52 protein-coding genes and 1 tRNA gene are annotated in these 55939 nt (G+C 68.7%); 25 read left to right on the top strand and 28 right to left on the bottom strand.

Annotated elements, in window-relative coordinates:
- The first annotated feature begins 194 nt into the window (after positions 1-194).
- A complete protein-coding gene (locus AB4Z48_RS29600; protein WP_441620588.1) occupies positions 195-1289 on the top strand; it encodes an NADH:flavin oxidoreductase in 1095 nt (364 codons plus the stop codon).
- A gap of 214 nt (positions 1290-1503) precedes the next feature.
- On the top strand, positions 1504-3438 hold the full coding sequence (locus tag AB4Z48_RS29595; RefSeq protein WP_441620586.1) for an FTR1 family iron permease: 1935 nt from the start codon (positions 1504-1506) through the stop codon (positions 3436-3438).
- Between the two features lie 109 nt (positions 3439-3547).
- On the opposite strand, the gene AB4Z48_RS29590 is transcribed toward AB4Z48_RS29595, so the two are convergent.
- Positions 3548-4459: a LysR family transcriptional regulator gene (locus AB4Z48_RS29590; RefSeq protein WP_441620583.1), complete on the bottom strand. Its 912-nt coding sequence runs from the start codon at positions 4457-4459 to the stop codon at positions 3548-3550.
- 146 nt (positions 4460-4605) lie between these two features.
- On the opposite strand from AB4Z48_RS29590, the gene AB4Z48_RS29585 reads away from it, so the two are divergent.
- The 6 genes from AB4Z48_RS29585 to AB4Z48_RS29560 all read left to right on the top strand — a co-directional run bounded on the left by AB4Z48_RS29585 (position 4606) and on the right by AB4Z48_RS29560 (position 9249).
- Positions 4606-5568, top strand: coding sequence for a tripartite tricarboxylate transporter substrate binding protein (locus AB4Z48_RS29585; RefSeq protein ID WP_441620581.1), 963 nt, complete (start codon positions 4606-4608; stop codon positions 5566-5568).
- 5 nt (positions 5569-5573) lie between these two features.
- Positions 5574-6497 carry an isocitrate lyase/PEP mutase family protein gene (locus tag AB4Z48_RS29580; protein ID WP_441620579.1) on the top strand — a complete coding sequence of 308 codons (924 nt, stop codon included), beginning with the start codon at positions 5574-5576 and terminating at the stop codon, positions 6495-6497.
- A 195-nt stretch (positions 6498-6692) separates the two neighbouring features.
- Entirely contained in the window at positions 6693-7253 is a 561-nt protein-coding gene (locus AB4Z48_RS29575) for a carboxymuconolactone decarboxylase family protein (RefSeq protein WP_441620577.1), read from the top strand.
- A 39-nt stretch (positions 7254-7292) separates the two neighbouring features.
- Positions 7293-7493 (top strand): hypothetical protein, encoded by a 201-nt coding sequence (locus AB4Z48_RS29570; protein ID WP_441620575.1) that lies wholly within the window; start codon positions 7293-7295, stop codon positions 7491-7493.
- Between the two features lie 540 nt (positions 7494-8033).
- A complete protein-coding gene (locus AB4Z48_RS29565) occupies positions 8034-8864 on the top strand; it encodes an MlaA family lipoprotein (protein ID WP_441620573.1) in 831 nt (276 codons plus the stop codon).
- Between the two features lie 256 nt (positions 8865-9120).
- Positions 9121-9249 carry a hypothetical protein gene (locus AB4Z48_RS29560; RefSeq protein ID WP_441620571.1) on the top strand — a complete coding sequence of 43 codons (129 nt, stop codon included), beginning with the start codon at positions 9121-9123 and terminating at the stop codon, positions 9247-9249.
- Positions 9250-9260: 11 nt separating this feature from the next.
- Here the strand turns inward: AB4Z48_RS29560 and AB4Z48_RS29555 are convergent, their stop codons facing one another.
- The 3 genes from AB4Z48_RS29555 to ku form a co-directional block, all read right to left on the bottom strand.
- Positions 9261-9659, bottom strand: a complete 399-nt coding sequence (locus tag AB4Z48_RS29555) for a hypothetical protein (protein WP_441620569.1) — start codon at positions 9657-9659, stop codon at positions 9261-9263.
- A 171-nt stretch (positions 9660-9830) separates the two neighbouring features.
- Complete coding sequence (locus AB4Z48_RS29550) at positions 9831-10649, bottom strand: tetratricopeptide repeat protein (protein ID WP_441620567.1); 819 nt, start codon at positions 10647-10649, stop codon at positions 9831-9833.
- A 30-nt stretch (positions 10650-10679) separates the two neighbouring features.
- Positions 10680-11570, bottom strand: coding sequence for a non-homologous end joining protein Ku (gene ku / locus AB4Z48_RS29545; RefSeq protein ID WP_441620565.1), 891 nt, complete (start codon positions 11568-11570; stop codon positions 10680-10682).
- Positions 11571-11773: 203 nt separating this feature from the next.
- On the opposite strand from ku, the gene AB4Z48_RS29540 reads away from it, so the two are divergent.
- The 3 genes from AB4Z48_RS29540 (at position 11774) to AB4Z48_RS29530 (ending at position 14433) form a co-directional block, all read left to right on the top strand.
- Positions 11774-12904: a methyl-accepting chemotaxis protein gene (locus tag AB4Z48_RS29540; protein ID WP_441620563.1), complete on the top strand. Its 1131-nt coding sequence runs from the start codon at positions 11774-11776 to the stop codon at positions 12902-12904.
- Positions 12905-13268: 364 nt separating this feature from the next.
- Positions 13269-13634, top strand: a complete 366-nt coding sequence (locus tag AB4Z48_RS29535; protein ID WP_441620562.1) for an RcnB family protein — start codon at positions 13269-13271, stop codon at positions 13632-13634.
- A 478-nt stretch (positions 13635-14112) separates the two neighbouring features.
- Positions 14113-14433: a high-potential iron-sulfur protein gene (locus tag AB4Z48_RS29530; RefSeq protein ID WP_441620560.1), complete on the top strand. Its 321-nt coding sequence runs from the start codon at positions 14113-14115 to the stop codon at positions 14431-14433.
- Positions 14434-14507: 74 nt separating this feature from the next.
- Here AB4Z48_RS29530 and AB4Z48_RS29525 read toward each other — a convergent pair whose 3' ends face one another.
- Both AB4Z48_RS29525 and AB4Z48_RS29520 read right to left on the bottom strand, forming a co-directional pair.
- Positions 14508-15953, bottom strand: coding sequence for a M81 family metallopeptidase (locus AB4Z48_RS29525; RefSeq protein ID WP_441620558.1), 1446 nt, complete (start codon positions 15951-15953; stop codon positions 14508-14510).
- Positions 15954-15955: 2 nt separating this feature from the next.
- Positions 15956-16936 carry a tripartite tricarboxylate transporter substrate binding protein gene (locus AB4Z48_RS29520; RefSeq protein ID WP_441620556.1) on the bottom strand — a complete coding sequence of 327 codons (981 nt, stop codon included), beginning with the start codon at positions 16934-16936 and terminating at the stop codon, positions 15956-15958.
- A gap of 197 nt (positions 16937-17133) precedes the next feature.
- Between AB4Z48_RS29520 and AB4Z48_RS29515 the strand changes: the two genes are divergently transcribed.
- The gene (locus AB4Z48_RS29515) at positions 17134-18072 is read left to right on the top strand and encodes a LysR family transcriptional regulator (protein WP_441620554.1); all 939 of its coding nucleotides are present in this window, start codon (positions 17134-17136) and stop codon (positions 18070-18072) included.
- Here AB4Z48_RS29515 and AB4Z48_RS29510 read toward each other — a convergent pair.
- From AB4Z48_RS29510 to AB4Z48_RS29500, 3 genes are all read right to left on the bottom strand, one after another.
- The gene (locus AB4Z48_RS29510; RefSeq protein WP_441620552.1) at positions 18069-19427 is read right to left on the bottom strand and encodes a BON domain-containing protein; all 1359 of its coding nucleotides are present in this window, start codon (positions 19425-19427) and stop codon (positions 18069-18071) included. The genes AB4Z48_RS29515 and AB4Z48_RS29510 overlap by 4 nt on opposite strands.
- A gap of 265 nt (positions 19428-19692) precedes the next feature.
- Entirely contained in the window at positions 19693-20106 is a 414-nt protein-coding gene (locus AB4Z48_RS29505; protein WP_441620550.1) for a MarR family transcriptional regulator, read from the bottom strand.
- A 338-nt stretch (positions 20107-20444) separates the two neighbouring features.
- Complete coding sequence (locus tag AB4Z48_RS29500; protein WP_441620548.1) at positions 20445-21206, bottom strand: metallophosphoesterase; 762 nt, start codon at positions 21204-21206, stop codon at positions 20445-20447.
- A 295-nt stretch (positions 21207-21501) separates the two neighbouring features.
- Between AB4Z48_RS29500 and AB4Z48_RS29495 the strand changes: the two genes are divergently transcribed.
- Positions 21502-22851, top strand: a complete 1350-nt coding sequence (locus AB4Z48_RS29495; RefSeq protein ID WP_441620546.1) for an MFS transporter — start codon at positions 21502-21504, stop codon at positions 22849-22851.
- 30 nt (positions 22852-22881) lie between these two features.
- On the opposite strand, the gene AB4Z48_RS29490 is transcribed toward AB4Z48_RS29495, so the two are convergent.
- On the bottom strand, positions 22882-23859 hold the full coding sequence (locus AB4Z48_RS29490) for an aldo/keto reductase (RefSeq protein ID WP_441620544.1): 978 nt from the start codon (positions 23857-23859) through the stop codon (positions 22882-22884).
- Between the two features lie 338 nt (positions 23860-24197).
- Here AB4Z48_RS29490 and AB4Z48_RS29485 point away from each other — a divergent pair, with 338 nt between their 5' ends.
- Both AB4Z48_RS29485 and AB4Z48_RS29480 read left to right on the top strand, forming a co-directional pair.
- On the top strand, positions 24198-25418 hold the full coding sequence (locus AB4Z48_RS29485; RefSeq protein WP_441620650.1) for an MFS transporter: 1221 nt from the start codon (positions 24198-24200) through the stop codon (positions 25416-25418).
- An 87-nt stretch (positions 25419-25505) separates the two neighbouring features.
- Positions 25506-26036 carry a MarR family winged helix-turn-helix transcriptional regulator gene (locus tag AB4Z48_RS29480; RefSeq protein WP_441620542.1) on the top strand — a complete coding sequence of 177 codons (531 nt, stop codon included), beginning with the start codon at positions 25506-25508 and terminating at the stop codon, positions 26034-26036.
- 48 nt (positions 26037-26084) lie between these two features.
- Here AB4Z48_RS29480 and AB4Z48_RS29475 read toward each other — a convergent pair whose 3' ends face one another.
- From AB4Z48_RS29475 to AB4Z48_RS29430, 10 genes are all read right to left on the bottom strand, one after another.
- Positions 26085-26609, bottom strand: a complete 525-nt coding sequence (locus AB4Z48_RS29475) for an aromatic-ring-hydroxylating dioxygenase subunit beta (protein WP_441620540.1) — start codon at positions 26607-26609, stop codon at positions 26085-26087.
- Between the two features lie 5 nt (positions 26610-26614).
- Positions 26615-27904, bottom strand: coding sequence for an aromatic ring-hydroxylating dioxygenase subunit alpha (locus AB4Z48_RS29470; RefSeq protein ID WP_441620538.1), 1290 nt, complete (start codon positions 27902-27904; stop codon positions 26615-26617).
- 13 nt (positions 27905-27917) lie between these two features.
- Entirely contained in the window at positions 27918-29204 is a 1287-nt protein-coding gene (locus AB4Z48_RS29465) for an NAD(P)/FAD-dependent oxidoreductase (protein ID WP_441620536.1), read from the bottom strand.
- An 11-nt stretch (positions 29205-29215) separates the two neighbouring features.
- Positions 29216-29533, bottom strand: a complete 318-nt coding sequence (locus AB4Z48_RS29460) for a non-heme iron oxygenase ferredoxin subunit (RefSeq protein WP_441620534.1) — start codon at positions 29531-29533, stop codon at positions 29216-29218.
- Positions 29534-29618: 85 nt separating this feature from the next.
- Positions 29619-30677, bottom strand: coding sequence for a branched-chain amino acid ABC transporter permease (locus tag AB4Z48_RS29455; protein WP_441620532.1), 1059 nt, complete (start codon positions 30675-30677; stop codon positions 29619-29621).
- On the bottom strand, positions 30677-31561 hold the full coding sequence (locus AB4Z48_RS29450; RefSeq protein ID WP_441620530.1) for a branched-chain amino acid ABC transporter permease: 885 nt from the start codon (positions 31559-31561) through the stop codon (positions 30677-30679). The genes AB4Z48_RS29455 and AB4Z48_RS29450 overlap by 1 nt, the downstream gene beginning before the upstream one ends.
- A gap of 77 nt (positions 31562-31638) precedes the next feature.
- Positions 31639-32370, bottom strand: a complete 732-nt coding sequence (locus AB4Z48_RS29445; RefSeq protein ID WP_441620528.1) for an ABC transporter ATP-binding protein — start codon at positions 32368-32370, stop codon at positions 31639-31641.
- Entirely contained in the window at positions 32367-33134 is a 768-nt protein-coding gene (locus AB4Z48_RS29440) for an ABC transporter ATP-binding protein (protein WP_441620526.1), read from the bottom strand. Before AB4Z48_RS29440 ends, AB4Z48_RS29445 begins: the two co-directional genes overlap by 4 nt.
- Positions 33131-34408, bottom strand: coding sequence for an ABC transporter substrate-binding protein (locus AB4Z48_RS29435; RefSeq protein ID WP_441620524.1), 1278 nt, complete (start codon positions 34406-34408; stop codon positions 33131-33133). The genes AB4Z48_RS29440 and AB4Z48_RS29435 overlap by 4 nt, the downstream gene beginning before the upstream one ends.
- Positions 34409-34594: 186 nt before the next feature.
- Positions 34595-36199, bottom strand: coding sequence for an MFS transporter (locus AB4Z48_RS29430; RefSeq protein ID WP_441620522.1), 1605 nt, complete (start codon positions 36197-36199; stop codon positions 34595-34597).
- Positions 36200-36477: 278 nt separating this feature from the next.
- Between AB4Z48_RS29430 and AB4Z48_RS29425 the strand changes: the two genes are divergently transcribed.
- From AB4Z48_RS29425 to AB4Z48_RS29390, 8 genes are all read left to right on the top strand, one after another.
- Positions 36478-37440, top strand: coding sequence for an amidohydrolase family protein (locus AB4Z48_RS29425; protein ID WP_441620520.1), 963 nt, complete (start codon positions 36478-36480; stop codon positions 37438-37440).
- Between the two features lie 38 nt (positions 37441-37478).
- Positions 37479-38231: a maleate cis-trans isomerase family protein gene (locus tag AB4Z48_RS29420; RefSeq protein WP_441620518.1), complete on the top strand. Its 753-nt coding sequence runs from the start codon at positions 37479-37481 to the stop codon at positions 38229-38231.
- 23 nt (positions 38232-38254) lie between these two features.
- On the top strand, positions 38255-39100 hold the full coding sequence (locus AB4Z48_RS29415) for an alpha/beta fold hydrolase (protein ID WP_441620517.1): 846 nt from the start codon (positions 38255-38257) through the stop codon (positions 39098-39100).
- Between the two features lie 26 nt (positions 39101-39126).
- Positions 39127-40173, top strand: coding sequence for a 2,5-dihydroxypyridine 5,6-dioxygenase (locus tag AB4Z48_RS29410; protein ID WP_441620515.1), 1047 nt, complete (start codon positions 39127-39129; stop codon positions 40171-40173).
- Between the two features lie 14 nt (positions 40174-40187).
- Positions 40188-40829, top strand: a complete 642-nt coding sequence (locus AB4Z48_RS29405; RefSeq protein WP_441620648.1) for an isochorismatase family protein — start codon at positions 40188-40190, stop codon at positions 40827-40829.
- A gap of 247 nt (positions 40830-41076) precedes the next feature.
- Positions 41077-43539 (top strand): xanthine dehydrogenase family protein molybdopterin-binding subunit, encoded by a 2463-nt coding sequence (locus AB4Z48_RS29400; RefSeq protein WP_441620513.1) that lies wholly within the window; start codon positions 41077-41079, stop codon positions 43537-43539.
- A 2-nt stretch (positions 43540-43541) separates the two neighbouring features.
- A complete protein-coding gene (locus AB4Z48_RS29395; protein ID WP_441620511.1) occupies positions 43542-44369 on the top strand; it encodes an FAD binding domain-containing protein in 828 nt (275 codons plus the stop codon).
- An 8-nt stretch (positions 44370-44377) separates the two neighbouring features.
- Entirely contained in the window at positions 44378-45547 is a 1170-nt protein-coding gene (locus tag AB4Z48_RS29390; RefSeq protein WP_441620509.1) for a xanthine dehydrogenase family Fe-S subunit, read from the top strand.
- A gap of 89 nt (positions 45548-45636) precedes the next feature.
- Here the strand turns inward: AB4Z48_RS29390 and AB4Z48_RS29385 are convergent.
- A tRNA-Met gene (locus AB4Z48_RS29385) sits at positions 45637-45712 on the bottom strand.
- A 325-nt stretch (positions 45713-46037) separates the two neighbouring features.
- Positions 46038-46280: a hypothetical protein gene (locus AB4Z48_RS29380; RefSeq protein ID WP_441620507.1), complete on the bottom strand. Its 243-nt coding sequence runs from the start codon at positions 46278-46280 to the stop codon at positions 46038-46040.
- Between the two features lie 192 nt (positions 46281-46472).
- Between AB4Z48_RS29380 and AB4Z48_RS29375 the strand changes: the two genes are divergently transcribed.
- Positions 46473-47276: a 5'-3' exonuclease gene (locus AB4Z48_RS29375; RefSeq protein ID WP_441620505.1), complete on the top strand. Its 804-nt coding sequence runs from the start codon at positions 46473-46475 to the stop codon at positions 47274-47276.
- A 69-nt stretch (positions 47277-47345) separates the two neighbouring features.
- On the opposite strand, the gene AB4Z48_RS29370 is transcribed toward AB4Z48_RS29375, so the two are convergent.
- The 5 genes from AB4Z48_RS29370 to AB4Z48_RS29350 all read right to left on the bottom strand — a co-directional run bounded on the left by AB4Z48_RS29370 (position 47346) and on the right by AB4Z48_RS29350 (position 53902).
- Positions 47346-48794 carry an FAD-binding oxidoreductase gene (locus AB4Z48_RS29370; protein WP_441620504.1) on the bottom strand — a complete coding sequence of 483 codons (1449 nt, stop codon included), beginning with the start codon at positions 48792-48794 and terminating at the stop codon, positions 47346-47348.
- A gap of 123 nt (positions 48795-48917) precedes the next feature.
- On the bottom strand, positions 48918-49721 hold the full coding sequence (hpaI, locus tag AB4Z48_RS29365) for a 4-hydroxy-2-oxoheptanedioate aldolase (protein ID WP_441620502.1): 804 nt from the start codon (positions 49719-49721) through the stop codon (positions 48918-48920).
- A gap of 61 nt (positions 49722-49782) precedes the next feature.
- On the bottom strand, positions 49783-51261 hold the full coding sequence (locus AB4Z48_RS29360) for an NAD-dependent succinate-semialdehyde dehydrogenase (protein WP_441620500.1): 1479 nt from the start codon (positions 51259-51261) through the stop codon (positions 49783-49785).
- Between the two features lie 54 nt (positions 51262-51315).
- On the bottom strand, positions 51316-52875 hold the full coding sequence (locus AB4Z48_RS29355) for a UxaA family hydrolase (RefSeq protein ID WP_441620498.1): 1560 nt from the start codon (positions 52873-52875) through the stop codon (positions 51316-51318).
- Between the two features lie 7 nt (positions 52876-52882).
- Positions 52883-53902, bottom strand: a complete 1020-nt coding sequence (locus AB4Z48_RS29350; RefSeq protein ID WP_441620497.1) for a tripartite tricarboxylate transporter substrate binding protein — start codon at positions 53900-53902, stop codon at positions 52883-52885.
- Between the two features lie 157 nt (positions 53903-54059).
- Here AB4Z48_RS29350 and AB4Z48_RS29345 point away from each other — a divergent pair, with 157 nt between their 5' ends.
- Positions 54060-54998 carry a LysR substrate-binding domain-containing protein gene (locus AB4Z48_RS29345; protein ID WP_441620495.1) on the top strand — a complete coding sequence of 313 codons (939 nt, stop codon included), beginning with the start codon at positions 54060-54062 and terminating at the stop codon, positions 54996-54998.
- Between the two features lie 156 nt (positions 54999-55154).
- Here the strand turns inward: AB4Z48_RS29345 and AB4Z48_RS29340 are convergent.
- On the bottom strand, positions 55155-55939 hold a 785-nt coding region (locus AB4Z48_RS29340; RefSeq protein WP_441620493.1), incomplete at its 5' end, for a class I SAM-dependent methyltransferase.

The raw sequence follows: 55939 nt of genomic DNA, 5'->3' as shown, positions 1-55939 counted from the left end.
CGCCAATGATGGCAGCCCGGCCGGGCCACCATCCGGTGCGGACCGGCGCTGGCGCGGCATCTGGCATATTTGTCCGGTTGCGCCCGGCACTATCGAGCCGGTGCACACGGTGAATGCACCGGCCGCATAAGCATGGCGCTTGGAGAAAAGCCGGCTTAATCTTGCGCTCCTGACCTGACCAGCAAGGAGCCCAGATGTCGGCCAGCCCGTTGTTTGAACCGTTCCAGTGCAAATCCCTTCGCTTGAAGAACCGGATCGTCATGGCCCCCATGACCCGCTCCTTCTCGCCGCGCGGTGTGCCTACCGCGGACGTTGCCGCCTACTACGCGCGCAGGGCGGCGGCGGAGGTGGGCCTGATCGTGACCGAGGGCACCGCGGTGGAACGCCAGGCGGCGAAGAACGACCCGGACGTGCCGGATTTCCATGGCGAGGCACTGCCGGCCTGGCGCAGCGTGGTGCAGGCGGTGCACGGGCAGGGCGGCGTGATCGCGCCCCAGTTGTGGCATGTCGGCGCCGTGAGGGGCCGCCATGAACACTACAAGCCGCAGCCGGTAGATTCGCCGTCCGGCATGTCGAGGCCCGGCAAGGTCTTCGGTGCGCCCATGACCGAGGAGGCCATTGCGGATACGGTAGCGGCATTCGGGCGCGCGGCCAGGGATGCGGTGGCACTGGGTTTCGATGCCATCGAACTGCACGGCGCGCATGGCTATCTGATCGACCAGTTCCTCTGGGCGGGCACCAACACGCGAGCAGACCAATGGGGCGGCCAGAGCCTGGCCGAGCGGGCGCGCTTCGCGGCGGCGATCGTGCGCGAGACGCGCAGGGCCATCGGCCCCGACGTACCCCTGATCATTCGCCTCAGCCAGTGGAAGCAGCAGGACTACACCGTGCGGCTGGCCGCGACGCCGGAAGAGATGCGGCAATGGCTCGAGCCGCTGGCGGACGCCGGCGTGGACATCTTCCACTGCTCGCAGCGGCGCTTCTGGGACGCGGAATTCGACGGCTCGGACCTGAACTTCGCCGGCTGGGCGAAGAAGCTGACCGGCAAGGCCGTCATCACGGTTGGCTCCGTTGGCCTGAGCGGCGATTTCATCGGCGCATTCGGCGGGGAGAGTTCCCGCCCGGCCTCGATCGAGGCGCTGCTCGAACGCCTCGACCGCGGCGAGTTCGATCTGGTGGCGGTCGGACGCGCGCTGCTGGCGGACCCGGAATGGGTGGTCAAGATCAAGGAGAACCGGACCGCGGAGCTCGGTGATTTCGAGCGCGCCAGCATGGCAACGCTGTACTGAGCAGGGCCGGCCCTTTCTGGGGGAATCGGGGGAGGGCCGGCCGGGACGCATCGGGCAGTTGCGCGCCGCGAGTGCAATGGCAGGCACTGACCTGGCGATACGGCACTGCCCCGCGTCACATTGAGACGATGGGGCAAACGATTGCGGGTTCCTGTCGGTGCCGGCGCGGCCGGTCTAAGTACAATGCTTATCATTTCCATTTGAAAAGCATCGTATGCGGACGACCGTGAAATTCTGCTGGATCGGCGCGCTGTGCTGGGCGTTGCTGGCCGGAGCCGCCACGGCCCAGCCCGTGGCACCCGTCGCCGACGCGAAGCAGCTCTGGCAATTGCTCGACTATGTCGCGGTCGACTACCACGGCGCGGTCGCCAATGGCGCGGTGGTCAGTGACAGCGAGTACCGCGAGATGCTGGATTTTGCCGAGGACGCGGCCCGGCAGGCCAGGGCGCTGCCCGATGGCGCGGCCAAGGCCAAGATCGCGGGGATCATCGAACAGTTGCGCGCCGCCATCGTGCGCAAGGCCGATGCCGCCGAGGTGGCGGGCCTTGCGCACCAGGCCAACGCATTGCTGGTCGGTGCGTATGCGATACCGGTCTCGCCGGCGAAGCCGCCGGAACTGGCCCGGGGAGCGGCGCTCTTCGCCGCGCAGTGCGCGGCCTGCCACGGCGCGGCCGGTGCCGGCGACGGTCCGTTGGGCGCCAGGCTGGAGCCGCCACCGATTGCCTTCACGGATGCGGGGCGCGCGCGCTCGCGCAGCCTCATGGCGCTGTACCAGGCCATCACCCAGGGTGTGAAAGGCACGGCGATGCCGGCCTTTGCGACCTTGCCGGACGAAGACCGCTGGGCGCTCGCCTTCTTCGCCGGCGGCTTGTCGCACAGCGACGCCATGCGCGAACGCGGCAAGGCGCTGTGGAAATCCGATGCCGCGGCCCGGGAGGTCTTTCCCGATCTCGGCGCCATGACAGGCGCGACCGAGGCCGAGGCGGCGCGCAAGCTGCCCGAGGGCAGCGCGCGTGACGTGATGGCCTATCTGCGCGCGCACCCGGAAGTCATCAATGCGGGCAAGCCGTCCGGTCTTGCCCTGTCCCGCCAGCGCCTGCAGGAAAGCGTTGCCGCGCTGCGCGCGGGCGAACGCGACAATGCGTCGCGCTTTGCGTTGTCGGCCTACCTGGATGGCTTCGAGCCGATCGAGCCGACCGTGGGCGCGCGGAACAAGGCGCTGCTCGCCGAGGTCGAGGAGGCCATGCTTAGCTACCGCTCCGCCATCTCGAAGGGGACGCAGCAGGAGGCAGAGCAGGGCGCACAGCGGCTGGAACAATTGTTCGGCCGGGTCGAGCGCGAGCTGGAGGATACGCCCGCCAGCCCGACGGCGACCTTCCTGGGTGCGCTGACGATCCTGCTGCGCGAAGGCCTGGAGGCGCTGCTGATCGTGGTCGGCATGGTTGCGGTGCTCAAGCGGGCCGATCGCCGCGACGCACTGCGCTACGTGCACGGCGGATGGATGGCGGCGCTGGTGGCGGGCGCGCTGACCTGGGCGGCGGCAACCTACCTGGTCACCATCAGCGGCGCCAGCCGGGAACTGACCGAGGGGGTCGGATCGGTCTTCGCCGCGCTCGTGCTCCTGAGCGTCGGCCTGTGGATGCACCAGAAGAGCAGCGCCGGCCGCTGGCAGGCTTACCTAAAGGAGAAGCTCTCGTCGGCGATGGACCGGCGCTCCGCGTGGGCGCTGTTCATGCTGTCGTTCGTCGCGGTCTACCGGGAAGTGTTCGAAACCGTCCTGTTCTATTCCGCCCTGGCGGCGAACGGCAGCCATGCGGCCTTGCTGGCAGGCTTTCTCGCCGCCGCCCTGGTCCTGGTCGTGGTGGGCTGGATCCTGCTTCGCACCAGCGCCCGCATCCCGATCGGCAAGTTCTTCTCCGTGACGTCGATACTCGTCGGCGTGCTGTCCGTGGTACTGATCGGCAAAGGCGCGGTGGCGCTGCAGGAAGCCGGCTGGATCGGCGCCACGCCGATCGACGGACCGCGGCTCGATATCCTCGGCTTGTTTCCCACGGTGCAGACCCTCGGCGCGCAGCTTGCCGTGCTGGCGATCGTGCTGCTCGGGTTTGGCTTCAATGTGATGACGGCGCGCAAGTCCGGGGCGAAATGAGCATGCACCGACGCGAGGCGCCGGACCGTCCGGCTGCTGAGGCGGCGCTGGTCCGGCACGACGCGCCGGCAGAGGGTGGCCGGCGTCGCCTTGCCCGGCGGGTGCCTCGTCAGTGCGTGCCGGGCCACAAGGCGGACGTTGCCGAGAAATCCGCCTCTTCGCCGGCAATTGCCCTCAGGTTCGATACCAGCGACCGGGCATCGCCGCCGCGCCAGTGAAAGCAATACTTGAGGTTCTGCGGGGCCGGGGTGCTGGCGAGTTCAGCCAGCTTGCCGGCGCGGACGAGCGGCGCGACGTAGGCGCGCGGAAACAGGCTGATGCCCACGCCGGCGATCACCAGCGCGATCAGCGCCGCCAGGCTGTTGCACACGACGGCCCGCGAAATGACGATCTGCTGGCTGTCGGCCCAGTTTTCCAGCGCGCGTGACAGGCCGGCCTCGGCGCTGAGCATGATCACCGGATTGTCTTCGAAGTGCGCCGGTGTCAGGACGGTCCCCGGCGCAAGCCGCTGTGGCGCGGCCATCCAGCGGTATTCGAGCTCGCCCAGGACGTCGAAGGAGAGCGCCATCGAGGCAATCGGGCCGGGCACGATCGCAAAGTCCAGTTCGCCCCGCTCGAGCCGCTTTTCCAGGTTTCGCGTGAGGTCGACCTGTGGTTCGAGCACAAGGTTCGGATGCAGGTCGCGCACGCGCGCCACGAAGCGCGGAAACCAGGTCGAGGCGACCAGTTCGCTGATGCCGAACCGGGTGCTGCCGCGTAGCGAAGCCGCCACGTCGAGGTCGGCCCGGATCCGGCTCTCGATGTCCAGCATGCGCATGGCGTGCTCCACCAGTTGCGCGCCGGCATCCGTCAGCACGGCGCGTTGCCCGGTGCGGTCGAACAAAGCCTTGCCGAGGTCGCTTTCCAGCTCCGCGATCCGCTTGGACAGCGTCGATTGCGTGACGTGCAGGCGCTTGGCCGCCACGGAAAAGCTGCTGAGCCTGGCGGCCCAGAAGAACGCTTCCAGCTGTTTGAGTGTCATCGGCATCCTCGCTTGTCGACAGGAACGGAGCGGAACGCATCATATTCCTTTTGTTCATATGCCATATTGAATAATTGTCGCTTTCTTCATCATCCGGTGCTGCGTATCGTTGGCGCATTGTTCGACGATGCCTGGTGAGGAATGACATGAAACGTGGTCTGCGCATATTGCTTTGTGGTCTGCTGGCGTGCGGCTGCGCCGGGGCGTTCGCGGAGTGGCCCAACGACCGGCCGATCCAGGTGTTTGTCGGCTTTGCGGCCGGCGGCGGCACCGACACCATGGCGCGCACCATGGCGCCCTTCATCCAGAAGCACCTGGGCGGCCATGCCACGCTGGTCGTGCAGAACAAGCCGGGCGCCGCGGGAGAGATCTCCAACATCGGCCTGATGCATGCGGCGGCGGACGGCTACACCGTCGGCGTGGTGAACCTGCCCGCCATGGCATTCGGGCCCCTGTACCGCAAGACGCAGTTCGACCCCAATGCGCTCCAGCTCGTCGCCCGCGTGCTGAGCGATCCCACCATTCTCGTCGCCAGGAAGGACATTCCCTACAACTCCCTGGGCGATGTGGTGGCAGCGCTGAAGAAGCGCCCCGGCTCGCTGTCGTTCGGCCATAACGGCGTGGGTACCAACGGCCACCTTGCGCTGTTGCAATTGCAGAATGCCGGCGGCGTGAAGCTGAACGACATTTCCTTCAACGGCACCTCGCAGTCGAAGACCGCGCTGTTCGGCGGCCATATCGATTTTGCCGCCGTCACCACGGGCGAGATGCAGGACGCGGGCAAGGAGGCGGTACCACTGAAGATCCTCGCGCAGATGAGCGACCGGCGTGCCGCCTCGATGCCGAACGTTGCCACCGCGAGGGAACAGGGCATCGACGACGTGATGCCGGCGGAGCGCGGTATCGCCTTGCCGGCGGGCGTTCCGCCGCAACTGGTGGCGAAGCTGAGGCTGGCGATCCAGGCGACGCTCAAGGACCCCGAATACCTGAGGAAGGCGGGCAACGACGCGCCCGTGCTCGCCTATCTGAACGGCGACGAGTGGGCCAGGGAGATCGCGGGCCGCCGGGCGGTCATGCGCAAGCTGGCCGACAGCATGCCGAAGGAGTGATGGCGATGCGTGCAGCAACACCGGCTTCGACGAAGGCGTCCTTGCGCAAGCTGCTCCGGGAGGAGTCCTTTGTCGTCGCGCCCGCGGTGCATGACGTCTTCAGCCTGCGGCTGGTCGAGCAGGCCGGCTATGCGAGCGCATGCATCAGCGGCGCGATGCTCTCGTACGCCATGCTGGGCGTGCCGGATATCGGGCTGCTGAGCCTTACGGAAACGGTCGAGCATTGCCGTCGCCTCGCGCGCGCGTCCTCGATCCCGATCACCGCGGATGGCGACGCCGGCTTCGGCAACGCAAGAGGGGTGCACCACGCCGTGGCGCTGTTCGAGGAAGCCGGCGCGGCCGGGCTCAACCTCGAAGACCAGGTGGTGCCGAAGCGTTGGGGCGCCACGGCGCCGAAGGAAGTCGTCTGCGTGCCCGAGATGGTGTCGAAGATCCGGGCGGCATGCGCAGCCCGCCGCGACCCGGACTTCCTCATCATTGCCAGGACCGATGCTTTCGCCTGCGAGCCGGCGGAACAGGTGATCGCGCGCGCCAGGGCGTATGAGCAGGCGGGTGCGGACCTGTTGCTGCCGATCGCGCCGCGCTCCGGGGAAAACGTGGAAAGGCTGGTCAAGGCACTGGAGATTCCGGTCACGCTCAGCATCGGGACAGGCCTGGCGCCGAGTCCCGCGTCGGCCAGCCTGTCGCTGCAGCGGATCCGCAGCCTGGGCGTGCGCAGGGTGAGCCTGACGACGCTGCTGCCCGGTGCCGCGACCCAGGGCATGGCCGACGGCCTCGACGCCCTGCGCCGCGCACTGCAAGGCGAGATCCCGGGGCCCGGGGATGCGCCGGCGGTGCGGGGCGTGCGCAGCTTCGATGCGCTGTTCGATGCGCCTTCGCAGGCAGCGTTCGAGGCATCGTTGCTTGACGGGCTGCTCCAGGTGCCTTAGCCGCCTTGGCCGCCCGGACTTTCAGTGGCGGCCGGTAGCTGCCACTGGTTGCCGCCGGTTGCCGCCGGAGGGGGGCGGCACGGCCACATGTACGAAGCAAAGACGCAACAGCAAGAAATCGCGACGTTGGCGCATGGCCGCGCGCACCGGCGCACCGCACACTCGGCTCGTGTCCAACGCCATCTCCCATACGCCATGACCCGCCTGCCGATCCAGACCGCAGAAACTGCACCCGAAGCCAGCCGTCCCTTTGTCGACCGCGCCATCGCGAGCAACGGCTTCCTGCCGAACCTGATCGCTGTCCTTTCCAATGCGCCCGCCGCGGTGGAAGCCTACCTGACACTATCGGAGATCAACAGCCGCGGCTCGCTGACGCTGGCCGAGCGCGAGGTGGTGCAGATCACCGCCGCCACCACGCATGGTTGCAGCTTCTGCGTGGCCGGCCATACGGCGATTGCCATCAAGAAGGTGAAATTCGATGCCGACACGGTCGGCGCATTGCGTGCCCAGGCCGCCTTGCCGGACGCCCGCCTCGAGGCACTCGCCGAATTCACCCGCGCGGTGATCCGCGACCGGGGCGCGGTACCGCAAGCCGATTTCGATGCCTTCGTGGCGGCCGGCTTCGGCGCCGGCCAGGCGCTCGAGGTGGTGCTCGGTGTCAGCCTCGCCACACTGTGCAACTTCGGCAACAACCTGGCGCAAACGCCGCTCAATCCCGAGCTGGAAGCCTACCGCTGGACGCGCGCCGCCGCGTGACGCCAGGCGCCACGGGCCGCGCGTCGCGGCCCCTGCGCAATGCGTAGCGGCATGCAGTCCGGGGGTGGGGGAGGCGCCCGGTCCGGTCCCGGACACGTTGCGCTGAAGCTCACGCCGGTGTTCTACGTGGCGCTGGGCAGGATGGCCGGCGGCAAGCCGCCGGTGGACAAGCACCACAGCCATGCGCGGCCGCTGCACGTCGCGCACGCGTCGTCGGCGCCGGCGGCTCCGGCCAGGTAGTCCTTGCCCGGTGCCACCGCCGGAGGATCTCGCCGGGGCAAAAAAAAGCGCAGCGAAAGCTGCGCTTGAAGCAGAACCAGACTGTTGTCACGGAGAGGAGCACAACAAGCTTGCTGCTTCCAGTAAGGACAGAAAAGGACGCTTGCGTTCCACGTCGGGACCCGGGGAGGAGGATGCCGGGCCTTGTGCAGCACGATATCAAGCGGGGCCGCGCGGAAAAAGCCGCCGGACGGGAACACACTGTTCTGCGATTGCCAACAACGGGGCGCCTGGCTGACTTGGCGGACGCTGCGCGCCCTCGCGCATCTGCCGGCCTCTTGTGCCTGACTGCGGGGTCACTTTCGTTTTGTCGTTGGAATCGAGATAAAGAATCCCATTTCCGACCATTTATCCGCGGGCATCCGGCAACCATAATCCCTGCACCGGATACCTTCAGGTGCCGGTTCCCGGCAGGACGATTGTCCGGCCGGGATGGAAAGACACCGAACGCACATCACCGATCCCGGGACCGGGCGTTCCAACCCCCGTCACGAGATCGCCATGTATCCCAGCTCTTCCTCAACCCGCCCGCTGTTGCGCAACGGGGCCGCCTTGCTCCTGATCGCCGCTGCCACCATGTCCGCGGCCTACGCCAACACGCCGGCCACGCCGTCCGACCCATTGGAACCGGTGAACCGCGCGGTCTTCGCCTTCAACGACCATCTCGACCAATATGTGGCCGCGCCGATCGCCAAGGGCTACAAGGCCGTGACGCCCAGCCCCGTGCGCACCGCGGTGAGCAATGTCTACTCCAATCTCTCGGACGTCGGCAACTTCGCCAACAACCTGCTGCAGGGCAAGGGCGTGGCGGCTTCGGAAAGCCTGATGCGCGTGGCGATCAACTCCGTATTCGGCATCGGCGGCCTGATCGATATCGCGACGCCGGCGGGGCTGCAAAAGCACTCGCAGGACTTCGGCCTGACGCTCGGCGCGTGGGGCGTGCCGGCCGGGCCGTACGTTGTCCTGCCGCTGTTCGGGCCGAGCACGGGGCGCGACGGCGTCGGCCTGCTCGCGGACCATTGGCTGGCGCCCGTCAGCTACCTGGATCCCGCCTGGCGCAATAGCGCGACGGATACGGCCATCGTCAACGGGCGCACCAACGTGCTGGGCGCTACCGACCTGCTCTCGCTGGCTGCGCTCGACAAGTACACCTTCGTGCGCGATGCGTATCTGCAGCGCCGCAACTATCTGCTGAGCGACGGCAAGACCGAGCTGCCGGTCTATGACGATCCCGACGCCGGTTCGGCGCTTGCCGCCTCCACTTCCGAGCCGGTGCCGGAGCCGGGAACGGCCGCGGCGCCGGCGCCGGCACCGGCGCAGGGCGGCGACTGACCGGTGCGCGCCGGCCGGACATGAACCAGCGGGCCGCCGCACGGCGGCCGCCTTACCGGAGTGACGAAGATGGACCTGAAGAGTTGTGCAGCCATTGTGTGCGGATGGCTGGTGGTATGCGTGGGTTGTGGCTGGCTGACCGGCGCATTCGCGCAGTGGTTCTCGATGTCGTAAGGGCAGGCCTGACGACTGGCTATTGTCACGGCACAGACGAGTATCCCCGGCCGGAGGCTTTCCCGCGGCCGCATCCAGGCGCATGGTGCCGGCATTCGCTTTTCCCCACGCCCATGCTGCAATCACCTCGTATCAACCGCCCGAGGTCATCGCGGCGATGCTGCTGCCCGGCATTCAACTCGCGCGCAGGCAGCAGGTGCAGGCGGAATGACGGCGGTGCGCTCAGCGCGCCTTGTCTGCGGCCGGGGTGGTGGGGCGCCGCGCGGGCAGGTTGCGGACGATGCAGTCCACCGCCCGCGTGTCGGACTTGCCCTGCCCGAGCCCGCCGGTCACGGAGTCGCGGTACTGGGCCGGCGTGATGCGCTGGTAGTAGAGCCGCGAGGTCTGGTCCAGCCAGTAGACGTAGTCGCTGCCGCCCTGTGCGCCGTTGGTGCGCAGCCATTCGCTGACATTGTTGTCGCCGATCATCATGTTCGGGCATTCGCGCCGCAGGCCGTCCAGGTAGGCGTCGAAACCGCGCGCCTGGATGTTGTCGATGGCGTCCGGCGCGCAGGCGGCGCTCAGCAAGGCTGCACAGGCGGCGGCGAGCCTGGCGAAAGCAGGGAGGCAAGGTGCGGACATGGCGGTAGCAGGATTGTCTGCCATGCGTGAAGGGGTGGCGACGCCGCGGTTGCATGGGCAAGGATAAGCCGGCGTGCCGCCACCGTGGCTGCCTCGCGAAACTTTTCACATGGGGACCGGAAACGCTTGAATCGCCCGCCGGACCAGCCAGCAGGCCGGCTCGCAGCGCGCTCAAGAGCGCGGCTGCAGCTTGCGGTAGTGGTTGAAATGCCGGATCGCGCCGCGTGCATTGCCCAGTTCCTGGTGCAGGCGGGCCGCGTTGAAGTGCGCGTCGGCGAAGTCCGGCAGCTGGGCGATGCAGCGCTCGTAGCTGGCCAGCGCTTGGCGCGGGTGGCCGTCGTCCTCCAGCGCCACGGCCAGGTTGAAGTGGAGCAGCGGCTCTCCAGGCAGGTGCGCCAGCGCTTCGCGGTACAGCGTGATGGCGTCGGCGTAGCGGCCCGCGTCGCAGAGCATGCAGCCGAGGTTCAAGTAAGCGTCCAGGTAGCCGGGAAAGGCCGCGAGCGCCTGGCGGTATGCCGCCTCGGCTTCGGCGGGCGCGCCGGCCTCCAGTTCGCAGGCAGCCTCGAAGTGGTCCACGGCCGCCCTGGGACTGGCCTCGGGCGAGGCGGGCCGCTGCAGCGGCGCCACGCCGGCATCCGCCTCGGGCTCGAAATCCATCAGCAGCTGGCCCGAATCCACATGCCATTGCAGCCGGCCCTCGCGTGCGGCCACCTGGTTGCCCACCGCGATCACGCGCACGCCGGACAGCGGCTGCCCGTCGCCGCGCGACGCTTTCAGGTGTGCCAGCGAGCGCAGGATGCGCCGGCTCGGGATCTTGGCCGCGCGCAGCGAACGCGCGGTGCGCAGCATGACCACGTCGCGGAAGGTGAAGCGGAATTCGCGTCGCGCGCCGCGCGAAGGCGTGACGATGCCCGCGGCGATCAGCCGGGACGCGACGGCCCGGGAAATGCCGAGCATGGCCTGCACTTCCCGCAGGGTATAGGTGGGCATCCGCGCTACCTGTTCGCGCTACCTTCCGCGCTATTTCTTGGCCGCGGTGCGGCGGGCCGGGGCGGGCGCCGCGGGGGTGGCGCGCTTTGCGCTCTTGCGCTCCTTCGGCTCGGCGGTGGCTGCGGTGGCCGCGGCGCGCTTGCGCTGGCCGACGCTGGCGCGCAGCGCTGCCATCAGGTCGATCACTTCGGCGCCGCCGCCTTCGGCCGTGCGTTCCTCGGCCACCGTGATCTTCTTGCCGGCAATCTTCTTGTCGATGGCGGCCAGGATGCGCTCCTTCTCCTCGTCGACATAGGCCGACGAGTCGTAGCCGTCCACCGAGTTCTGCTCGATCAGTTGCTGGGCCAGCGCGAGCTCGGCCGGCTGCACGTCCGCCTTCTCCACATGCAGGTCGGTCATGGAGCGGACTTCATCGGCGTACAGCAACTGCTGCAGGATCAGCCCGTCTGCGCCCACGCGCACCTGCACCATGGCCTGCTTGCCTTTCCAGACCCAGCGCGCCAGCGCGCAGGTGCCGGTCTGCCGCATCGCTTCGGCCAGCAGGTTGTACGGCTTGGCGCCGCGCCGGTCCGGGCCGAGGTAGTAGGCCTTCTCGAAATAGATCGGGTCGATGGCGCCGGACGGCATGAACGAGACGATGTCGATGGTGTGCTGGGCCGTTGCGTCCAGCACTTCGAGCTCTTCCGGCTCGAACACCACGTAGTGGTCCTTCTCGAACTCGTAGCCCTTGACCATGTCGGCACGGTCCACCACGACGTCCTCGCGCAGGCAGACATATTGCTGCTTGAGCCGCGAGCCGCAGCCCTTGTGCAGCAGGTTGAAACTCACGCCGGCCTTGCTTTCCGTGGCGGAGTACACCTTGACCGGGATCGAGACGAGCCCGAAACTCAGCGAGAGAGAGGCGATGGAGCGCGCGGCCATGGCAGTCCCCTTGGGTCGGGAGCCGGTACGTGCGCCGTACCGGAACGATATCGTCCAGCTTATACCGTGCCCGCGCCGCGCGGGCACCGGGGCTGGAGCGCGCACTGCACATTGTGGCGAAAAATCCCTAAAGTTCTGCCGTCCCGCGTCGTTATCCAGTCGGACGAAACGGGCGAAGTCCATGACAACGGGGAGATAGAGCAATGATGTCTTTTGGCAACCTGAGCATCCGCGCGCGACTGGGCGCCGGCTTCGCGGTGGTGCTGGTGCTGATGGCGGCGGGGATCGCGGCGGGGCTGGGCAGCCTGCCGGATGCGTCGGGCGGTGACCTGGCGCAGGCGGTCGCATCCGCGCGGACCTGGATGTACGGGCTATGGGTGGTGGCGCTGCTGGCCGCCGCCGTCTTCACCTTCGGCATCGCGCGCGGGGTGGAGCAGCCGCTGGGCGAGGCGGTCTTCATTGCCGAGACGGTGGCCTCCGGCGACCTGAGCCAGGAGTTCGAGACCGAGCGCGGTGGCGAGTTCGGCCGCCTGCTGCGGGGCATGGGCGAGATGGAGGACATGCTGACCGACCTGGTCAGCCGCATCAAGGGTTCCACCGATTCCATCACGGATGCATCCAGGCAGATCGCGGTGGGCAACACCGATCTGTCCCAGCGCACGGAAGAACAGGCCGCCGCGCTGCAGGAAACCGCCTCGAGCATGGGCGAGCTGACCGCCATGGTCCGCCAGAACACCGAGCGCGCGCATGCGGCCAACGACCTTGCCGCCAATGCCTCCGAGATCGCGCAGCGCGGCGGCGCGGCGGTGGGCGAGGTGGTGCAGACCATGCAGGCGATCAGCGCCAGCTCGAAGAAAGTGGTGGACATCATCGACGTGATCGAGGGCATTGCGTTCCAGACCAATATCCTCGCGCTCAACGCGGCCGTGGAAGCCGCACGTGCCGGCGAACAGGGGCGCGGCTTTGCCGTGGTGGCGGGCGAGGTGCGCACGCTGGCGCAACGCAGCTCTTCCGCCGCCAAGGAAATCCGCGCGCTGATCGGCGACTCCGCCGACCAGGTGCGCAACGGTTCCGTGCGGGTGGAGCAGGCCGGCGAGACCATGCGCGAGATCGTGGCAGCGTCGCGCCAGGTGACCACCATCCTCAAGGAGATCTCGGTGGCTTCGGCGCAGCAGAGCAGCGGCATCGACCAGGTCAACCAGGCCGTGATGCAGATGGATTCGGTCACGCAGCAGAACGCGGCGCTGGTCGAGCAAGCCGCGGCCGCGTCGTCGGCGCTGGCAGAGCAGGCACAACAACTGCAGGCTGCGGTAGGCGAGTTCAAGCTCGACTGAGGCCGTACCGGGACGGGCCCGCGCGATGCGGGCCCGTTCGCGCAGCTTTGCACGTGGATTGAAATTTTTACCTGCCGCGCGGGCCGTTCGTGCCCGCCGCACTCCCGGGCCGCCGTGCCCGCCCGCCAGCCGGATCTCGCGCGCCTGAAGCGGCGCATGGCGCCGGTATTGCGCGCCACGGTCACTCTCCAGCCACTATCCTTGAACCGGGCATCGATGTTGCGAGCCATCCTGGTGCGACGAGTCACCGCGCGTGGCTAGCTCGTGACATGGCGCGTGCCCGGACGGACGTGTCGACGCGCCGCCACCGCGCGGCCACCGCGGCTATCGTGGCCGACCAAAGGAGTGCTCTATGACAAAAACCGTGAAAAGCAGATTGCTGGCGGGTCTCCTGCTAGCCTCCGGGCTGGTGGTCTGCGCGCAGGTCAGCGCGCAGCCCGGCCCCGAGCGCGGCTATCAGTACCAGGACAAGTCCGGTGAGGACCAGCGCCGCCCCGGTGGCCCGGGGCCCGGTGATGACCGCAACAACAACCGCATGACCCCGCAGCGCTGGCACAAGGGCGACCGGCTCCCGACGGAGTACCGCGACCGCCAGTACATGGTCGAGGACTGGCGCCAGTACAACCTCCCCGCGCCGCCGAAGGGACGCCACTGGGTGGGCGTCGGCGCGGACTTCTATCTGGTGGCGCCCAACGGCGCGATCATGGACATGGGACCGGGCGGCCGCTAGGCGGTCGATTCCTCTCGCCGGCGGTCCGGCGGCCCATGCCACCACGCTTGCCCCGCGCACGATGAACGTGTAGCCGGGCAAGCAGGCCGGCGCGCACCTTTTCTCGCACGCCGGCTTTCCGTTCGGCTTGCCTTGTCCCCCGCTTTTTTCCGTGTTTTTCCGTCTTTCCACGCCTTTTCCGCGCTTTTTTCCGCTTTCCATTGGCCTGCGTCAAAGCCGGTGCGACGCGCGCGCCAGGCCCTGGGCGCCGCGTTATTGCCGTGGCCTAGAATCAATCCAGCACCGGCCGGCGGCACGGCGCCCCCCGCTGCGTTTCCAGGTGTGTCTGGCGCCTGGATACCCGCAGCAGCGCGCGCCGTGCTCCGGCTGGTGCAGCGGTGCGCCGCATGGCGCGCCGCAAGCCGACGGGCCGGCCGCGCCGCGCGCTTGCGCGCGTGTTCCCGCCCGGGTTGTTCCCCCACAGAAAAAAGGAATAAAGATGTCAACTCGCCGTCATTTCCTGAAAGGCATCCCAATCGTCGCCGCCGCGGGCGCGTTGGGTTTTTCCGTATCGGCGCGCGCGCAGGGCAGCGGGCCCATGGTGGATGAAAAAGACCCGCAGGCTGTCGGACTCGGCTACAAGGCCGATACCACCAAGGTGGACAAGGCCAAGTACCCGAAGCACGAGGCCAGCCAGCATTGCGGCAACTGCCAGCTGTTCCAGGGCAAGGCGACCGATGCCAGCGGCGGCTGTCCGCTGTTCGCCGGCAAGCAGGTCGCCGGCAAGGGCTGGTGCAGCGCGTGGGCGAAGAAGGCCTGACCGGGTGCCTGGGCAGGGCCCGGTGAAGTCAGGCAGGCGGGCGCGCATCCAGGCGCGCCCGCCTGTTTTGCCTTTCAGCGGTCGACCGGCCAGAGGGGCCGGCGTATGCGGCGATAGGGCAGCGTGCGCAGGTCCAGCGCCACCGAGCCCGGCGCGTCCGCGTAGATGACCTTGCGCGCCACGCCCGCGAACGCGGCGTTGAAATGCTGCGCCGACTTGACCACGATCAGCGTCTTGTCCTCGAGCCGGCAGCCCAGCTGCGTGAACACATCGGTGTGCAGGGCCTGCGCGCGCAGCGTGATCAGCACGATCTCGATGCCGTCGGCCTCCACCAGCGCCGCGTTGCCCACCGGCGCCGGCGCTCCCGACAGGCCGGTCATGACCATGTCCGGCACCAGTGCCTTCACCGTGCAATCGAGATCGATCGGGTCGCCCGACATCGGGCTGACCTTGCCGCCGATGCGCAGCGGCAGCCGCGCGCCCGTGCCGGCGCTGAACGCGATGCGCACCGCCACCGGATCCCACAGCGGGCCCAGCGCCACGTTGCGCACGCCGCGCGCATGCAGCCGGCGCAGCAGGAAGGTGGCATCGCCAGCGCCGCCGCCGCCGGGGTTGTCGCCGGCATCGGCAATCACCACCGGCGTGGCGTCGGCGGCCAGCGCCTCGTCGATGGCTTCGTCCGGGCCGGGACAGGCCGGCATGAGCAGTTCACGCAGGCCGGCCAGCTCGGCGGCCAGGCGCTGCGCGAGCCGCTGCGCGGCGGCGCCGTCGCCGTCCGCGTAGACCAGCAGCCTGGTGCCCATGTCGGGCACGTCGCCCCAGGGGAATCCGTGCGCGACGGAGATCGAGAGGATGCCGTCACGGCCTTCGAGCGCCATCAGGCGGTCGACATAGCTGCGCGCCGGTTCCTGGTTGGTGCGGATGGTGACGATCATGCCGCAGTCGGCCACCGCCGCCACCGGCGCGATGCGCCCGGCCACCTGCGCCGCGCACAGGTCCACCAGTTCCAGCGCGCGCTCGCGGATATCGGTGTGCGGATATTCCTTGTAGGCCACCAGGATGTCCGCCTGCGCCACCATGGCCTCGGTGAGGTGGCTGTGTGGGTCGATCTCCGCGCCGATCACCACGCCGGGGCCGGCCAGCGCGCGCACGCGCGCCAGCAGGTCGCCCTCGCAGTCTTCATAGCCATCGGCCACCATGGCGCCGTGCAGGCCCAGCAATACCATGTCCACCGGCAGCGCGCGGCGCAGGTCCGCCAGCAGTTCGTCGCGCAGGGTCTCGTAGGCATGGCGCGTGGTCACGCCGCCCGGCTGCGCGCCGGCGGCCATGCCCTCGATCACTTCCCAGCCATGCTCGCGCGCGCGCTGGCGCGCGGCCCACAGCGGGCCGCTGAACACGGCCATCTCGGGCGGGTGCGTGCCGGCGGGATAGTAGCCGCGGTCGACGAAGGCTTCCAGCGAGGTGGGCAGCGGGGCGAAGGTGTTGGTCTCGGTGGCGAGCGAGCCGGTGAATACGCGCATGGTCACTCCGGGGTCGCGCCCGAGTTGCGCACCACCGCGCCCCACTTGGTGATTTCGGCGGCCACGTGCTGGCGCAGCGCATCGGGGCTACCGCCGCCAGGCGTGGCGACCATCGCGGCGAGCTTCTCGCGCGTGTCCTTCTCGGCCATGATCGCGTTGACCTCCTTGTTGAGCGTGTCGACGACGCCGGCCGGCGTGCCGGCGGGCACGAACAGCGCGTACCACGAGGTGACTTCATACCCCTTCAGGCCGCTGGCATCCACGGTGGGGATCTCCGGCGCGGACGGGTCCCTGGTGGCGCTGGTCACCCCGAGCGCGCGCAGCTTGCCGCTCTTGATCAGCGGGATGACCGACGGCGCGGTGTCGAACATCACCTGCACCTGGCCGGCCATCAGGTCGGTAAGCGCCGGCGCGCTGCCCTTGTACTGTACGTGCTCCATCTGGATGCCCGCCATCATCTTGAACAGTTCCGCGGACAAGCGCGTGGACGAGCCCGCGCCCGAGGAGGCGAAGAAGATCCCCTTCGGATGCGCCCTGGCATAGCTGATGAATTCCGCCACCGTGGTCGCCGGTACCGAAGGGTTCACCGCCATGATGTTGGGAAAGCGCGTGAGCAGCGCCACCGGCGCGAAGTCCTTCTGGAAATCGAACGGCAGTTTCTTGTACAGCGAGACATTGATGGTGCTGGCGTTGGAGCCCAGCAGGATGGTGTAGCCATCGGCGGGCGCGCGCGCCACGCCGGCGGCGGCGATATTGCTGGCGGCGCCGGGCCGGTTCTCGACCACGAAACTCTGCCCGAGCCGCTCGGACAGCCGGTTGGCGACCAGCCTGGCCACGGCATCGGAGGAGCCGCCCGGCGCATAGCCCACCACGATCTTGACCGGCTTGTTCGGGTACGCGCCGTCCGGCGGGGCCGCGCTTGCCGGTTGCGCGCAGAACATGCCGAGGGCCGTGGCGGCCAGGAGGGAAGCAAAGGGTTTCATGAGTGTGGGTGCGAGGAGTTCGTGGCCACTGATTATTCGCAATTCCGGTGTCCTGAATCAATGTAAGCTATCCGGAATTTTGTTGCCTATTTGGCAACGATCGGGCGGCGGCGGACCGGCCCTTGACAGCCCCGGACAGCCCCGGACAGCAGCAACGAAGAGACGCACGGAAAACGAAGTGAACCAGGAGGGAAGCGATGGAGGGAGGGCTGAGCGCGCGGCGCCTGCAGTATTTCTTCGAGGCGGTGACCGCCGGCTCGGTGCGCGGCGCGGCCGAACGGCTGGGCGTGGAGCCATCCATCGTCAGCCGGCAGATCCAGTTGCTGGAGTCCGAACTGGGCGTGGCCCTGCTCGAGCGCAAGGGCAGGGGCATCGTGCCTACCGAGATGGCCTCGATCGTGATGGACCATTACCGGGACCGCCAGGCCAGCGAGCAGGCGATGATGGCGCGGCTCGACGAGGTCAACGGCCTGCAGCGCGGCGATATCCACATCGTCGCCAGCGAAGGGTTTGTCGATATCCTGATGGGCGGGGTGGTGGACGCGTTCTGCCGCGAGTTTCCCGGCGTGCGCGTCTCGCTGCGCGTGGCCGGCGCATCGGACGCGGTGCGCGCCGTGGCGCATGACGATGCGCATATCGGCGTGGTGTTCGGGCCGCCGGCCGATCCTGCCGTGCGCGTGGTCAGCGCGCGCAACCATCCGCTGTGCGTGATCGCCTGGCCGGATCATCCGCTTGCGCGCCAGCGCAGGCGCGCCACGCTCAAGGATGTGGCGCGCTACCCGGTGGCGCTGATGGCGCCAGGGTTCGGCCTGCGCCAGCTGATCCAGATGGCGGAGCTGTCCGAGAACATCGTGTTGACGCCGAGCTTCGTCGCCAACTCCATCGTGACGCTCAAGCGCTACGTGGAATGCCGGCTCGGGCTGACCTTCACCTCGGCGAATTCGGTGGTGAAGGAGGTCGCCCGCGGCGAGCTGGTCGCGCTGCGCACCAGCAATCCGATCTTCGAAGCCGCGCAGTCGCGCTTGCTCGTGCGGGCCAACCGGCCGCCAACCAGCGCGATGCGCGCGATACTCGCGCGCATCGAGGCGTCGGCCCTGTTCGACGGCGGCGGGCGGGCGCCCCGGGCTGGCGTCTAGTCCGGCGTCCAGGTCTTCAGGTCGGTCATCCTGGCTGGCGTGGCGGTCGATGCGGCGACGCCGCTGCCGTTGCCGCCCGATGGCGCCACTGCCGCGCTCGACGTGCCGGCCCCGGGCGAGGGGGCGGCGCCGGTTGTCGGTCCGCTGGTTGCCGGTCCGCTGTTTGCCGGTCCGCTCTTCGATGCGGTCGCGGCGCCATATCCGCTGACGCCGGCGCCGCCGTCCCGCTGCACGCGGATGCTGTTCTGCACCTCGGTCACGCCGAACACATGGTCGGCCAGGTCCTCGATATCGTATTTCTCGCTGCGGCTGCGCACGATCCCGCTCAGCGTGGCCACGCCTGCGGTCACCTCCACGCCGACCTGGCTGACATCCACGCCGCGCGCGTAGGCGAGCTGCTCGCAGATGGCTTCCCGGATGCGCTCGTCGCTGCGCTGGTAGCCCTTGGGGCCCATGCGCCGGGTCGGGGCCTGGCCTTCGCGCCGGGCTTCACGCTCATCGGAGCGGTCGCTGTCGTTGCCGAAGACTTCGCCCACCACCTCGCCTATGCGGCGGCCGAGGTTGTAGAGCGCGCCGTGCTCCTGCCCGCCGTCGCGGAAATCCTCGCGCGGGTCGTCGCGCTCGCCGCGATATCCGCGACGCGGATCGTCATGGTATGCGTCGCCATATTCGTCACGGGATGGCCGGCCATATGCATCGCCGCGCTTGCCGCCGGACTCGCCATACCCGCCGCCTGCCCCGCCGCTTGCCCCGCGGCCATATTCGCCGCCATACCCGCCGGCGTACTCGTCGCCACGCTGGTTGCCGTAGGCACCCCGGTACGGCATCGTGTACCCGTGGCCTTGCCGCTCGCCTTCCGGCGCGTTGCCATAGCCGCCGCGCTCGCCGCGCCCGCCGATATCGCTGAAGTAGCCGCGTGCGGCGTGCCGGCGCATGTCTTCATAAGGCCGGTCGACCTCGCGCAGCCACTCCTGGTCGCGGTTGCCGGATCCGTAGCTCTCGCCCAGCCGCCAGGCCTCCTCGTCGGCGCGGTCGTACTGGCCGTTGAGGCCATAGCGCAGGTCGCTGCGGTATTCGCCGCGGCGCTGGTCTGCCCGCTCGGACGGGTGGTCCGGATAGCTGTCGCGCCCGTATTCGCGCCCGTACTCCTGCCTTTGTTCGCGCCCGTAGCTGCGTTCGTCGCGGGCCGCTCCGCCGTCGCTCAGTTGTCCGGGCGCCAGGCGCTGGCGGCGGCGTTGCGCTTGCCAGTCGTCGGCATCGGATTCGGGCTGCCGTGCATCGCGGTCCGTGCCGCCCTGCTCGTAGCCGCGCCAGGCCTGGCCGCGGCGATAGCGTTCGTTGTAGCGGTCGTCCATGCTTGTCTCCTAGTGTCGGGTTGGCCATGGGCGCGCAAACGACGCGCGCCGCACGGGAACTCCAGAAGAGGCGCAAGAAACGTACCGCCGCCGCGTGGGTGCGGGGCAGGCCACAGGCGCGGGCTGCGGGCGCGCGCGCAAGGCGCGCGAGTGCCTGTACCGGCGGGGGAGATTGGAAGCATTGGCGGGTGCTTGTGTAAATCCTGCGCGATGGCGTGCGCGGATTCGGGCGGGCGATGTGCCTGCCCGGACACCCGGCCGATCGTCAGTGCTGCGATTCGACCTGGCGCTCGGCTTGCCGGCCGCGGCGCACGCTATGGTCGTGCAAGGTGGCTTTCATGCGCAGCAGCGAGGCCGTGAGCGCGGTGCGCTCTTCGCTGCTGAACGGCGCCACCGAGACCGAATGCAGCGCTTTCAGTGCGCTGTAGACGCGGTCTACGCGGGGCAGGGCGGTGGCCGGGACGAAGGGCTGGCCGGCCGGGTCGAAGGCAATCCAGCCATCGGCCTGCAGCGCGCCGAGCATGGGTTCGGATTGCGTGACGGAAATCAGCATCAGCCCGAAATAGGGCGCATGGCGCACGAATTCTTCCTGGCGTATCGCGCGCAGCAGGATCCATCCTGGATAATCGAGACCGACTTCGGAAAGGGTCTGGTCGAGCGCACCCTGCCACTCACGCACGCTCTCCATCAAGGCAAGAAGCACGGACTCAGTCGGTTCTAGAGCCTTAGGCCGCATTGATTTGTCTCCTGTCTTTGGGCATTGCCGCAGACCAGCGCCGGTGCTTGGCCGGCCCGGGCGGCGCGGGAACGCGGCGCTCCTCCTCCCCCCGCGTTTCCTGCGGATGCGACATTAGCAGACAATGATGACAATGGCGCAATCGAGTGCCCGCGTGACGGGCCAAAAAAGGCACGACACTGCGCTTGGCGCACTAAACCAAGGGAAAATCCCAAGCCCGGGCTTGTGCCTGCGGGCTTCACCGCGCCGCGGCGCGGATGTGCCTTCGATCACGCGGGCGCTCAGATTTCGAGCACCAGGCCGGGATCGAACTTCGGATTCTCCAGCTTGCCCTCGCGCGCATAGCCGCGCGGGTTGCACACCACGCGGGTGGCGCCCACCCGATAGTCGAAGCTGTCATGGGTATGGCCATGCACCCACAGCGCGGGCTGCCATGCCTCGATCTCGCGGCTCAGGTCGGAGACAAAGCAGGCGTTGAGCGCGGAACCGGCGAACTGCGGGCTGATGCTCTGCGGGGATGGCGCGAAGTGCGTGATGACCACGGTCTTGCCATCGTGGCCGGCCGCGAAACGCTCGCGCAGCCAGGCCACCGATTCGCGGAACAGGGCCTGGGAAACCGCCGGCGTGAAGCGGTCCTCGAAATCCGGCGCGATACGGATGCGCGAAAAGTCCCGCATCAGCGTCTGGGCGTCGCGCAGCCCTTCCTCGCGCTGCTGTGCGGACGCGAACAGGCTGTAGTCGGACCACAGGGTGCAGCCGAGGAAGCGCACGCCGCCGTGATGCCACTCCGAGCGCTCCAGCACCCGCACGCGCGTGCCGGCCGCGCCTGCGCGCAGGGCGTCCATGGTGGTGGCGAGGTCGCCGCCGTAGAACTCGTGGTTGCCGGCCACGTACAGCGTGGGCACGGGGGCGGCGGCGGCCCAGGCCATGGCTTCCCTGGGGCGCCAGATATCACCGGCCAGCACCATCACATCGACATCCGGGGTGGGGTAGTCCATCGGATGGACGGATAGGTGCAGGTCCGATACCAGGCCAATCTTCACTGGGGTCTCCTTGGTGGCGTTTTTCTTGGGTGTCTCGCTGGGACGCATTATGCCGTTCCGGCGCTAGGTGCGACGGGGCAGGGCGAGCGCGCCTTCAGCAGATATTCGCGTTTTCCCTTATCGTGTCGGCTTGCCGCGGCCTTTGGCCGGTCCAGCGCTGAACCGCGGTCCATGTATCAGACATGGTGGGCGGATGGCGCGCGATGCGCGCGCGCCGCGTCCGAAGCGGTCACGGGCAGAGACAGTGTCGAATTTAGCGGATTCCAACCTCGCAGCGCGCGCAGCGGACGCGCGCATGACATCGATTGAGCGCCGCGGCATGGCCGCCATCCTGCTGGCGGTGTCGCTCGCCACGCTGGATACGGCGATCGCCAACACGGCGCTGCCGGCCATCGCGGCCGACCTGCACGCCACGCCGGCGGCCTCGGTCTGGATCATCAACGCCTACCAGCTCGCGATGGTGGCGACGCTGCTGCCGTTCGCGGCGCTGGGCGGCATCGTCGGGCACCGGCGCGTCTACCTGGGCGGGCTGGTCCTGTTCATCGGCGCCTCGGTGGTATGCGCGCTGGCGTGGTCGCTGCCCACGCTGGCGGCGGCGCGCCTGCTGCAGGGCGTGGGCGCGAGCGCCATCATGAGCGTGAACGCGGCGCTGATCAGCGCGATCTTCCCGCCGCACCGCCTCGGGCGCGGGGTGGGGCTGAACGCGCTGGTGGTGGGGGTGTCGTTCGCGGTGGGACCCACGGTGGCGTCGATCATCCTGTCGCTGGGGCCGTGGCCGTGGCTGTTCGCGGTGAACCTGCCGATCGGCCTGCTGGCGCTGTTCATCGCGTGGCCGTCGCTGCCGCACACCGCGCGCGGCAAGCACCGCTTCGACCGCGTGGCGGCGGGGCTCAACGTGGTCACCTTCGCGGCGCTGATCTTCGCGCTGGGCGAGGGGGCGCAGCGCGCGCCCGTGGGCCAGTCGCTGGCGGCGGTGGCGGTGTTCGCCGTGGCCTTCGTGCTGCTGTTGCGCCGCGAGCGCGGCCACCCCGCGCCGATGCTGCCGGTGGACCTGATGAAGCGGCCGATGTTCGCGCTGTCGACCATGACGGCGATCTGCTCGTTCGCGGCGCAGGGGCTGGCCTTTGTCTCGCTGCCGTTCTTCTTCGAGAGCGTGCTGGGCCGCAGCCCGATCGAAACCGGATTCCTGATGACGCCGTGGTCCGCCGTGGTGGCGCTGATGGCGCCGCTTGCCGGGCGCTTGTCGGACCGCTATCCGCCGGGTCTGCTCGGCGGCGTGGGGCTGGCGGTGATGAGCGCGGGCATGGCGTCGCTGGCCTTGATGCCGGCGCATCCGAGCGCGCTCGATATCGGCATCCGCATGGCGATCTGCGGCGCGGGCTTCGGCTTCTTCCAGTCGCCCAACCTCAAGGCGCTGATGTCGAGCGCGCCGCGCGAGCGCGCTGGCGGCGCCAGCGGCGTGATCGCCACCGCGCGCCTGCTGGGCCAGGCCACCGGCGCGGCGCTGGTGGCGCTGAGCTTCGGCATTGCCGGGCGCCACGGCCCCACGCTGGCGCTGGGGCTGGGCGCGGGCTTCGCTGGCGTAGCGAGCATTGCCAGCGGCCTGCGGCTGATCACGCGCGATCCCGGCACGGCGAAGGCGTAGCCGGCCCGCGGGCCGGCCGCCGCAGTCTGCTCAGAACCCGACGGGTGCGTGCGGCACGTAGGGCGCTTCGAGCGCCTTGATCTCGTCGGCGGTGAGGCCGAGCGACAATGCGGCCACCGCATCTTCCAGATGGTGCGGCCTGGATGCGCCGACGATGGGCGAGGTGATGCCCGGTTTCTGCAGCACCCACGCCAGCGCCACCTGGGCGGCGGGCACGCCGCGCGCCTGCGCGATGGCATGCACCTGCTCCACCACGGCACGGTCCGAGTCCTCGGCGCCGTGGTAGAGCGTATTGCCGAATTCGTCGCTCGCTTCGCGCGCGCTGCCGGCCTGCCAGGGGCGCGTCAGGCGGCCGCGCGCCAGCGGGCTCCACGGCATCACCGCGATCCCCTCGGCCGCGCACAGCGGCAGCATCTCGCGTTCTTCTTCCCGGTTGAGCAGGTTGACATGGTTCTGCATGCTGACGAACTGCGTCCAGCCGTGCAGGCGCGAAGTGTAGATGGCGCGCGAGAACCGCCAGGCGAACATCGATGACGCGCCGATATAGCGGACCTTGCCGGCCTTGACCACGTCGTGCAGCGCTTCCAGCGTTTCCTCGATCGGCGTGTTCGGGTCCCAGCGGTGGATCTGGTAGAGGTCGACGTAGTCGGTGCCAAGCCGGCGCAGGCTGTTGTCGATCTCGGCCAGGATGGCGCGGCGCGACAGGCCGGCGCCGTTGGGGCCGGCGCGCATGCGCCCTTGCACCTTGGTGGCGATCACCACGTCGTCGCGATGGGCGAAGTCCTTGAGCGCGCGGCCCACGATCTCTTCCGAGGTGCCGTCCGAGTAGACATTGGCGGTGTCGAAGAAGTTGATGCCGGCTTCCAGCGCCTGGCGGATCAGCGGGCGGCTGGCTTCCTCGCCCAGCGTCCACGGATGTTTGCCGCGCTCGGGCACGCCATAGGTCATGCAACCCAGGCAAAGCCGCGATACCTTCAGTCCTGTCGAGCCAAACCGCACGTAGTCCATCTTGCCACTCCTTGCCGTTGATCGATGCCATGGATGCCGGCCAGCCCGCGCGGCCGCCGACGCACCCCCGGATGGTATGCGAATCCCCGCATGCCTGCAGGCGGCCGCACGGCGCCCGGGCGATGGCGTCCCCCGGCGCTTTTTCCTCGCGCCGTTGCGGCGTTCCATGGCGTCGTGCATCCGGGCGCATGCCGCGAGAGTAGAATCTCGCCACATTTTTCCGCCCGGCGGAACAACGGATGCACGGAAGACGGGACACAGGGATGGGGAACATGACTCAGGGCAACGCTGGCGCCGGGACGGCCGGCATGGGCGCGGGCGCCGCGCACACCGCGGACATGGCGCACGCCGCGCGCAGCGAGCGGGAACAGGATGCCTATGCACGCAAGGCGGTCATCGCCTCGGCGGTCGGCTACGCGCTGGATGGCTTCGACCTGCTGATCCTCGGCTTCATCCTCAGCGCGGTCTCCGCCGGGCTGGGGCTGACCAGCACCCAGGCGGGCTCGCTGGTGACCTGGACCCTGGTGGGCGCGGTCGCCGGCGGCATCTTCTTCGGCATCCTGAGCGACTATGTGGGGCGGGTGAAGGTGCTGACCTGGACCATCCTGCTGTTCGCCGCCTTCACCGGCCTGTGCGCGCTGGCCCAGGGCTACTGGGACCTGCTGGCCTACCGCACCATCGCCGGCTTCGGCCTGGGCGGCGAGTTCGGCATCGGCATGGCGCTGGCCACCGAAGCCTGCCGGCCTGGCCAGCGGGCGCGTGTCTCTTCCTATGTCGGGCTGGGGTGGCAGGCGGGCGTGCTGGCCGCGGCGCTGCTCACCCCGGTGCTGCTGCCGCATATCGGCTGGCGCGGCATGTTTGCCGTGGGCGTGCTGCCGGCGCTGGCATCCTTCGTGGTGCGGCGCTTTATCGGCGAGCCCGAGGTCTTCGTGCAGGGCAGCAAGGCGCCGCGCAAAGGCAACCCCCTCAAGATGCTGGTGGCCGATGCCGCCACGGCGCGCGCCAGCCTCGGCGTGGTGATCCTGTGCTCGGTGCAGAACTTCGGCTACTACGGGCTGATGATCTGGATGCCGACCTACCTCTCCAGGCAGTTCAACTACTCGCTGACCAAGTCGGCGCTGTGGACGTCGGTGACCATCGTCGGCATGGCGATCGGCATCTGGGTCTTCGGCCAGCTTGCCGACCGCATCGGCCGCCGGCCTACCTTCCTGATCTACCAGGCCGGGTCGGTGGTCATGGTGCTGGTCTACTCGCAACTGGTCTCGCCGTACGCGCTGCTGTTTGGCGGGGCGGTGATGGGGCTGTTCGTCAACGGCATGATCGGCGGCTACGGGGCGCTGATCTCCGAGCTTTACCCGACACAGGCGCGGGCGACCGCCCAGAACGTGCTGTTCAATATCGGGCGTGGCGTGGGCGGCTTCGGCCCGCTGGCGGTGGGAGCGCTGGCGGCCAGCTATTCGTTCGATACCGCAATCGCCGTGCTGGCTTCGATCTATGTGCTGGATATCGTCGCCACGCTGTTCCTGATTCCCGAGCGCAAGGGCGCGGTGCTGGCGTGAAGGGCCGGGGCGCGGCGCGCGTGCAATGCCTTGTCCGCCGCATCCCTGGTCTATACTTGTCAGCATGCTAACAATTTGGTGAGTGGAATGTCTGCAACGAAACGCCAAGCGCCGCGCCCGGCAGCCCAGGCCGAGGCACCGGCCTCACCCGACGCCGATCCGGCCAAGGAGCTCCTGTGGGCACGCCCTGGCTTCCTGGTGCGCCGCCTGCACCAGATCCATGTGGCGATGTTTTTCGAGGAGTGCAAGTCGGCGAGCATCACGCCGGTGCAGTACGCCATCCTGACGGTATTGTCCGTGCTGCCCGGACTGGACCAGACCGCGCTCGGCCAGGAAGTGGGGTTCGACCGCACCACCACCGCCGATGTCGTGCGCCGGCTGGAAGAGCGCGGCCTGCTCGAGCGCAAGGACAATCCGGCCGACCGGCGTACCCGCCACGTGCACCTGACCAAGGAAGGGCAGGCCGTGGTGGCGTCGCTGCGCGCGGACATGGAGCGCGCGCAGGAGCGCATGCTGGCGCCGCTGCGCCCGGCGCAGCGCAAGGTGTTCATGGAGTTGCTGTCCACGCTGGTGGAAGCCAACAACGACTACAGCCGCACGGTGCTGCGCATCTTGTGATGCGCGGCCCGGCGGCCGCGGCTTCGTTGCCGGCCCGGGCAGGGTGGTCTAGACCGGGTACACCAGGTCGTTGGCGATGATGGTGGTGTCGTAGATGACCTGGCGTTCGGCCAGCAGCAGCCCGTCGCCGGCGCGGGCGAAGCGGTCGTGGTAGCTGCCCGCCATGTGGATGGTGGTGGCGCCTTCGACCAGCGTCTGCAGCAACAGGAAGCTGGCCTGGGCGTGGATCGAGCCATCGGCGCTTTCGTCGGTGACGCGTGTATTGGTGACCAGGTGCAGCATATAGCGCGGGGCGAACATCTGGGTGCGGGAGATGGCCACTGCGCGGTCGTGCATCATGCGCCGGCCTTCGGCGTAGACCAGGCCGACCGGCATGTCGAGTTCCGCGTTCTCCCTCGAGGTGACGCGGTAGATGCAGTCCTCGGTGAAGAAGTCCGGCCACGACTCCACCAGGCCGGCGTCGAGCACGGCGCAGTATTCGGCGTGGAAGGCTTCGACCTCCATGCGCAGGGGCAGGGCGCGCGCGGCGGGCAGCGTGCGGGGGCGGTAGAGCGTATGCGTCGTCGGTGTCATGGTGCTCAGAATCCCATCACGCTGCGGTAGTACTGGTACATGGCGCGGATCGCGGATTCCGAGATCAGCGAGTTGGCGGTGCCCACGTGGCCCGGGTCCAGCTTGAGCACGTTGACGTCGCTGCTGGAGCGGCGCACGCCTTCCTGCACGAACTTCATCGCCTCGTTGTCCTCCAGCCCCAGGAAGCCGGCCGGGCCCATCAGGTTGCCCTGGCGCAGGCGGTGGCGGGTCATTTCCTCGGTGTCGTCCTCATAGCCGAACATGGTCCACAGCATCAGCATGCTGTCCGGGCCGTTGGGCACGATCTGGCGCACGCCCAGCGTGTTCATCTCGCGTTGCACGACCAGGTTGGGCCAGATGGTCTGCATCGTCACCGACCACGGCGAATCGAACTCCTTCACGTACTCCAGGAAGCGGTCGTCCTGCAGGCGCATGCCTTCGTGGAAGGAGCGCATTTCCTTCTTGTTCTCCTCGCTCACCGCGGCGTACTTGTCTTCCTTCTTGGCCGAGGCCATGGTGCCGTGGCGGCCGTGCACCGGATCCGCGATCATGGCCGACTCGTTGCCGGCCACCAGCAGGCCGAACACCACCAGGAAGGAGTGCAGCAACGTGGCGTGGTACGGGTCCTTCAGGTTCTCGTGGTACATCTTCCAGTTGCACGGCAGCTCGTTCTTGTAATACCCGAGTATCTTGAGCGGCTTGCCGTTGAAGACCACGTCGAAGTCCTTGCGGATCTCCGGCGTGAGGTATTCCTCGATGCTCTCCATGTCGCTGGCGTACGAGGCGAAGATCACGCCGTTGCGCGTGGTCACGTTGAGCTTGACCAGGCCGTGGTCCTCGTTGCGGAAATCCTTGGGCATGCCGCCGGCGCGGTTCACGCCGCGCTTGAACGGCACGCCCTGCAGGTTGCCCTTGAGATCGTAGGACCACTGGTGGTACGGGCAGACGAATTCCTTGGCGTTGCCCTGGCCATGGCGGCAGAATTCCGCGCCGCGGTGGGCGCAGCGGTTCTCGAAGACATTGATCGAGCCATCCTCGGCGCGCGCCACCACCACCGGCGTTGGCCCCACGTAGGAGCGCTTGAAGTCGCCCGCGGCGGGGATCTCGGCTTCCAGGGCGACGAAGTTCCACGAACGGCCGCGGAAGATCTTCTCCAGTTCGCGGTCGTACACGGCGTTGCTGGTGTACACCCAGTCCGGGATGAAGTGCAGGGCGTCGTCGGGCCATCGGCAGGCGGCCAGTTCGGCATCCTTGGCGCGCGGCGTGCGGTTGATGACCGCATGGGTCTGGTACATGTCTGTTCCTCGTTCAGGATGGGGTTTGGCACGCAGGCGCGGCGGTGGCTTCGCGCACCGCCTGCTTCAGGGGCAGGGTGGTGTCGCAGAGCCGCGCGATATCGCAGGCGGCGCGCGTATCGATCAGGCTGCGCAATTGCCTCAGGTCGCCGCCCGCGTTGACGGCGATGGCATGGCGCAGTCGCGCGCCATCCATGCCAAGCAGCAAGAATTTGTCGTGCTCCGCCGAGGTGCTGCCGCGCAGGGTGTAGTGCAGGTCCGGTGCGAAGGCGCCCAGCATCTGGATATTGCAGCCGAGCTGGTCGGTCCAGAACCAGGGCACGGCGGGCGGCGCGGTGTCCACGCCGAGCATGGCCGCCGCCGCGATGCGGGCCTGCTCGTTGGCGTTCTGCCACGACTCCAGCCGCATCTCCTGGCCGAACAGCGGCTGGTACTGGCTGGCGCAGTCGCCGGCGGCGAACACGCCATGCGCGCTGGTGCGGCACCGGGCGTCGACCCGGATGCCGCCGTTGGTGGCGTGGAGCGCCAGGCCGGCGGCCTGCGCCAGGGCAACTTCGGGCTGCAGGCCGATGGCCACCACCGCCAGCGGTGCCTGCAGGGCGCTGCCGTCCGCCAGCGCCACGCTGACCTGCTGCGCGCCGGTCTGCACCGAGGCGATCGCGCTGCCGAGGCGCAGGTCGATGCCCAAGGCGCGGGCGCGCTCCGCCAGCCAGGCAGAGAACACTGCCGGCACCGCGCGCTGCAGCAGCAGCGCAGCGGCTTCGATCACCGTGACCTGCAGGCCCAGGGCGCGCGCGGTGGAGGCCGTCTCCAGCCCCAGGAAGCCGCCGCCGATCACCAGCAGGCGGCCGCCGGCATGGGCCGCGGCACGCATGGCCGTGCGCAGGCCGCGCGCATCGCCGAGCGAGCGCAGGTAGTGCACGCGCGGCGTGCCTTCGGGCAGGGCGGGCAGGGTGCGGGCGCGCCCGCCGGTGGCCAGCAGGCAGCGGCTGAAGCGGATCGATCCGCCGTCGGCGAGGTGGGCGGTGCCGGTGGCGGGATCGAGCGCGGCAATCGTGGTGCCCAGGCGCAGGTCGATGCCCTGCTCGGCGTAGAAGCCCGCGGCATGCACGCCGATGCGGGCGTCCTGCTCCTCGTCCGCCAGCACGGCTTTCGACAGCGGCGGCCGCTCATAGGGTGCGTGCGCCTCGCCGCCGGCCATGACGATGCCGCCGGCATGGCCCAGCGCGCGCAGCGCGGCAGCCGCGGTGGCGCCAGCCTGGCCGGCGCCGATGATGAGGATGGGGGCGTCGTGTGACATGGCCGCGGGCCTCAGGCTGCCACCAGGACATCGACCATCACGTCGGCGCCTTCGATCCTGACCGGGTAGACGCGGATCGGCTGCGTGGCGGGCGCGCACATGGCCTGGCCGGTGCGGATATCGAAGCGGGCCTGGTGCAGCGGGCATTCGATGCAGCCGTCTTCCAGGTAGCCGTCGGACAGCAGGGCGTACTGGTGGGTGCAGACGTTGTCGGTGACGAAGAACTCGCCTTCGCTGCGGTAGAGGGCCAACTGGGCGTCGCCGAGCGTGAGCGGCATCACTTCGTCGTCCTGAAGCTGGCCGGTGGTGGCAATCTTGGTCCAAGCCATGATGCATCTCCTTTGTTCAGTACACTGAGTATTTATATTCAGTGTACTGATTTAAATTGGCAACTGAATCAGCGTAAACCCTTGGCTAGCCCTCGGGCGTGCCGGCGGAGGCGGAAGCGGCATGGAACGGCGTGTTGCCGCCTGGCGCGCGCGGCCGCGCGGCAGCCGCGCGCCGTGCGAACAAGGCCTGCACTTCGCCCATCACGCCGCGCCGGAAGGTCAGCACGCACACCACGAAGATCAGCCCGGTGACCATGCTGACCGATTCGCCGAGCGTGTTGAACCAGTCCACGCCTGTCAGCGCGGCCAGGCCGCTGCCGAAGTCGCCCAGCTTGTTCTCCACCGCGACGATCACCAGCGCGCCAAGCACCGGCCCGGACAAAGTGCCCATGCCGCCGACCAGCGTCATCAGGATGACCGAGCCCGACATGGCCCAGTGCACATCGGTCAGGGTGGCAAAGCCGAGCACCAGCGTCTTGAGCGCGCCGGCCAGTCCGGCCAGCGCCGACGACAGCACGAAGGCCAGCAGCTTGACGCGGTCGGTGTCGTAGCCAAGCGAGATGGCGCGCGGCTCGTTTTCCTTGATGGCGCGCAGCACCTGCCCGAACGGCGAGTTGACCACGCGCGCGATCAGGGCCAGCGCGGCTACCGTGACGGCCGCCGCCACGTAGTACATGGAAAGGTCGTTGTCGAGCGGCAGCAGGCCGAACAGGCGGCCGCGTGGCACGCCTTGCAGGCCGTCCTCGCCGCCGGTGACCGGCGCCTGCAGGCAGAAGAAGTAGAACATCTGCGCCAGCGCCAGCGTGATCATGGCGAAGTAGATGCCCTGGCGCCGGATCGCCAGCGCGCCGAAGGCCAGGCCGAGCAGCGCGCCGAACGCGGTGCCGGCCAGCAGGCCCAGCTCCGGCGTGACCTGCAGCGATTTCATGAGGTAGCCGCAGGCATAAGCCGCGCCGCCGAAGAAGGCGGCGTGGCCGAACGACAGCAGGCCGGTGAAGCCCAGCAGCAGGTTGAAGGCGCAGGCAAACAGCGCGAAGCACATCAGCTTCATCGCCAGTACGGGGTAGGCGCCGAGGAAGGGCGCCAGCGCCACGGCCGCCAGCAGCGCGGCCAGGACCAGTCTTGCGCGTGAATCGTTGCTCATCATTTTTCCTTTCCGAACAGGCCGGCGGGGCGCACCATCAGCACGCACACCATGGCGACGAAGACGACGGTGGCCGAAGCCTCCGGATAGAACACCTTGGCCAGCCCTTCGAGCACGCCCAGGCCCAGGCCGGTGAAGATCGAGCCGAGGATCGAGCCCATGCCGCCGATCACCACGACGGCAAAGACCGTGATGATCAGGTTCTGCCCCATCAGCGGCGACACCTGCATCACCGGTGCCGCCAGCACGCCGGCAAAGGCGGCCAGCCCCACGCCGAAGGCGTAGGTCAGCGTCACCAGCAAGGGCACGTTGATGCCGAATGCCTCCACCATGCGCGGGTTTTCGGTGCCGGCGCGCAGGTAGGCGCCCAGGCGTGTCTTCTCGATCACGAACCAGGTGGCGAAGCACACCGCCAGCGAGGCCAGCACCACCCAGGCGCGGTAGTTGGGCAACACCATGAAGCCGAGGTCGCTGGCGCCGCCGAGCGCGTCCGGCGTGGCGTACGACAGGCCGGACACGCCGTAGCCGGAGCGCACCAGTCCCTCGATCAGCAGCGCGATGCCCAGCGTGAGCAGCAGGCCGTAGAGGTGGTCGAAGCGATAGAGCCGGCGCAGCATGGTGCGTTCCAGCGCCACGCCGAGCGCGCCGGTGACGAGCGGGGCGAGCAGCAGCATCAGCCAGTAGTTCAGCCCGAGGTATTGCAGCCCGGCCCAGGCCAGCATCGCGCCCAGCATGAACAGGGCGCCGTGGGCGAAGTTGATGACGTTGAGCAGGCCGAAGATCACGGCCAGGCCCAGGCTGAGGATGGCGTAGAACGAGCCGTTGACGAGGCCGAGCAGCAACTGGCTCAGCAGCGCGGGCATGGGAATGCCAAGTAATTCCATAAGGGGTCTTCCTGGGGAGCTTGTATCGGGGAGGGCGAGGCGGCGCGCGGGCGCCGCCGCCGTTGAAGCGGGCCGCCTTACACGCCGAGCAGGGCGTTGAGCGTGGGCATCTTGCGTTCGAGCGCCGCGGCATCGAAGGACTCCACCATGCGCCCGTGCTCCATCACGTAGAAGCGGTCCGCGAGCGGCGCCGCGAAGCGGAAGTTCTGCTCCACCATCACGATGGTGTAGCCGCGCTTCCTGAGCGTGGTGATCATCCGCGCCAGCGTCTGCACGATGACCGGCGCAAGGCCTTCCGAGATCTCGTCGAGCAGCAGCACGCTGGCGCGCGTGCGCAGGATGCGGGCCACCGCCAGCATCTGCTGCTCGCCGCCGGACATGCGCGTGCCCTGGCTCTTGCGGCGCTCCCACAGGTTGGGGAACATGGCGTAGATCTCGTCCAGCGGCATCGGCTCGCGGCCGCCGGCCGCGCCGGTCTCCTTGAAAACGGGCGGCAGCAGCAGGTTCTCCTCGCAAGACAGGCTGGAGAAGATGGCGCGCTCCTCCGGGCAGTAGCCAAGGCCCAGCGGCGCGATACGGTGCGTCTTCATGCCGATGGTCTCGGTGCCGTTGACGCGCACCGAGCCTTTGCGCGCGCCGACCAGTCCCATGATGGCGCGCATGGTGGTGGTGCGCCCGGCGCCGTTGCGCCCCAGCACGGTGACCACCTCGCCCGGCTGGACGGTGAGGTCCACGCCGTGCAGGATGTGCGATTCACCGTACCAGGCGTGCAGGTCCTTGATGTCGAGGGCGGGGGTGGGGCGGCTCATTGCACCGTCTCCGCCGTCGTGCCCATGTAGGCCTCCATCACCTGCGGGTTGCGCGTCATTTCGTCGTACGAGCCTTCGGCCAGGATGGCGCCACGCTGGAGCACCGTGATGCGGTCCGCGATGGAGGACACCACGTTCATATTGTGCTCGACCATCAGCACCGTGCGTCCGGCGGACACCTGCTTGATCAGGGCGGTCACGGTTTCCACGTCTTCGTGGCCCATGCCCTGGGTGGGCTCGTCGAGGAGCATGAGTTCGGGGTCCATGGCCAGGGTGGTGGCGATCTCCAGCGCGCGCTTGCGGCCGTAGGCCAGCTCGGCGGTGGGCAGGGCGGCGAAGCTCTCCAGGCCGACCGCGCGCAGCAGGGCCAGCGCGCGCTCGTTGAGTTCGTCCAGCGCGCGCTTGCTCTTCCAGAAGTGGTAGGTCGTGCCCAGCTTGCGCTGCAAGGCCACGCGCACGTTCTCCATCACCGTGAGCTGCGCAAACACCGCGGAGATCTGGAACGAGCGGATCACGCCCTGGCGGGCAACCTGCGCCGGCCGCTCGCGCGTGATGTCCGCGCCGTTGAACAGGATCGCGCCGGCGGACGGCGCATGGAACTTGGTCAGCAGGTTGAAGCAGGTGGTCTTGCCGGCGCCATTGGGCCCGATCAGGGCATGGATGGCGCCGCGCCGCACGCGCAGGTTCACCTGGCTGACCGCGGTGAAGCCCTTGAACTCCTTGGTCAGCCCGCGCGTTTCCAGGATCACGTCGGACTGGCTCATGCAGGATCCTTGCTCTTGTCGTTGCGTGCCTCCATGCCCTTCTTCAACAGCGGGCACTCGCTTGCGGACAGCGGGCGGAAGGCCGAGTCGCCCGGGATGGTGCCGATGTACTTGACCAGGTCCCACGGGCCCTTGGATTCGGCCGGCGACTTGGCCTGCGCCAGGTACATGTCGTGCACCATGCGGCCGTCGGCGCGCACCTTGCCGCCATGCACGAAGTCGTCGTTGACGGCGAGCGCGCGCATCTTCTCCGCCACCGCCGGGCCGTCCACGGTCTTGGCTGCCTCGACCGCCTTCAGGTAGTGCAGCACGCCCGAGTAGACGCCGATCTGGCCGTGCGTGGGGTAGGCCTTGTGCTTGGCGTAGAAGCGCTCGACGAAGGCTTTCGACCTGGCGTCCAGGTCGGTCTTGAACGGGTCCACGTAGGTCAGCCCCTGCGCCACGCTGGGGCCGAGGCTCTTGAGGTCGGTGATGAAGGTGGACGGCGTGATCACGGTCTGCCCGCCCTTGATCAGGCCGAATTCGCCGGCCGCCTTGACGCCGTTGATCATGTCGTTGCCGGCGTTGGCCAGCACCACCACCTTGGCCTTGGAGGCGGAAGCCGCCACGATGGGGCTGCTGAAATCGCTGGCGTTGAGCGGGTGCTTGGTGCTGCCCACGTTCTTGCCGCCGCTGGCGTCCACCTCCTTGCGGAAGTCCGACTCCAGCGACTGTCCCAGCGCGTAGTCCACGGTGATGTAGTACCAGGTGCCCTTGCCCTGCTCGATCAGGCGCTTGACCAGCGGCGCCGACACCGAATACGTGTCCCAGCCCCAGTGGAAGCCGGTGGGCGAGCAGTTCTGGTTGGTCAGCGCCATGGCGCCGCCGGTGGAGACGATGTTGATCTTCTGCTTCTGCTTGGCGATCTCCTGCACCGCCAGCGCGGTGGAGGAATTGGGGAAATCGATCACCATGTCCACGCCGTCGGTGTCGAACCAGCGCCGCGCCAGCGACGAGGCGATGTCGGCCTTGTTCTGGTGGTCGCCCGACAACACCGTGACCGGCTTGCCAAGTGCCTTGCCGCCGAACTCGTCCACCGCCATCTGCGCGGCCAGCACCGAGCCGCGGCCGGAGAGGTCGGCGTAGGAGCCGGACATGTCGGTGATTACACCCACCTTGACGCCGTTGGCGTCGGCCCACGCGGCGGTGCTGCACAACAGCCCGACCAGGGCCGGCAGCAGGGCGGGAATCACGGTGAGGCGGGATGCTGCATGCAGAGACTTCATGGGCTTCATGGGGGCGCTCCAGACAGGTTTCAAGGGAAGGTGGGCATGCTGTCCCGCACCGTTTTCCTGCGCGGCCCGCGCTGCGGGCCTTGCCTTGGTGCATCGATCAGCATGCTGATTAATAATGCAGTGTACTGAGCAAATTCCGGGCCATGCGGCGCGGGTCGTGAATCGGTTTCGGGCCTTGGCCGCGCTTCAGGTATCCAGGTCGCGCCCGCGGGTTTCCGGCACGAACAGCATGCCGATCACGAAAGCCAGTGCCGCGATCGAGACCGGATACCACAGGCCGAAGTAGACATTGCCGCTGGATACATTCATCGCCGTCACCACGAAGGAGAGCATGCCGCCCACCCAGCCGGCGCCGAGGTGGAAGGGCAGCGACAACGAGGTGTAGCGGATGCGGGCCGGGAACAGTTCCACCATGAAGGCCGCCAGCGGCCCGTACACCATGGCGAGGAACAGGATGGGGATCAGCAGCAGCAGGAACAACATCGGCCGGTTGATGGCGGCCGGGTCGGCGCGCTCCGGCCAGCCGGCCGCCACCAGGGCCTGCTTGATGGCGGCCCTGTCGAAGTCCTGCAGGACCTGGCCTCCGACCCGCAGTTCGGGCGCCGGCCGAGCGTCGTCCTGCGTGAACTCGTAGCCCACGCCGAGATCGGTCAGGTAGCCCTTGACCTTGTCGCAGGCCGACACCGGCTCGGCGAACAGGCGGAAATGGCAGTCGCCGGCGCGCAGCTGCACGGCGTTGCGCTGCTGGAACTGCTCCAGCGCCGGGTTGGCATAGTGCGTCAGTCCCTTGAAGATGGGCTGGGTGCCCAGGGCGGCCAGCAGGCAGGCGGCCATCATGATGTGCTTGCGGCCGATCCGGTCCGACAGCCAGCCGAAGAACAGGTAGCAGGGCGTGGCGACCACCAGCGCGATGCCGATCAGCATGTGTACCAGCTCCAGCGGCACATGCAGCGTCTTGTTGACGAAGAACATGGTGTAGAAATGCCCGGTGCCGAAGATGGCGCCAAGCCCGGCCGACACCACGAACAGCAACAGCACGTACTTCAGGTTCGCCCAGTTGGTGAAGCTGTCGAGGATGGGCGATTTCGAGGTGTTGTTGCCGGCCTTCATGCGCGCGAAGATCGGCGATTCGTGCAGCTTGCCGCGGATGTAGACCGACACCACCAGCATGACGAAGGACACCAGGAAGGGCAGGCGCCACCCCCATTCGCGGAACTGCGCCTCGCTCAGGAAGGTCTTGAGCAGGTACACCACCAGCAGCGAAGAGAGCAGGCCGAGCGTGGCCGTGGTCTGCAGCGAGCTGGTGTAGAGCCCGCGCTTTTCCATCGGCGAGTGCTCCGCCACGTAGGTGACCGCGCCACCCACCTCGCCGCCCAGTGCCAGGCCCTGCAGCAGCCGCAGGGACACCAGCAGGATGGTGGCGGTGATGCCGATGTGCCCGTAGGTGGGCAGCAGGCCCACGCCGACCGTGGCAATGCCCATCAGCAGGATGGTGACCAGGAAGGTGTACTTGCGCCCGATCAGGTCGCCCAGGCGGCCGAACAGCAGGGCGCCCACGGGTCGCACCAGGAAGCCCGCGCCGAAGGTGGCCAGGCTGGCGAGGAAGGCAGCGGTCTCGTTGCCGGGCGGGAAGAACAGTGCGCCGAAATAGACCGCGAGCGCGGCGTAGATGTAGAAGTCGTACCACTCCATCAAGGCCCCGAAGGAGGACGCAAGGATCACCTTGCGCTCCTCCCGGGTCATGCCTTGCGTGCGCGCGGCGGTGCCGTCGCTGGTGAGGCTTGCTGTCATGGTCGTACTCTCCGGGGGCGTCGCAGCCGTGCTGTCGTGCTTTGCTCTACACTGTCAGCATGCTGATTAATTTCGATCAGTGTACTGATCAGAATTTGTGAGTGTTATGAGGGTTAACCCCTCGCCGTCACGGTCTGGACATTCGATATCGCGGTTGCTATGCTAAAAATACTCAGCATACTGATCAATTAAGCGGAAAGCCCGTGAAAGACGCCTTCGCTGCGATGTCACAGGCCTTGCGCATGCCCGCCCCCACCACCCTCAGGAGCCGTCCCAGCATGACGAGAATCCGCAAGATCGCCCTCGAAGAACACTTCATGACGCCGGATTTCCAGGCCTATTCGAAGGGCTATCTCCAGCATATCGATGCCGCAGTCATGGCCGACCTTGCCAGGCGCCTGGCCGATTTCGACGATATCCGCATCGGCGAGATGGACCGCGCCGGCATCGATATCACCGTGCTTTCGCAGACCGGCCCGGGCGTGCAGGCCGAAGCCGACCACGCCGCCGCGGTGCGCCGCGCGCAAGAGAGCAACGATTTCCTGGCGGCGCAGATCGCGCGCCATCCCACCCGTTTCGCCGGCTTCGCCGCGCTGCCCATGCACGATCCGCGCAAGGCCGCGCAAGAGCTGGAACGCGCGGTCACGCAGCTCGGCTTCAAGGGCTCGCTGGTCAACGGCCACACGCAGGGGGTCTACTACGACGACCCCGCCTACGACGCCTTCTGGGAACGCATGCAGGCGCTCGACGTACCCATGTACCTCCACCCCACCGATGCCTACGTGGCGCCGCACGTGTACTCGGGCCATCCCGAGATGGCCGGTGCGTCCTGGGGCTGGGGCGTGGAAACCGCGGGCCATGCGCTGCGCCTGCTGTTCGGCGGCGTGTTCGACCGCTTCCCGCGCCTGAAGATCATCCTCGGCCACATGGGCGAGGGTCTGCCGTACCAGCGCTGGCGCTTCGACAGCCGCTTCGCCGTCTACTCGCACGGCATCAGGCTGGCGCGCGCGCCTTCCGAATACATCGGCAGCAATATCGTCATCACCACTTCCGGCGTGTGCTCGCCGGCCGCGCTGGCCGGCGCCATCGGCGAGATGGGCGCCGACGCCGTGCTGTTCTCGGTCGACTATCCCTACGAATCCACCGCCATCGCAGCCGATTTCATCGAGCAGGCACCGATGGACGAAGCGACCCGCCGGCTGGTCTGCCRCGGCAACGCCGAGCGCCTGCTCAAGCTTTGAACACCGACTTCCCTTCCTTTTCATAACGGAGCGCCCCCGTGCAAAAGACTTTCCGGATCGGCCAGATCGTGCCGAGTTCCAACACCACGATGGAAACCGAGATCCCCGCCATGCTGACCGCGCGCCAGCTGGTGCGGCCCGAGCGGTTCACGTTTCACTCCAGCCGCATGCGCATGAAGAAGGTGGTCAAGGAGGAGCTGGCGGCGATGGATGCCGAGTCCGACCGCTGCGCGGTCGAGCTCAGCGATGCGCGCGTCGATGTGCTGGGCTATGCCTGCCTGGTGGCGATCATGGCGATGGGACACGGCTATCACCGCGTCTCGGAGAAGCGCCTGCAGGCCCATACCGCGGCCAACGGCGCCGATGCCCCGGTGATCACCAGCGCCGGCGCGCTGGTCGATGCGCTCAAGGTGATCGGCGCGAAGCGCATCGCGCTGGTGGCGCCGTACATGAAGCCGCTCACGGAACTGGTGGTGGACTACATCCGCAACGAAGGCTACGAGGTGGTGGACTGGCGCGCGCTGGAAATTCCCGACAACCTCGAAGTGGGCCGCCATGATCCCGCGAAGCTGCCGGGCATCGTCGCGCAGATGAACACGAAGGACGTGGATGCCATCGTGCTGTCCGCCTGCGTGCAGATGCCGTCGCTGCCGGCCGTGGCCAGGGTGGAAGCCATGACCGGCAAGCCGGTGATCACCGCCGCCATTGCCACCACCTACGCCATGCTCAGGTCGCTCGACCTGGAGCCGGTGGTGCCCGGCGCGGGCGCGCTGCTGTCCGGCGCGTATTGAGCGCGGGCACAGGGAGCCAAGCGATGACCAATCTTGTCTGCGGCGGCAATGTCCAAGCCAATGGCATCCGCCAGCACTACCTGCGCTACGGTGGCAGCGACGGCGCGCGCGCACGGCGCGACCCGGTGATCGTGGTGCCGGGCATCACCAGCCCGGCCATCACCTGGGGCTTTGTCGGCGAGCGCCTGGGCGAACAGTTCGATACCTACGCCCTCGACGTGCGCGGCCGCGGCCTGTCGTCCGCGGGCGATACGCTCGACTACAGCCTCGATGCGCAGGCGGCCGACCTGCTGGCCTTTGCCGAAGCACTCGGTTTGCAGCGCTACAGCGTGCTGGGCCACTCCATGGGCGCGCGCATCGGCATCCGCGCCGCGCGCAGCCGGCCGGCTGCGCTGGCGCGCCTGGTGATGGTGGACCCGCCGGTGTCCGGCCCGGGCCGCCGCGAGTATCCCGCGCAACTGGCCTGGTACGTGGATTCGATGGCGGTGGCGCGCCACGGCGTGGATGCGCACACCATGCGTCGCTTCTGCCCCACCTGGACCGAAGCGCAGCTCGCGCTGCGCGCCGAATGGCTGCACACCTGCGACGAGCGCGCGGTGCTCGCCAGCTTCCAGGGCTTCCATATCGACGATATCCACGCCGATGTGCCGCGCATCGCGGTCCCGACGCTGCTGATGACGGCGGGGCGCGGCGACGTGGTCCGCCCGGGCGATATCGCGGAGCTGCGCGCGCTGCTGCCGGCGCTGCAGACCAGCCATGTGCCCGGCGCAGGCCACATGATCCCGTGGGACGACGAGGAAGGCTTCTACGGCGCACTCGGCGATTTCCTTGGCGCCGGGCTTGGCTCCCCAAGCGCTGCCGCAGCCTGAGCCGCCCCCAACCGCAGAGAACGAACATGCCAGTCAGCGATCACGCCCTTATCCAGGCCTGGAAACAGGTCCTCACGCTGTCCCGCCTCGAAGCCGGGCAGACCGTCACCATCCTCACCAGCGCGGCCACGCATCCGCAAACGCTGTCGTGCGCGCTGGTCGCCACGCAGGCCATGGGCGCCATCGTCAACCGGCTCGACCTGCCGCCGGTCAACGGCGACAAGGCCCTGAGCCGCGATCCGCTGGCTTACCTTGGCACCACGGCGCTCACCGGCAACCGCGCCGCCATCGCCGCGCTCAAGGAGAGCGACCTGGTGCTGGACCTGATGACGCTGCTGTTCTCGCCCGAGCAGCACGACATCCTCAAGACCGGCACCAAGATACTGCTGGCCGTGGAGCCGCCCGAAGTGCTGGTGCGCATGGTGCCCACCGAGGCCGACCGCGAGCGCGTGGCCAGCGCCAACGCGCGCCTGTCGCGCGCGAGGGAGATGCATGTGACCTCCGCCGCCGGCACCGATCTGCGCTGCCCGCTCGGTGAGTTCCCCGTCATCAGCGAGTATGGTTTCGTCGATGAGCCCGGGCGCTGGGACCACTGGCCCAGCGGCTTCGTGCTGACCTGGCCCGACGAAGGCGGCGCCAGCGGCCGCATCGTGCTCGACCGCGGCGACATCCTGCTGCCGCAGAAGGGCTATGTGGCGGACCGCGTGGAGCTGACCGTGGAGAACGGCTTCGCCACGCGCATCGAGGGTGGCCTGGACGCCGAGCTGCTCAACGACTACATGGCCTCGTTCAACGATCCGCAGGCCTATGCCATCGCGCATATCGGCTGGGGCCTGCAGCCGCGCGCACGCTGGTCCACGCTCGGCCTGTATGACCGCGAGGCCTCCATCGGCATGGACGCGCGCGCCTACGAGGGCAATTTCCTGTTCTCGCTCGGCCCCAACAACGAAGCCGGCGGCAGCCGCACCACCGCCTGCCATATCGATATCCCGCTGCGCCATTGCACCGTGCGCCTGGACGGCGAGGAAGTGGTCAGGCAAGGCAAGGTATTGGACGGATGGACATCGCAATGACCGCAATGACTGTAATGACTGCAAGCACCACCGCGCACAGCGAACTCCCCACCTACGCGCGCCAGGGCTTCGGCACGCAACTGCCGTTGCAGGCGCCCGTGGGCCTGCTGATCGTCGACTTCGTCAACGGCTTTGCCGATCCGGCCGTGTTCGGCGGCGGCAACATCGCTGCGGCGATCGCCAATACGGTGCCGCTGCTGGCGGCGGCGCGCGCGCAGGGCTGGGCCGTGGCGCACAGCCGCATCGTCTTTGCCGACGACGACGGCGACCACAATATCTTCACGCTCAAGGTGCCCGGCATGCTCACGCTCAAGGAGCATGCGCCGGCCAGCGCCATCGTGCCGCAGCTCGCGCCGCGCGCGGGCGAGCTGGTGGTGCGCAAGACCGTGCCGTCCGCCTTCTTCGGCACCGGGCTGGCGGCGTGGCTGACGCAGCGCGGCGTGCGCACCTTGCTGGTGGCCGGCGCGGTGACCAGCGGCTGCGTGCGCGCCAGCGTGGTGGATGCCATGTCGCACGGCTTCCGTCCGCTGGTGGTGTCGGATTGCGTGGGCGACCGCGCCCTGCAGCCGCACGAGGCCAACCTGTTCGATATGGAGCAGAAGTACGCGGCAGTGATGCCGCGCGAACAGGCGCTGGCCGCACTGGCCGCGCTGTGAGCGGCGGCGGGATCGGCTGAAGTCCCGATTGACGCGTGCCGCACGCTTCGCCAATCTGGCGATAAGTTCAGTGCACTGAATATGTGCGCTGCGGGGCGTACGGAAATTGCTTTGGAGGCCTCCTTTGGAGGCCGCATCAGGCTTCTTCCGGTTTCCCGGCCTGGTCGCGATCCACGAACCCCACAAACAGCCCCGGCGGCCACCCAGGCGGCAATGCCGGACTGAATAATGTATGGACAAAGACGACATGGACAAGCAAGGAGCGCACGCCAGCCAGGGCGGCGGCGGTGATCACAGCGATCACGGCGATCACGGTGGCCGCGGCGGGCAAGGCGTCGGCGCGCGCGTGGCGCGCAAGGAAGATGCGCGCCACCTGCACGGCAAGGGCCGCTTCGTGGCCGATATCGCCATGCCGGGCCTGCAGGAAGTGGCCTTCCTGCGCAGCCCGATGGCGCATGCGCGCCTGCTCTCGGTGCGCAAGCCGCAGGGCATGGAGGCATCCGTGATCGTGCGCGAAGACATGCAGGGCGCGCGCGATATCGTGGCGGACTCTGCTTTCCCGTCGTACCAGCCCTCCGCGCAGCCGCCGCTGGCGGCCGGCAAGGTGCGCTTCGTCGGCGAGCCGGTGGCGATGGCCTTCGCGCCCACGCGCGCCGAGGCCGAGGACATCGCCGAGGCCATCGTCGCCGAGCTGGACGAACTGCCGGCGCTGACCGACGTGGAAGGCGCCCGCCAGGCCAGCGCCACCGCGCGCGTGCACGAACACTGGAAGGACAACCACTTCCTCACCCTCAGCGCCGACAAGAACTTCGACGCGCTGAGCCGCACCGCCACGGTGGTGGTCAGCCGCAAGATCGACCTGGCGCGCCAGTGCATGGTGCCGATGGAAGGCAAGGCCGTGCTGGCCTACTGGGACCACCAGTTCGACCAGCTCATCGTCTACAGCGCCACCCAGGTGCCGCACATGATCCGCACCGTGCTGAGCCATTGCCTCGGGCTCGAGCAGGAAAAGGTGCGCGTGATCTCGCCCGACGTGGGTGGCGCCTTCGGCTACAAGTGCGTGTTGCAGCAGGAAGAGCTGTGCATCGCCTGGCTGGCCATGACCTACCGCAAGCCCTTCCGCTTTATCGAGGACCGCCGCGAGCACCTGACCGCCGGCGCCAACTCGCGCGAGCACCACTACGAGGTGACCGCCTATGCCGATGCGCGCGGCCGCCTGCTGGCGCTGGACGCGAAGATCGCCATCGACGGCGGTGCCTACTCGGTATGGCCCTTCACCATCGGCCTCGAGCCCGGCCAGGCCATCGGCAACCTGCCCGGGCCCTATGCCTTCGACGGCTACCGCTGCATCACCGAGTGCGTCGCCACCAACAAGCCGGGCTTCGTGCCCTACCGCGGCGTGGCGCGCACCGGCGTGTGCTTTGCCATGGAGCTGCTGATGGATGCGCTGGCGCGCGAGGTCGGGCGCGAGCCGTGGGAGATCCGCTGCGAGAACCTGGTGCAGCCCGAGGCCATGCCCTACGTCAACGTCACCAACAAGCACTTCGACGGCGGCGACTACCCGGCCAGCGTGCGCAAGGCCGCGGAAATGATCGGCCTGGCGCGCGTGCGCGAGCGCCAGCGTGCCGGCCCTGACGGCGCGCGCTACCTGGGCGTGGGCTTCGGCACCTACACCGAGCAATCGGCGCACGGCACCTCGGTGTTCGCCGCCTGGGGCACGCCGGTGATTCCGGGCTTTGACTCCGCCACCGTGCGTATCACGCCCGATGGCGGCCTGGAAGTGCGCGTGGGCGTGCATTCGCACGGGCAGGGCATGGAGACCACCTTCGCCCAGATCGCGCACGAGATCCTCGGCATCGACGTGGCGCGGGTCAAGGTGGTGCACGGCGACACCGGCATCACGCCGTTTTCCACCGGCACCTACGCTTCGCGCTCGCTGGTGATGTCGGGCGGCGCGGTCTCGCGCGCCTGCAAGGCGCTGGTGCCGCGCCTGCTCAAGATCGGCGCGCACATGCTGCAGCAGCCCGAGCACGAGGCGGCGCTCGGCAGCGGGGCGGTGAAGGCCGGCGATGCGGCCGTGGCCATCGCCGAGATCGCCAATGCCTGGTACATCAACCCCCAGCGGCTGCCCGCGGATGTGGACCCCGCCGGGCTGGAAACCACCATGGGCTACAAGCCCGGGGTGGATACCGGCAGCTTCACCTACTCCACGCACGCCGCGCTGGTCGAGGTCGACATCGACTCCGGCCACGTGGAGATCCTGGACTACGTGGTGGTGGAAGACTGCGGCACCATGGTCAACCCGATGGTGGTGGAAGGGCAGACCTACGGCGGCGTGGCGCAGGGCATCGGCACCGCGATGTTCGAGGAGATGCGCTACGACGGCAACGGCCAGCCGCTGGCCTCCACGCTGGCCGACTACATGCTGCCCGGGCCCACCGAGATCCCGTCGATCCGCATCCATCATTTCGAGACGCCGTCGCCGCACACCGAGTTCGGCGCCAAGGGCATGGGCGAGGGCGGTGCCATCGCGCCGCCGGCCGCCATCTTCAACGCGGTCAACGATGCCCTTGGCCAGTTCGGCGTGGAGCTGCTGGAAACGCCGCTCACGCCGCGCAAGGTGCTCGAAGCGCTGGCGCGCGCGGAGCAGCAGGCGCCGCGCAGAACCGCGCCATCTCCGCAACCCGTGCCGGCGAGGGAGGCGGCCTGACCATGAAAGCAGCTGCATTCACCTATCACGCGGCCCCCACGCTGGCCGCCACCTGCGCCGAACTGGCGCAGCGCACCGACAACGCCAAGGTCATGGGCGGAGGCCAGTCGCTGGGCCCCATGCTCAACCTGCGCCTGACCCGGCCCGACACCATCTATGACCTGTCGAAGCTCGAAGAGCTGCGCACGGTCGGGCCGCAGGGCCAGCGTGTGCGTATCGGCGCGGCGGTCACGCACGCGCAGATCGAGGACGGCGTCTTCGCCGAGCTGCGCGGCGCCATGCTGCAGTCCGTGGCGCGCGGCATCGCCTACCGCGCCATCCGCAACCGCGGCACCATCGGCGGCAGCCTTGCCCATGCCGATCCCGCCGCCGACTGGGTGGTGGCGCTGACCGCGCTGGGCGCCGATATCGAGCTGGCCAGCGCGGCCGGCACACGCATGGTGCCGATGACGCAGTTCATGCTGGGCGCCTACACCACCGCGCTTGGCGAGGGCGAGGTCATCGCCGCCGTGCACGTGCCGCGCCAGGGCGATGGCGCGCGCTGGGGATACCACAAGCTGTGCCGCAAGACCGGCGAGTTCGCCGAAGCCAGCTGCGCCGCGTATTTCGATCCTTCCGCGCGCTTCGCCCGCATCGTGCTCGGCGCGCTCGACGGCGCGCCCGCGCTGCTGCCCGGGCTGGCGCGCGAGGTCGCCACGCGCGGTCCAGCCGCGCTGGACGCGCAGGCCATCGCTGCCGCCGTGGCCCAGGCCACGCCAGGCAAGGACGCGATCGACCGCAAGCTCTACTGCACCGCGGCGACGCGCTGCATCGAACAACTTTTCAACTGAGGGCCGCAGTGGAAACCATTGCACTGACCATCAACGGCCGCGCCGCCAGCGGTGCCTGCGCGCACCGTACCCACCTGGGCGACTTCCTGCGCGACGGCCAGGGCCTTACCGGCACCCACCTCGGCTGCGAGCACGGCGTGTGCGGCGCGTGCACCGTGCTGGTGGACGACAAGCCGGTGCGTTCCTGCATCACCTTCGCCGCCGGCTGCGCCGGCAGCAAGGTGGTGACCATCGAAGGCTATGACGAAGATCCCGTGATGCGCGAACTGCGCGTGGCCTTCAACCAGCATCACGCGCTGCAATGCGGCTACTGCACGCCCGGCATGCTGGCCACCGCGCGCGATATCGTGCTGCGCCTGCCGCATGCCGACGAGGCCACCATCCGCCACGAGCTGTCCGGCAACCTGTGCCGCTGCACCGGCTACATGGGCATCGTGGCCGCGATCCGTTCCGTGCTGGCGCAGCGGCAGCCACCCGCCGCGGCAAACGCAGCGCAGGCGGCACCAGGGGGCACGCCCCGCGGCTTCGCCTGTTTCACGCCGGACGCCGATGGCGCCGCGGTCGCCGCGGGTGCGGCCCCGGCCCCGGAAGAGTCGGGGCGCAGTGCCGACAAGAAGGGCTGGTCGCGCATCGACGGCGGCTTCAAGGTGCCGTTCCCGGTCGACGACGTATGGCGCTTCATGGCGGACTTGCCGGCCGTGGCGAGCTGCCTGCCTGGCGCCGCGCTGACCGAGCAGGACGGCGAGCGCGTCAAGGGCCATGTGGCCATCAAGTTCGGCCCCATGGCCGCGCGCTTCAACGGCGCCGCGCGGCTGGAGCGCGACGAGCAGAACCGGCGCGGGGTGCTCAAGGGCGCCGGCCAGGACTCGCTGAGCAACTCCAAGGCGGCCGGCGACATCACCTACGTGCTCAAGGCCGTCTCGCCGGCCGAGACCGAGGTGCTGATCGACCTGCAGTACTCCCTGCAGGGCCCGCTCGCGCAGTTTTCCCGCTCGGGCCTGGTGCGCGATTTCGTGCGGCGCATGATGGCGGACTTCGGCAAGAACGTCACCCGCAGGATGGATCCGTCGCTCTCGGAGAGCGAGCGGAGCAAGGCGGCGACCATGAACCCGGTGGCCATGATGCTCGGCGTGATGTGGGAACGCGTGAAGCGCCTGTTCGGCGCGGGCGGGGATTGAGGCGGGCGGCCGCGCCGGCGCGGCCGGCCAAGGCAAAAAGCCCAATGCAAAAAGCCCGTACGGGGTGAACCGTACGGGCTTTGGGAATCTGGTTGCGGGGGCAGGACTTGAACCTGCGACCTTCGGGTTATGAGCCCGACGAGCTGCCAACTGCTCCACCCCGCGAAACGAAATATACCCGGATCGGGGCGTAATGGAAAGTCCTCATTGGATTTTCTTTTTTCGTCGCAGGTGGGAGTGGGGCGTGAATTCAGCCGTTCCAGCGCGCAAAGATCCCGAAACGCCCGGCATCTGCGCGGTACGAAGTGGGAAAAACCGCATTCGCGGTCAACGTCGAGGCGTGCGGGGAAGCGCCCGGCCGCTGCTGCGCAGGCAAAATGCCGCCGGCTCAGGGGCCGCAAGGCGCTCACAAGAGGCACCAAGCGGCCATAGGCGGCCACAAGCGGCCACAAAGGATCGCAGGATCCCCACTCGCGCAGGGAACGCAGACTTAGCCGGTGCTGCCGTCCGCCTTCTGTACGGGCGCCAGCGTGAACCGGGCCGACAGGTCGGCTTCCCCGCTGAGCGGATCCTGGGGTTGGACGATGCCCTTGGTGCTGAGCTTGGTCAGCGTGCGCGCGGCCTGGATCGGGCTTACGCCCGCGGCCTTGGCGACCTGATATGCATCCATCGGGGTGCCCGTTTTCTGCAGGGCGTCGATTACTGCCTGTCGGGTGTCGTGATTGTTGTTCATTTCCGGGCGCGGGTTGGATTTGCTCAGACTAGACGGACTGAGGCGCGCGCGCAAGCCCGGGTTCTCGCCAATCCCGCCGGTGCCGTCGCTGTTTTATGCCGGCCTGCGCGGCTGCGCGCCGCGCGGCGCGGTTGCGCCGCCGGCCCGGCACGTCAGAATAGAGGGTCTGACGCAAGATGCACCACAAGCACAATGACGCAAACTCTCCTGCTGATCGACGGCCTGAACATCCTGCGCCGCGTCTACGAGGCCAACCCGGCGCAAGACATCCCGGCCAAGGTCGAGGGCGCCGTGATCTCGGCGCTGGCCTCGTTCCGGCGCGCGCTCACCGAGTGCCGCACCACGCATGCGCTGGCTGCCTTCGACGCCGGCGGCAAGACCTGGCGCCACGATCTGTACCCGCAGTACCGCCAGCACCGCAAGCCCATGGATCCCGAACTGGCCGAGGTGATTCCCGATTTCCGCCTGACGCTGACCGAGGTGCTGGGCCTGCAGACCGTCGCCATCGACGGCTACGAGGCCGACGACATCATCGGCACCGCCTACTACCGCTGGATTGCCGCCAAGGACGGCGCGGCGATTCCCGTGAGCACCGACAAGGACGTGCTCCAGCTCATCGCCGACGGCGCCGTCGTGCGCAACCACTTCGCCACCGCGAAGAACGGCGAGCGGTCCTGGTTCGACGAGACCTACGTGATGGACAAGTTCGGCGTGGCCAGCCACCAGCTGGCGGACTATCTTGCCCTGCTGGGTGACAGTTCGGACGATATCCCCGGCATCAGCAAGATCGGCGCCAAGACCGCCGCCCGGCTCCTGGTGCAGTACGGCGACCTCGAAGGCGTGCTTGCCAACGCGGGCGAGGAGAAGGGCGTGATCGGCAAGAACCTGGCGGAACAGGCCCATCTCGCGCGCCTGTCGCGCCAGTTGCTTTCGCTCAGGACCGATGCGCAGCTCGGGCTCACATGGAACATGCTGCGGCTGCCCGAGCAGGCCTAGCGGCGATGCCGCGACGTGGCTCCCGCATGCCCTGCGCACGCCTTGCGCATGCCGTGCCCGCGGCCTCGCCTAGTCGAGCGCGGGCAGCATCTTGGCCGGGTTGAGCAGGTTCTTGGGGTCGAGCGCGCGCTTGACCTGCCACATCAGCTCCAGCTCCACCGGCGACTTGTAGCGCTTCAGGTCGTCGCGCTTGGCCACGCCGATGCCGTGCTCGGCGGAGATCGAGCCATGTTCGGCGTGCGCCAGCGAGTCCACCGCCTCGGTGATGGGCGCATACCACCGGCCAAGGAAATCCGCCGCACTGGTGTCCCTGGGCCGCAGCGGGTTGAAGTGCACGTTGCCGTCGCCCATATGGCCGTAGATCACCATGCGCGCGGCCGGCTCGAGCGCCAGCACCCTGGCCGACGCCTCGCCGATAAAGGCGGCGATGCGCGACAGCGGCACCGAGACATCGCACTTGATGCTGCCGCCGGTGCGGGTCTGCGCGTCCGAGATTTCCTCGCGGATGCGCCAGAAGGACTGCGCATCCGCCACGCTGGCGGCCACTGCCGCGTCCTGCACCAGTTGCTGCTCCAGCCCGGCTTCCAGGATTTCCATCAGGGTGGCATCCAGGCTTTCGCTGCTGCCGCCGGAGGTCAGCTCGATCAGGACCATCCAGGCCGGTTGGCCGGACAGCGGCGAGGCCACGTCGCCCAGGTATTCCAGCACCAGCTCGAGCGCCGGCGCGGAGATCAGCTCGAAGGCGGTGACAGCCTGGCCGCCATGCTGCTTGGCCAGGCCCAGCAGCCGCACCGCGGCCTCCGGGTCCGTCACCGCCACCAGGGCCACGGCGCTGGCGCGCGGCAGCGGCATCAGCTTGAGCACGGCGGCCGTGATGATGCCGAGGGTGCCTTCCGAGCCGATGAAAAGCTGCTTGAGGTCGTAGCCGGTATTGTCCTTGCGCAGCCCGCGCAGGGACGAATAGATGCGGCCATCGGGCAGCACCGCCTCGATGCCCAGCACCAGGTCGCGCATATTGCCGTAGCGCAGCACGGCGGTGCCGCCCGCGTTGGTGGCCAGGTTGCCGCCGATCTGGCACGAGCCCTCGGAGCCGATGCGCAGCGGAAACAGGCGTTGTTCCTGCTCGGCGGTGGTGCGCGCCGCGTTGAGCGTCACGCCGGCCTGCACGGTCATGGTGTCGTTGACGGTGTCCACCGCCAGCACGCGGTTCATGCGCGCCAGGCTGAGCACCACGGCGCTGCCGCTGGCGTCCGGCACCGCGCCGCCCATCAGCGAGGTGTTGCCGCCCTGCGGCACCACCGGCACGTCGTGCGCGTGGCACCACGCCATCACCGCGCTGACCTGCTCGGTGGTGGAGGGCAGCACGACCACCTGGGCCTTGCCGCGATAGAGGCGGCGGTAGTCCGTGACGAAGGCTTCGGTGTCGGCGTCGCCGCTGAGGCAGGCGCCGGCGCCGACGATGGCGCGCATGGCTTCGAGCGTGGTTGCGGGGCTGTGGTCGGGGGTGGTGGCAGGCATGTCGGTGTGTGGCGTGGCCAGGAGGGCAGGCGCGGCGCGCGCGCGGGTGTCGCGCGCGGCCGGGCGCTCAGGAGAGCGGAGAGCGGAGGTTGAGCGGGAAATGAGCCGGTTGGCGGGCGGCGTTCAGTAGGCTGCCGAAGGGCCGGCGGCCGGCGCCGCGGCGGAACCGATGAATTCCGCGGCCAGGCGGCGCGCCGCGCCGGCATAGAGCATCACGTCCACGCCGGTGGCCACGAAGGTGCAGCCCAGCTCCAGGTAGCGCCGGGCCAGGCTGGTGTCGGAGGTCAGCGTGCCGGCGGCCTTGCCACTGGCGACGATGGTGCGCATGGCGCCCTCGATGGCGGCCTGCACCTCGGGATGGCCCGGGTTGCCGCGGTGGCCCATCGACGCGGCCAGGTCGGCCGGGCCGATGAACACGCCGTCCACGCCGTCCACCGCGCAGATGGCTGGCAGGTTCTTCAGCGCGGTCACGGTCTCGGCCTGCACCAGCAGGCAGATCTCATCGTCGGCCACCGCCAGGTAGTCGGTGCGCGCGCTCCAGCGCGAGGCCCGGGCGATCGCGCTGCCCACGCCGCGCACGCCCTGCGGCGGATAACGCGTGGCAGCCACCATGGCGGCCGCCTGCTCGGCGGTATCCACCATCGGCACCAGCAGGCTCTTGGCGCCGATATCGAGCAACTGCTTGATCAGCGGCACTTCGCCCGCCACCGCGCGCACCACGGGCTGGGAGGGATAGGGCGCGATCGCCTGCAGCGCATGCAGCATGTCGCCCAGCTCGTTGGGCGCGTGCTCGCCGTCGACCAGCAGCCAGTCGAAGCCGGCCGTGGCCGAGACTTCGGCCAGGTAGGGCGATGCCATCGACAGCCACAGGCCGATCTGGGGCTTGCCGGCCGCGAGCGCGGCCTTGAAGGGGTTGTTTGCGGGCATGATGTTCCGGATGGTGTTGGTCGGGTTGCGGCGGTGGGTGGCCTGAAGTTTAGCGCGCCTCTCAGCCCAACTGGCCCTGGCAGATGTATTTGGTGTGCATGTAGTCATCCAGCCCGTGGCGCGATCCCTCGCGGCCGTAGCCCGATTCCTTCACGCCGCCGAACGGCGCCGCCTCGGAGGCAATGGCGCCTTCGTTGACGCCGACGATGCCGGTCTCCAGCGCCTGCGCCACGCGCCAGATGCGGCGCACGTCGCTGGAGTAGAAGTAGGCCGCCAGGCCGAACGGCGTGTCGTTGGCGTCGCGCACCACTTCGTCTTCGTGCGTGAAGCGGAACACGGCGGCCACCGGGCCGAAGGTCTCCTCGCTGGACAGGGCCATGTGCGGGGTGGCGTGGGTGAGCACGGTGGGCGCGTAGTAGTGCGGGCCGTCGTTGCGGCGCACGCGTTCGCCGCCGACCACCAGGCGCGCGCCCTTGGCGACGGCGTCTTCCACGTGGCGGGCGATCTTCTCCACCGCGCGGGCATTGATCATGGGGCCGATCTGGGCCGCTTCCTCGGTGGCCGGGCCCACGTGCAGCGCCGCCACGCGCAGCGCCAGCCGCTCGACGAAATCGTCGTGCACGCCGGCCTGCACGTAGACCCGGTTCGGACACACGCAGGTCTGGCCGCCGTTGCGGAACTTGGACGCCATCAGGCCGTCGACCGCGGCATCGAGGTCGGCATCGTCGAACACGATAAAGGGCGCGTTGCCGCCCAGCTCCAGCGAGAGCTTCTTGAGCGTGCCGGCGGATTCGCGCGCGAGGTGCTTGCCTACCGGCGTGGAGCCGGTGAAGGTGATCTTGCGCACGCGGCTGTCGGCCAGCCAGCTGTCCACCACCGCCGGCGTGCCTTCGCGCGAGGCGGTGACGATATTCAGCACGCCCGCGGGGAAGCCCGCCAGCTCGGCCAGGTAGACCAGCGCCAGCGCGGTCAGCGGCGTGTCCTCCGCCGGCTTGGCCACCACCGTGCAGCCGGCGGCCAGCGCCGGCGCGATCTTGCGCGCGATCATGGCCAGCGGGAAATTCCACGGCGTGATCGCCGCCACCACGCCGACCGGCTCCCTGAGCACCAGCATCTTGCGCCCGGGCACGGCCTCGGCCACGATCTCGCCGCTGATGCGGGTGGCTTCCTCCGCAAACCACTCCACATAGGACGCGCCATACAGCACTTCGCCGCGGCTCTCCTGCAGAGGCTTGCCTTGCTCACTGGAGATGATGCTTGCCAGGTCGTCGCGGTGCTCGAGGATCAGCGCGTGCCAGCGCTTGATCAGTTGCGCCCGCTCGCGCGCCGGGCGGCGGCTCCAGGCCGGGAAGGCGGCATGCGCGGCATCGGCGGCGCGCGCCGCGTCGGCGGCGGTGCTGTCGGGCACGCAGGCGAAGGCGGCGCCGGTGGCCGGGTTACGGACGTCGAAGCGCTGGCCGGCATCGCTGGCGCACCATGCGCCCTGGATGAAGTTGCCGGTGCGCAGCAGCGCGGGATAGGACAGGGGAAGCGAGGTCATGGGCTTGCCGGGATTCAGGGGTTGTTCGGGTTTGGCGCGCGTTTGGGCGGGGACTCAGCTGACGATGCCCAGGTGCCAGGGCACGAACTCGTTGTCGCCCAGGCCCAGCGCTTCGCTCTTGGTTGCCTCGCCCGAGGCGGCCCGCAGGATATGCTCGAAGATCCGCTGGCCCATCTCGGCCACGCTCAGCTCGCCGTCCAGCACCAGCCCGCAGTTGATGTCCATGTCGCCTTCCAGGCGCGTGTACATCGGCGTGTTGCTGGCCAGCTTGATGGTGGGCGCTGGCTTGGAGCCGAACATGGAGCCGCGCCCCGTGGTGAAGCAGATCAGGTTGGCGCCGCTGGCGATCTGGCCGGTGGCGGCCACCGGGTCGTAGCCGGGCGAGTCCATGAAGACAAAGCCCGCCTGGTCGATGGGCTCGGCGTATTCGTAGACGGCCTGCAGCGGCGTGGTGCCGCCCTTCATGGCCGAACCCAGCGATTTCTCGAAGATGTTCGCCAGCCCGCCCTGCTGGTTGCCGTGGCCCACCACGCCGTTGAACTGCGCGTTTTGCCCGGCGGTGTAGCGCTCCCACCAGGCCAGGCGGTCGAGCAGCTTCTGGCCCACCTCCGGGGTTACCGCGCGGCGCGTGAGCATGTACTCGACGCCATGGATTTCCGGGGTCTCGGACAAGATGGCGGTGCCGCCGTGGCGCACCAGGATGTCCATCGCCGCGCCCAGCGCCGGATTGGCGCTGATGCCTGAGAAGCCGTCCGAGCCGCCGCACTCCAGGCCGATCTTCAGGTGGCTGGCCGGCACCGGCTGGCGCACCGCGGCGTTGGCTTCGGGCAGCATTTCCTCGATGGCGCGGATGCCCGCCTGGATGGTGGCGAGCGTGCCGCCGACTTCCTGCATGACCATGGTGCGCACGTGGCTGCCGGGCACCAGGCCCTGCGATTCCACCAGCGCCGCCACCTGGTTGCGCTCGCAGCCCAGTCCGACGATCAGCACGCCGGCCAGGTTGGGGTGGCGCGCATAGCCCGCCAGCGTGCGGCGCAGCACGTCGAAGTGTTCGCTGGGCGACGACATGCCGCAGCCGCTGCTCTGCGCGAAGGCCGCCACGCCGTCCACGTTGGGATAGGCCGCCATGCGCTGCGGCGTGAAATGGTCGGCGATATGCCGGATCACCGTGGCCGAGCAGTTCACCGAAGACAGGATGCCGATGAAATTGCGCGTGCCCACGCGGCCGTCGGGCCGCACGAAGCCCATGAAGGTGGCGCGCTCGGCCTCGGGCACGTAATCCACCGGCCGCACGTCCTCGCAGAAGGCCGGGTCGCGGTAGAAGTCCACCAGCGCCAGGTTGTGCGAATGCACGTGGTCGCCGGCCTCGATATCGCGCGCGGCCACGCCGATCACGGTATCGAACTTGCGTATCTGCGTGCCCTTGGCGATCGCGCAGGCGGCGATCTTGTGCCCGGCCGGCACCTGGGCGCGCACGCGCAGTCCCAGCCCGGGCAGGCTCTGGCCAAGCGCGAGCGCATCGCGGGCAATCAGCACGTTGTCGTTCGCGTGCAGGCGGATCAGGCAGCCGGGGGCTGCGGGCGTGGCGGGCGTGGCGGGGGCGGCAGTGTTCACGGGGCGGTCAACCTTGTTGCAGCAGTTCTTTGAGCTTGAGGCGCTGGATCAGGTGGGTCTCCTGTTCGTACACCGTGCTGACGTAGCGCTTGTATTCCGGGCCGTCCAGGTACATCACGGGCGCGTCGATGCGCGCCGCCACCTGCTGGAATTCCTTGCTGGCCACGGCCTGGCGGAACGCATCGCGCAGCGTCTTCTCGATGGCCGGGTCCAGTCCCACCGGCGCGCCGATGCCGTTGGGCGCTTCCACCACCACGTTGTAGCCAAGCTCCTTGAGCGTGGGCGTGTCCTTGAAGCGGGGCGTGCGCTGGGCACCCCAGGTGGCCAGCAGGCGCAGCTTGCCGGCTTCCACGTGCGGCGCCCACGAGCTGGAATCGGCCAGCAGGTCGACCTGCCCGGCCAGCACATCCTGCAGGGCCTGCGCGCCACCCTTGTAGGCGATCGCATTGAAACGGATGCCCGCGGCCTGCGCGAACTCTTCCATGCCCACGTGGGTGGCGCCGCCGATGCCGGCATGCGCGTAGGTGAGCTTGCCGGGGTGCGCCTTGGCCTCGGCCACGACTTCGCCGAGCGACTTGAAGCGCGAACCCGCCGGCACCGCGATGCCGAAGGTCTGGCCGGAGGTGCGCGCCAGGTAGGTCAGCTCGCTGCGCGGGTCCATCTGCAGCATGCCGAGCTGCGAGAAGCGCGTCACCGAGATCGGCACCTGGCCGATGGTGTAGCCGTCCGGCTTCGCGCGCGCCAGTGCCTTGGTGCCGATCATGCCCGAGGCGCCGGCGCGGTTCTCCACCACGATCGACTGCTTGAGCACGACCGAAGCCACCTGGCACAGCGCGCGCATGGACTGGTCGGCCGTGCCGCCCACGGGCCACGGGCAGATGAAGGTGATCGGCCGCTCCGGGTACGCGGCGGCCCGGGCCAGGGCCGGCAGCAGCAGGCCGGCGCCCGAGACCGAGGCAGCGGTGGCAGCGGCGCCGCCGATGAGCAGGCGGCGGCGTCCGGGATTGAAGCCGTGGGGTGCGGTCATGTGTCGTCCTCGCAGGTCGTTATAGGTGTCGTGGGCCGGATGGATCGCGCAGCAACGGTTGCGCATCGGCGAGGCCCGATTGTGGGGGTCCGCTTCATAACAATCCAATCAAAGATCGGAATGGCTTCATAACCTGAAAGTTAAGTAGAATCGGTCCATGCCCCAGATCGACCGCGCCCTGCGCTCCAATATCAAGCTGCGCCACCTGCAACTGGTGGTGGCGCTGGACGAGTTCCGCCACCTCGGTCACACCGCCGACTTCCTCTCGGTGAGCCAGCCGGCGGTGTCCAAGATGCTCACCGAAGTGGAGAAGACGCTCGGCCTCACGCTGTTCACGCGTTCCACGCGCGGCACCGAGCCCACGCCGGCGGGCGCATCGCTGGTGCGCTTTGCCCGCTCGGTGCTGGCGCAATACGAGCGCACGCGCGACGAGATCGCCGCGGAGGCCAGCGGCGCCGCCGGCCGCACGCGCGTGGGATCGATGGGCGCCGCGCTGCCGGTGCTGCTGGCGCAGGCCGTGAGCCTGCTCAAGCAGCGCTCGGCACAGGCCACCGTGCTGGTCGAAGAGGGCGACCTGCCGCACCTGCTGCCCAAGCTGCGCCTGAGCGAGCTGGACCTGATCGTGGGCCGGCTCGAGCCTGGCTACGCGGCGCCCGACCTGCTCACCGAAGCGCTCTACAACGAGCCCATGGTGGCGGTGGTACGCAAGGGTCACGCGCTGGCGCGCAAGCGGCGTCCGGGCTGGCCGGACCTGGCCGGCGTGCCGTGCGTGGTGCCGCCGCCGTGGGCATCGCTGCGCGTCAAGATCGAGCAGGAGTTCTACCGCCATGGGCTGCAGCCGCCCACCGACCTGATCGAATCCTCGTCCTACCTGGCCATCAGCACCTTCGTCGGCCAGGGCGAGGCGGTGGGCTTCCTCGCCCGCTCCGTGGCGCGGCAGCTCGAGCGCGAGGAGCGCGTCCACGTCCTGGCCATGGACCTGTCGCTGGAACTGCCGCCGGTCGGCGTGATCACGCTGCGCGAAGGCCGGCCCACGCCCAGCAGCGTCCAGCTGGTGGCGTGCCTGCGCGCGGCCGCGGCGCAACTTGCCGCCTGATATCGCGGCCTCGATAGTCGCCTGCTTCGCGCCTCGCGCGGGCGAATCCGGCCGGACCCGATCGTTCGCCACCCCCTTGCGCGGCGGGCGGAATTGGCTGGCCGGGCGGTTTCCGGAGATTGCGCCGGCGCCACGGATGAGCGCACGGCGGCGAGACTAAGGCTGGCTCGCGGGCGGCCTGACGAACTTGAGCGTCATGCGGTCCGATTCACCGATGGCCTGGAAGGCCGCGCGGTCGCGATCGCCGCCGCGCAAGGTGGGCGGCAGCGACCACACACCGTCGGGGTGGTCGTGGTCGTCGCGCGGGTTGGCGTTGATCTCGCTGCGGCCGGCCAGGGCGAAGCCCGCCGCGCGCGCGTGGTCGATCACGAAATCCTCGGTGACATAGCCGGTGGCGATCATCTGCTCCAGCGACGTGCCCGGCGGGGCGCGGTGCTCCTCCACGCCCAGCACGCCGCCGGGCTTGAGCACCGCATGGAAGGCGCGCAGGCTCTCGTCCAGGTGGCCATCCTTGATCCAGTTGTGGATATTGCGGAAGGTCAGTACCAGGTCGGCGCTGCCGGCCGGGGCGAAATCGCCGGCACTGCGCAGCGGCAGCGTGCCGACCACCACCTTGTCGTAGCTGGCCGGATCGCGCGCCAGCTTTTGCGCGAAGTTCGCCCTCGATTTCATGCTTTCCTCGCTGGCCGGCCCCACCGCGTAGTGCGCGGCGTACAGCTTGCCGTGTTCGCGCAGCGTGGGCGCCAGGATTTCCGTGTACCAGCCGCCACCCGGTGCGATCTCCACCACCGTCTGGCCTGGCTGCAGGCCAAAAAAGCGCAGCGTCTCGCGCGGATGCCGCCAGGCGTCGCGCGCTTTATTGGCCGCGCTGCGCTGCGGGCCGGCAATGGCCGCGGCCAGCGCGGCATCGCCGCCCGCGGCCCCGACGCTGCGGGCGGCAC

This window comes from Cupriavidus sp. 2TAF22, assembly GCF_052115045.1.
GTDB lineage: Bacteria > Pseudomonadota > Gammaproteobacteria > Burkholderiales > Burkholderiaceae > Cupriavidus.
Note: the sequence above shows the minus strand (reverse complement) of the source record. Positions and strands in the feature narration are given on the sequence as shown.

Coding starts and splice junctions, on each gene's coding strand:
- AB4Z48_RS29525 (WP_441620558.1), bottom strand. CDS start 15,953: ATGCGCGTATTCACCGGCTCGCTCGCCACCGAGACCAACACCTTCGCC.
- AB4Z48_RS29475 (WP_441620540.1), bottom strand. CDS start 26,609: ATGACACCGACGACGCATACGCTCTACCGCCCCCGCACGCTGCCCGCC.
- AB4Z48_RS29550 (WP_441620567.1), bottom strand. CDS start 10,649: ATGCCCACCTATACCCTGCGGGAAGTGCAGGCCATGCTCGGCATTTCC.
- AB4Z48_RS29380 (WP_441620507.1), bottom strand. CDS start 46,280: ATGAACAACAATCACGACACCCGACAGGCAGTAATCGACGCCCTGCAG.
- AB4Z48_RS29495 (WP_441620546.1), top strand. CDS start 21,502: ATGACATCGATTGAGCGCCGCGGCATGGCCGCCATCCTGCTGGCGGTG.
- AB4Z48_RS29590 (WP_441620583.1), bottom strand. CDS start 4,459: ATGACACTCAAACAGCTGGAAGCGTTCTTCTGGGCCGCCAGGCTCAGC.
- AB4Z48_RS29350 (WP_441620497.1), bottom strand. CDS start 53,902: ATGACCGCACCCCACGGCTTCAATCCCGGACGCCGCCGCCTGCTCATC.
- AB4Z48_RS29595 (WP_441620586.1), top strand. CDS start 1,504: ATGCGGACGACCGTGAAATTCTGCTGGATCGGCGCGCTGTGCTGGGCG.
- AB4Z48_RS29585 (WP_441620581.1), top strand. CDS start 4,606: ATGAAACGTGGTCTGCGCATATTGCTTTGTGGTCTGCTGGCGTGCGGC.
- hpaI (WP_441620502.1), bottom strand. CDS start 49,721: ATGCCCGCAAACAACCCCTTCAAGGCCGCGCTCGCGGCCGGCAAGCCC.
- AB4Z48_RS29540 (WP_441620563.1), top strand. CDS start 11,774: ATGATGTCTTTTGGCAACCTGAGCATCCGCGCGCGACTGGGCGCCGGC.
- AB4Z48_RS29575 (WP_441620577.1), top strand. CDS start 6,693: ATGACCCGCCTGCCGATCCAGACCGCAGAAACTGCACCCGAAGCCAGC.
- AB4Z48_RS29455 (WP_441620532.1), bottom strand. CDS start 30,677: ATGAGCAACGATTCACGCGCAAGACTGGTCCTGGCCGCGCTGCTGGCG.
- AB4Z48_RS29465 (WP_441620536.1), bottom strand. CDS start 29,204: ATGTCACACGACGCCCCCATCCTCATCATCGGCGCCGGCCAGGCTGGC.
- AB4Z48_RS29435 (WP_441620524.1), bottom strand. CDS start 34,408: ATGAAGCCCATGAAGTCTCTGCATGCAGCATCCCGCCTCACCGTGATT.
- AB4Z48_RS29520 (WP_441620556.1), bottom strand. CDS start 16,936: ATGAAACCCTTTGCTTCCCTCCTGGCCGCCACGGCCCTCGGCATGTTC.
- AB4Z48_RS29485 (WP_441620650.1), top strand. CDS start 24,198: ATGGCGCACGCCGCGCGCAGCGAGCGGGAACAGGATGCCTATGCACGC.
- AB4Z48_RS29560 (WP_441620571.1), top strand. CDS start 9,121: ATGGTGCCGGCATTCGCTTTTCCCCACGCCCATGCTGCAATCACCTCG.
- AB4Z48_RS29530 (WP_441620560.1), top strand. CDS start 14,113: ATGTCAACTCGCCGTCATTTCCTGAAAGGCATCCCAATCGTCGCCGCC.
- AB4Z48_RS29370 (WP_441620504.1), bottom strand. CDS start 48,794: ATGCCTGCCACCACCCCCGACCACAGCCCCGCAACCACGCTCGAAGCC.
- AB4Z48_RS29555 (WP_441620569.1), bottom strand. CDS start 9,659: ATGTCCGCACCTTGCCTCCCTGCTTTCGCCAGGCTCGCCGCCGCCTGT.
- AB4Z48_RS29375 (WP_441620505.1), top strand. CDS start 46,473: ATGACGCAAACTCTCCTGCTGATCGACGGCCTGAACATCCTGCGCCGC.
- AB4Z48_RS29570 (WP_441620575.1), top strand. CDS start 7,293: ATGCGTAGCGGCATGCAGTCCGGGGGTGGGGGAGGCGCCCGGTCCGGT.
- AB4Z48_RS29400 (WP_441620513.1), top strand. CDS start 41,077: ATGGACAAGCAAGGAGCGCACGCCAGCCAGGGCGGCGGCGGTGATCAC.
- AB4Z48_RS29445 (WP_441620528.1), bottom strand. CDS start 32,370: ATGAGCCGCCCCACCCCCGCCCTCGACATCAAGGACCTGCACGCCTGG.
- AB4Z48_RS29440 (WP_441620526.1), bottom strand. CDS start 33,134: ATGAGCCAGTCCGACGTGATCCTGGAAACGCGCGGGCTGACCAAGGAG.
- AB4Z48_RS29470 (WP_441620538.1), bottom strand. CDS start 27,904: ATGTACCAGACCCATGCGGTCATCAACCGCACGCCGCGCGCCAAGGAT.
- AB4Z48_RS29430 (WP_441620522.1), bottom strand. CDS start 36,199: ATGACAGCAAGCCTCACCAGCGACGGCACCGCCGCGCGCACGCAAGGC.
- AB4Z48_RS29600 (WP_441620588.1), top strand. CDS start 195: ATGTCGGCCAGCCCGTTGTTTGAACCGTTCCAGTGCAAATCCCTTCGC.
- AB4Z48_RS29345 (WP_441620495.1), top strand. CDS start 54,060: ATGCCCCAGATCGACCGCGCCCTGCGCTCCAATATCAAGCTGCGCCAC.
- AB4Z48_RS29580 (WP_441620579.1), top strand. CDS start 5,574: ATGCGTGCAGCAACACCGGCTTCGACGAAGGCGTCCTTGCGCAAGCTG.
- AB4Z48_RS29490 (WP_441620544.1), bottom strand. CDS start 23,859: ATGGACTACGTGCGGTTTGGCTCGACAGGACTGAAGGTATCGCGGCTT.
- AB4Z48_RS29450 (WP_441620530.1), bottom strand. CDS start 31,561: ATGGAATTACTTGGCATTCCCATGCCCGCGCTGCTGAGCCAGTTGCTG.
- AB4Z48_RS29360 (WP_441620500.1), bottom strand. CDS start 51,261: ATGACCTCGCTTCCCCTGTCCTATCCCGCGCTGCTGCGCACCGGCAAC.
- AB4Z48_RS29410 (WP_441620515.1), top strand. CDS start 39,127: ATGCCAGTCAGCGATCACGCCCTTATCCAGGCCTGGAAACAGGTCCTC.
- AB4Z48_RS29460 (WP_441620534.1), bottom strand. CDS start 29,533: ATGGCTTGGACCAAGATTGCCACCACCGGCCAGCTTCAGGACGACGAA.
- AB4Z48_RS29415 (WP_441620517.1), top strand. CDS start 38,255: ATGACCAATCTTGTCTGCGGCGGCAATGTCCAAGCCAATGGCATCCGC.
- AB4Z48_RS29395 (WP_441620511.1), top strand. CDS start 43,542: ATGAAAGCAGCTGCATTCACCTATCACGCGGCCCCCACGCTGGCCGCC.
- AB4Z48_RS29565 (WP_441620573.1), top strand. CDS start 8,034: ATGTATCCCAGCTCTTCCTCAACCCGCCCGCTGTTGCGCAACGGGGCC.
- AB4Z48_RS29480 (WP_441620542.1), top strand. CDS start 25,506: ATGTCTGCAACGAAACGCCAAGCGCCGCGCCCGGCAGCCCAGGCCGAG.
- AB4Z48_RS29405 (WP_441620648.1), top strand. CDS start 40,188: ATGACTGCAAGCACCACCGCGCACAGCGAACTCCCCACCTACGCGCGC.
- ku (WP_441620565.1), bottom strand. CDS start 11,570: ATGGCCGCGCGCTCCATCGCCTCTCTCTCGCTGAGTTTCGGGCTCGTC.
- AB4Z48_RS29510 (WP_441620552.1), bottom strand. CDS start 19,427: ATGGACGACCGCTACAACGAACGCTATCGCCGCGGCCAGGCCTGGCGC.
- AB4Z48_RS29515 (WP_441620554.1), top strand. CDS start 17,134: ATGGAGGGAGGGCTGAGCGCGCGGCGCCTGCAGTATTTCTTCGAGGCG.